General features: G+C 59.8%; 56 protein-coding genes (2 of these 56 cut by a window edge). 26 read left to right on the top strand and 30 right to left on the bottom strand.

Annotated elements, in window-relative coordinates; genetic code table 11:
- Positions 1-407: the end of a Fic family protein gene (locus CCGE531_RS28160; RefSeq protein WP_120670003.1), read on the top strand. It extends 1,186 nt beyond the left edge of the window; only the last 407 of its 1,593 coding nucleotides appear in the window; the start codon falls outside the window, past its left edge; the stop codon is at positions 405-407.
- A 188-nt stretch (positions 408-595) separates the two neighbouring features.
- Here CCGE531_RS28160 and CCGE531_RS28165 read toward each other — a convergent pair whose 3' ends face one another.
- Together CCGE531_RS28165 and CCGE531_RS28170 are read right to left on the bottom strand one after the other, a co-directional pair.
- On the bottom strand, positions 596-1,282 hold the full coding sequence (locus CCGE531_RS28165) for a class GN sortase (RefSeq protein ID WP_120670005.1): 687 nt from the start codon (positions 1,280-1,282) through the stop codon (positions 596-598).
- Positions 1,279-3,537 carry a marine proteobacterial sortase target protein gene (locus CCGE531_RS28170; protein WP_120670600.1) on the bottom strand — a complete coding sequence of 753 codons (2,259 nt, stop codon included), beginning with the start codon at positions 3,535-3,537 and terminating at the stop codon, positions 1,279-1,281. Before CCGE531_RS28170 ends, CCGE531_RS28165 begins: the two co-directional genes overlap by 4 nt.
- 169 nt (positions 3,538-3,706) lie before the next feature.
- Between CCGE531_RS28170 and CCGE531_RS28175 the strand changes: the two genes are divergently transcribed.
- Complete coding sequence (locus CCGE531_RS28175) at positions 3,707-4,468, top strand: helix-turn-helix transcriptional regulator (protein ID WP_120670007.1); 762 nt, start codon at positions 3,707-3,709, stop codon at positions 4,466-4,468.
- Between the two features lie 21 nt (positions 4,469-4,489).
- Here CCGE531_RS28175 and CCGE531_RS28180 read toward each other — a convergent pair whose 3' ends face one another.
- From CCGE531_RS28180 to CCGE531_RS28225, 10 genes are all read right to left on the bottom strand, one after another.
- Positions 4,490-5,239 carry a 2OG-Fe(II) oxygenase gene (locus CCGE531_RS28180; protein ID WP_120670009.1) on the bottom strand — a complete coding sequence of 250 codons (750 nt, stop codon included), beginning with the start codon at positions 5,237-5,239 and terminating at the stop codon, positions 4,490-4,492.
- Positions 5,240-5,368: 129 nt separating this feature from the next.
- Positions 5,369-6,445, bottom strand: a complete 1,077-nt coding sequence (ugpC, locus tag CCGE531_RS28185; protein WP_120670010.1) for a sn-glycerol-3-phosphate ABC transporter ATP-binding protein UgpC — start codon at positions 6,443-6,445, stop codon at positions 5,369-5,371.
- Between the two features lie 53 nt (positions 6,446-6,498).
- Positions 6,499-7,797, bottom strand: a complete 1,299-nt coding sequence (locus CCGE531_RS28190; RefSeq protein WP_120670012.1) for a D-tagatose-bisphosphate aldolase, class II, non-catalytic subunit — start codon at positions 7,795-7,797, stop codon at positions 6,499-6,501.
- The gene (locus CCGE531_RS28195) at positions 7,794-8,747 is read right to left on the bottom strand and encodes an SIS domain-containing protein (protein ID WP_120670014.1); all 954 of its coding nucleotides are present in this window, start codon (positions 8,745-8,747) and stop codon (positions 7,794-7,796) included. The genes CCGE531_RS28190 and CCGE531_RS28195 overlap by 4 nt, the downstream gene beginning before the upstream one ends.
- Positions 8,748-8,759: 12 nt before the next feature.
- Positions 8,760-9,617, bottom strand: coding sequence for a carbohydrate ABC transporter permease (locus tag CCGE531_RS28200; protein ID WP_120670016.1), 858 nt, complete (start codon positions 9,615-9,617; stop codon positions 8,760-8,762).
- Positions 9,617-10,534 (bottom strand): sugar ABC transporter permease, encoded by a 918-nt coding sequence (locus CCGE531_RS28205; RefSeq protein WP_120670018.1) that lies wholly within the window; start codon positions 10,532-10,534, stop codon positions 9,617-9,619. Before CCGE531_RS28205 ends, CCGE531_RS28200 begins: the two co-directional genes overlap by 1 nt.
- A complete protein-coding gene (locus tag CCGE531_RS28210; protein ID WP_120670020.1) occupies positions 10,531-11,787 on the bottom strand; it encodes a sugar ABC transporter substrate-binding protein in 1,257 nt (418 codons plus the stop codon). The genes CCGE531_RS28205 and CCGE531_RS28210 overlap by 4 nt, the downstream gene beginning before the upstream one ends.
- A 25-nt stretch (positions 11,788-11,812) precedes the next feature.
- Positions 11,813-12,787 carry a BadF/BadG/BcrA/BcrD ATPase family protein gene (locus tag CCGE531_RS28215; protein ID WP_120670022.1) on the bottom strand — a complete coding sequence of 325 codons (975 nt, stop codon included), beginning with the start codon at positions 12,785-12,787 and terminating at the stop codon, positions 11,813-11,815.
- Positions 12,784-13,578 (bottom strand): DeoR/GlpR family DNA-binding transcription regulator, encoded by a 795-nt coding sequence (locus CCGE531_RS28220; protein ID WP_120670024.1) that lies wholly within the window; start codon positions 13,576-13,578, stop codon positions 12,784-12,786. Before CCGE531_RS28220 ends, CCGE531_RS28215 begins: the two co-directional genes overlap by 4 nt.
- A 186-nt stretch (positions 13,579-13,764) precedes the next feature.
- Positions 13,765-15,081, bottom strand: a complete 1,317-nt coding sequence (locus CCGE531_RS28225) for an alpha-glucosidase/alpha-galactosidase (protein WP_120670026.1) — start codon at positions 15,079-15,081, stop codon at positions 13,765-13,767.
- A 111-nt stretch (positions 15,082-15,192) separates the two neighbouring features.
- Between CCGE531_RS28225 and CCGE531_RS28230 the strand changes: the two genes are divergently transcribed.
- The 6 genes from CCGE531_RS28230 to CCGE531_RS28255 all read left to right on the top strand — a co-directional run bounded on the left by CCGE531_RS28230 (position 15,193) and on the right by CCGE531_RS28255 (position 19,675).
- Entirely contained in the window at positions 15,193-16,065 is an 873-nt protein-coding gene (locus CCGE531_RS28230) for a helix-turn-helix domain-containing protein (protein WP_120670028.1), read from the top strand.
- 142 nt (positions 16,066-16,207) lie between these two features.
- Positions 16,208-16,717 carry a cytochrome P460 family protein gene (locus CCGE531_RS28235; RefSeq protein ID WP_120670602.1) on the top strand — a complete coding sequence of 170 codons (510 nt, stop codon included), beginning with the start codon at positions 16,208-16,210 and terminating at the stop codon, positions 16,715-16,717.
- 261 nt (positions 16,718-16,978) lie between these two features.
- Positions 16,979-17,245 (top strand): type II toxin-antitoxin system ParD family antitoxin, encoded by a 267-nt coding sequence (locus CCGE531_RS28240; protein ID WP_120670030.1) that lies wholly within the window; start codon positions 16,979-16,981, stop codon positions 17,243-17,245.
- A gap of 2 nt (positions 17,246-17,247) precedes the next feature.
- Positions 17,248-17,568, top strand: a complete 321-nt coding sequence (locus tag CCGE531_RS28245; RefSeq protein WP_245459426.1) for a type II toxin-antitoxin system RelE/ParE family toxin — start codon at positions 17,248-17,250, stop codon at positions 17,566-17,568.
- Positions 17,569-17,573: 5 nt separating this feature from the next.
- Positions 17,574-17,966, top strand: coding sequence for a cytochrome P450 (locus CCGE531_RS28250; protein ID WP_245459501.1), 393 nt, complete (start codon positions 17,574-17,576; stop codon positions 17,964-17,966).
- A gap of 422 nt (positions 17,967-18,388) precedes the next feature.
- Positions 18,389-19,675 (top strand): epoxide hydrolase family protein, encoded by a 1,287-nt coding sequence (locus tag CCGE531_RS28255; protein WP_120670608.1) that lies wholly within the window; start codon positions 18,389-18,391, stop codon positions 19,673-19,675.
- A 156-nt stretch (positions 19,676-19,831) separates the two neighbouring features.
- Here the strand turns inward: CCGE531_RS28255 and CCGE531_RS28260 are convergent, their stop codons facing one another.
- Positions 19,832-20,989 (bottom strand): MFS transporter, encoded by a 1,158-nt coding sequence (locus CCGE531_RS28260; protein WP_120670032.1) that lies wholly within the window; start codon positions 20,987-20,989, stop codon positions 19,832-19,834.
- A 239-nt stretch (positions 20,990-21,228) separates the two neighbouring features.
- On the bottom strand, positions 21,229-22,182 hold the full coding sequence (locus tag CCGE531_RS28270; protein ID WP_120670035.1) for an alanine--tRNA ligase-related protein: 954 nt from the start codon (positions 22,180-22,182) through the stop codon (positions 21,229-21,231).
- 316 nt (positions 22,183-22,498) lie between these two features.
- On the opposite strand from CCGE531_RS28270, the gene CCGE531_RS34485 reads away from it, so the two are divergent.
- From CCGE531_RS34485 to CCGE531_RS28335, 15 genes are all read left to right on the top strand, one after another.
- Complete coding sequence (locus CCGE531_RS34485; RefSeq protein ID WP_162944027.1) at positions 22,499-22,645, top strand: hypothetical protein; 147 nt, start codon at positions 22,499-22,501, stop codon at positions 22,643-22,645.
- Positions 22,646-22,673: 28 nt separating this feature from the next.
- Entirely contained in the window at positions 22,674-22,910 is a 237-nt protein-coding gene (rpsU, locus tag CCGE531_RS28275; protein ID WP_120670610.1) for a 30S ribosomal protein S21, read from the top strand.
- A 61-nt stretch (positions 22,911-22,971) separates the two neighbouring features.
- On the top strand, positions 22,972-23,166 hold the full coding sequence (locus CCGE531_RS28280) for a hypothetical protein (RefSeq protein WP_120670037.1): 195 nt from the start codon (positions 22,972-22,974) through the stop codon (positions 23,164-23,166).
- A gap of 150 nt (positions 23,167-23,316) precedes the next feature.
- Positions 23,317-24,321, top strand: coding sequence for a LacI family DNA-binding transcriptional regulator (locus CCGE531_RS28285; protein WP_120670039.1), 1,005 nt, complete (start codon positions 23,317-23,319; stop codon positions 24,319-24,321).
- A 56-nt stretch (positions 24,322-24,377) separates the two neighbouring features.
- A complete protein-coding gene (locus tag CCGE531_RS28290) occupies positions 24,378-25,730 on the top strand; it encodes a sugar ABC transporter substrate-binding protein (RefSeq protein ID WP_120670041.1) in 1,353 nt (450 codons plus the stop codon).
- 61 nt (positions 25,731-25,791) lie between these two features.
- Positions 25,792-26,736 (top strand): sugar ABC transporter permease, encoded by a 945-nt coding sequence (locus CCGE531_RS28295; RefSeq protein ID WP_120670043.1) that lies wholly within the window; start codon positions 25,792-25,794, stop codon positions 26,734-26,736.
- A complete protein-coding gene (locus tag CCGE531_RS28300) occupies positions 26,726-27,574 on the top strand; it encodes a carbohydrate ABC transporter permease (RefSeq protein ID WP_120670045.1) in 849 nt (282 codons plus the stop codon). The genes CCGE531_RS28295 and CCGE531_RS28300 overlap by 11 nt, the downstream gene beginning before the upstream one ends.
- A 28-nt stretch (positions 27,575-27,602) precedes the next feature.
- Positions 27,603-28,799, top strand: coding sequence for a glycoside hydrolase family 172 protein (locus tag CCGE531_RS28305; RefSeq protein WP_120670047.1), 1,197 nt, complete (start codon positions 27,603-27,605; stop codon positions 28,797-28,799).
- Positions 28,800-28,885: 86 nt separating this feature from the next.
- On the top strand, positions 28,886-29,152 hold the full coding sequence (locus tag CCGE531_RS28310) for a type II toxin-antitoxin system prevent-host-death family antitoxin (protein WP_120670049.1): 267 nt from the start codon (positions 28,886-28,888) through the stop codon (positions 29,150-29,152).
- Positions 29,149-29,592, top strand: a complete 444-nt coding sequence (locus CCGE531_RS28315; protein WP_120670051.1) for a PIN domain-containing protein — start codon at positions 29,149-29,151, stop codon at positions 29,590-29,592. The genes CCGE531_RS28310 and CCGE531_RS28315 overlap by 4 nt, the downstream gene beginning before the upstream one ends.
- A gap of 370 nt (positions 29,593-29,962) precedes the next feature.
- Positions 29,963-31,174, top strand: a complete 1,212-nt coding sequence (locus CCGE531_RS28320) for a glycosyltransferase family 4 protein (protein ID WP_120670053.1) — start codon at positions 29,963-29,965, stop codon at positions 31,172-31,174.
- 16 nt (positions 31,175-31,190) lie between these two features.
- The gene (locus tag CCGE531_RS28325) at positions 31,191-32,177 is read left to right on the top strand and encodes an NAD(P)-dependent oxidoreductase (protein WP_245459427.1); all 987 of its coding nucleotides are present in this window, start codon (positions 31,191-31,193) and stop codon (positions 32,175-32,177) included.
- A complete protein-coding gene (locus CCGE531_RS34490) occupies positions 32,161-32,304 on the top strand; it encodes a hypothetical protein (protein WP_162944057.1) in 144 nt (47 codons plus the stop codon). Before CCGE531_RS28325 ends, CCGE531_RS34490 begins: the two co-directional genes overlap by 17 nt.
- Positions 32,305-32,451: 147 nt before the next feature.
- Complete coding sequence (locus CCGE531_RS28330; protein ID WP_120670055.1) at positions 32,452-33,285, top strand: SGNH/GDSL hydrolase family protein; 834 nt, start codon at positions 32,452-32,454, stop codon at positions 33,283-33,285.
- A complete protein-coding gene (locus tag CCGE531_RS28335) occupies positions 33,282-34,133 on the top strand; it encodes an NAD(P)H-binding protein (RefSeq protein WP_120670057.1) in 852 nt (283 codons plus the stop codon). Before CCGE531_RS28330 ends, CCGE531_RS28335 begins: the two co-directional genes overlap by 4 nt.
- On the opposite strand, the gene CCGE531_RS28340 is transcribed toward CCGE531_RS28335, so the two are convergent.
- The 7 genes from CCGE531_RS28340 to CCGE531_RS28370 all read right to left on the bottom strand — a co-directional run bounded on the left by CCGE531_RS28340 (position 34,130) and on the right by CCGE531_RS28370 (position 41,220).
- The gene (locus CCGE531_RS28340; RefSeq protein ID WP_162944058.1) at positions 34,130-34,759 is read right to left on the bottom strand and encodes a TetR/AcrR family transcriptional regulator; all 630 of its coding nucleotides are present in this window, start codon (positions 34,757-34,759) and stop codon (positions 34,130-34,132) included. The two genes, CCGE531_RS28335 and CCGE531_RS28340, sit on opposite strands and share 4 nt — an antisense overlap.
- A gap of 301 nt (positions 34,760-35,060) precedes the next feature.
- On the bottom strand, positions 35,061-35,642 hold the full coding sequence (locus CCGE531_RS28345) for an NAD(P)H-dependent oxidoreductase (RefSeq protein ID WP_120670061.1): 582 nt from the start codon (positions 35,640-35,642) through the stop codon (positions 35,061-35,063).
- Positions 35,639-37,048 carry an FAD-binding oxidoreductase gene (locus CCGE531_RS28350; RefSeq protein WP_120670063.1) on the bottom strand — a complete coding sequence of 470 codons (1,410 nt, stop codon included), beginning with the start codon at positions 37,046-37,048 and terminating at the stop codon, positions 35,639-35,641. Before CCGE531_RS28350 ends, CCGE531_RS28345 begins: the two co-directional genes overlap by 4 nt.
- Position 37,049: 1 nt before the next feature.
- The gene (locus CCGE531_RS28355) at positions 37,050-38,363 is read right to left on the bottom strand and encodes a cytosine deaminase (protein WP_120670065.1); all 1,314 of its coding nucleotides are present in this window, start codon (positions 38,361-38,363) and stop codon (positions 37,050-37,052) included.
- A complete protein-coding gene (locus tag CCGE531_RS28360; protein ID WP_120670067.1) occupies positions 38,363-39,229 on the bottom strand; it encodes an ABC transporter permease in 867 nt (288 codons plus the stop codon). Before CCGE531_RS28360 ends, CCGE531_RS28355 begins: the two co-directional genes overlap by 1 nt.
- On the bottom strand, positions 39,229-40,053 hold the full coding sequence (locus CCGE531_RS28365; RefSeq protein WP_120670069.1) for an ABC transporter ATP-binding protein: 825 nt from the start codon (positions 40,051-40,053) through the stop codon (positions 39,229-39,231). The genes CCGE531_RS28360 and CCGE531_RS28365 overlap by 1 nt, the downstream gene beginning before the upstream one ends.
- 150 nt (positions 40,054-40,203) lie before the next feature.
- The gene (locus tag CCGE531_RS28370; protein WP_120670071.1) at positions 40,204-41,220 is read right to left on the bottom strand and encodes an ABC transporter substrate-binding protein; all 1,017 of its coding nucleotides are present in this window, start codon (positions 41,218-41,220) and stop codon (positions 40,204-40,206) included.
- 184 nt (positions 41,221-41,404) lie between these two features.
- Here CCGE531_RS28370 and CCGE531_RS28375 point away from each other — a divergent pair, with 184 nt between their 5' ends.
- Entirely contained in the window at positions 41,405-42,373 is a 969-nt protein-coding gene (locus CCGE531_RS28375; RefSeq protein WP_120670614.1) for a LysR substrate-binding domain-containing protein, read from the top strand.
- Here CCGE531_RS28375 and CCGE531_RS28380 read toward each other — a convergent pair.
- The 6 genes from CCGE531_RS28380 to CCGE531_RS28410 all read right to left on the bottom strand — a co-directional run bounded on the left by CCGE531_RS28380 (position 42,361) and on the right by CCGE531_RS28410 (position 51,506).
- Entirely contained in the window at positions 42,361-43,158 is a 798-nt protein-coding gene (locus tag CCGE531_RS28380; RefSeq protein WP_120670073.1) for a creatininase family protein, read from the bottom strand. The genes CCGE531_RS28375 and CCGE531_RS28380 overlap by 13 nt on opposite strands.
- 321 nt (positions 43,159-43,479) lie before the next feature.
- Positions 43,480-44,529: a porin gene (locus tag CCGE531_RS28385; RefSeq protein WP_120670074.1), complete on the bottom strand. Its 1,050-nt coding sequence runs from the start codon at positions 44,527-44,529 to the stop codon at positions 43,480-43,482.
- A gap of 705 nt (positions 44,530-45,234) precedes the next feature.
- Positions 45,235-46,797, bottom strand: a complete 1,563-nt coding sequence (locus CCGE531_RS28395; protein ID WP_120670078.1) for a glycosyltransferase family 39 protein — start codon at positions 46,795-46,797, stop codon at positions 45,235-45,237.
- Positions 46,798-47,337: 540 nt separating this feature from the next.
- Positions 47,338-48,531, bottom strand: a complete 1,194-nt coding sequence (locus CCGE531_RS28400) for an adenylate/guanylate cyclase domain-containing protein (RefSeq protein ID WP_245459502.1) — start codon at positions 48,529-48,531, stop codon at positions 47,338-47,340.
- A 48-nt stretch (positions 48,532-48,579) separates the two neighbouring features.
- Positions 48,580-50,202 carry an MDR family MFS transporter gene (locus tag CCGE531_RS28405; protein ID WP_120670082.1) on the bottom strand — a complete coding sequence of 541 codons (1,623 nt, stop codon included), beginning with the start codon at positions 50,200-50,202 and terminating at the stop codon, positions 48,580-48,582.
- Positions 50,203-50,279: 77 nt separating this feature from the next.
- The gene (locus tag CCGE531_RS28410) at positions 50,280-51,506 is read right to left on the bottom strand and encodes an HlyD family secretion protein (RefSeq protein ID WP_120670084.1); all 1,227 of its coding nucleotides are present in this window, start codon (positions 51,504-51,506) and stop codon (positions 50,280-50,282) included.
- Positions 51,507-51,644: 138 nt separating this feature from the next.
- Between CCGE531_RS28410 and CCGE531_RS28415 the strand changes: the two genes are divergently transcribed.
- Both CCGE531_RS28415 and CCGE531_RS28420 read left to right on the top strand, forming a co-directional pair.
- On the top strand, positions 51,645-52,547 hold the full coding sequence (locus CCGE531_RS28415; RefSeq protein WP_120670086.1) for a LysR family transcriptional regulator: 903 nt from the start codon (positions 51,645-51,647) through the stop codon (positions 52,545-52,547).
- A gap of 184 nt (positions 52,548-52,731) precedes the next feature.
- Entirely contained in the window at positions 52,732-53,220 is a 489-nt protein-coding gene (locus CCGE531_RS28420; RefSeq protein ID WP_120670088.1) for an Rrf2 family transcriptional regulator, read from the top strand.
- On the opposite strand, the gene CCGE531_RS28425 is transcribed toward CCGE531_RS28420, so the two are convergent.
- The 3 genes from CCGE531_RS28425 to CCGE531_RS28435 all read right to left on the bottom strand — a co-directional run.
- Positions 53,203-54,231 (bottom strand): mechanosensitive ion channel family protein, encoded by a 1,029-nt coding sequence (locus CCGE531_RS28425; RefSeq protein ID WP_120670090.1) that lies wholly within the window; start codon positions 54,229-54,231, stop codon positions 53,203-53,205. The two genes, CCGE531_RS28420 and CCGE531_RS28425, sit on opposite strands and share 18 nt — an antisense overlap.
- A gap of 115 nt (positions 54,232-54,346) precedes the next feature.
- The gene (locus CCGE531_RS28430) at positions 54,347-54,763 is read right to left on the bottom strand and encodes a cupin domain-containing protein (RefSeq protein WP_120670092.1); all 417 of its coding nucleotides are present in this window, start codon (positions 54,761-54,763) and stop codon (positions 54,347-54,349) included.
- Between the two features lie 62 nt (positions 54,764-54,825).
- On the bottom strand, positions 54,826-55,298 hold the 3' portion of the coding sequence (locus CCGE531_RS28435) for an SDR family oxidoreductase (protein WP_120670094.1). It continues 280 nt past the right edge of the window; 473 of the gene's 753 nt are visible here — the last part of the coding sequence; its start codon lies beyond the right edge, outside the window; the stop codon is at positions 54,826-54,828.

Raw genomic sequence — 55,298 nt, forward strand, 5'->3', positions numbered from 1 at the left:
GGGTGCCGACAGCGGAGAAAAACGTGCGTGTAGTCAACGAAACCGCCGATCTCTACAGGTTCGGAGACTACACGGAGTTGACGGAATTTCTCTATGCTTGCGTCGTACAGACAATCAGGCACGACCTGCCAAATGAGATCGACCACCTCGCGCGCTTCGACAAGGCGAAGGGACGCATTCAGGATTTCCTTGAGATGCCGGACGCGATGACCTCCAGCCTCGTTAACTTCATCCGTCAGAACGATGGTACGCTTTCCAAGAAGCGGCGCGGCCGTGAGTTCGAAAAGATGACCGACGAGGAGATAAAGTCAGTGGAAGCGGTGGTTCGTGACGCCTTCGACATCGGTCTATCGAATGAGAATGGCGACCGGTCCGAAGCGCGGGGAGAGCGTGATTCTAAAAGGTGATACCGCCCTCGAAGATAAACAGGACCGTCATCCCTATCTCGGCCGGGATGACGCCCATTCCTTGTTGAAGAGATCTCTAGCAGCTTGCAAGCGCGAGCGGCTATCAGCAGGATCACCTTCACCCCCTGGCGTAGCGCGTTGAGGTCGCTGACGACGAAGTTCGCATCATTGGATCGAAATCGGAACTGCTACGCACGCTCGTTGCCGCTCCTAGCAGGAAATCGGCGGCGTTCGGCGTTAGTGGTTCTGTTCTGAAATGGCGCGGCACTCTCTTCAAGGTCGGCATAGACCAGGTAGCGAAGCGGACCGGATGTCACCGCGTCGAAGGGAAAGCATGTCGCCAGGACAAGGTGGACACCGCGCGCATCGGGGTCGATCTCGGCCTCATCCCAGCGGGCGACGGCCATATGCGTCACGCGGAAGGTGAAAATCCGGCCATCGCGGCGCGTGATCCTGATTTGGTCGTTCTCCTTGATATTTCGTAGGAAAGTGAAGTGCGTATCCCGATGTGCGGCGTAAACCGCCGTACCCTCTTCGCCCGCCTCCGGCGTGTTGTCGAGGTGTCCGGGACCGAAGGCCAGTGCTTGGCCGCTTGCGCCATTGAGGGCGATGGCGGAAACGCCGAGACGTGGAACCTCTATGCGCGCCACCGGCCAGGTGTCGGCCCAGCTCCAGGGTTTGACCGGCAAGCCGGATGTCACGCTCTCGGCAAAGGCGCGCTCCAGCAGAACCTGCGCCAGGGCTGCTTTCGCGTAGATCCATCCCCCCTGAGCGGTGAGGAAGAGGCCTGTGGCTATCAAAATGCCGGCGGCCAGGAAGAGAAGGGAGCGCGCGGGCGCGCTCCCGATTGATTGGATCCGAGCGGTGGCGATCATGCCTTGCTCCTTCTCGATACGAAGACCAGCAGCGACGTTCCAAACAACAGGGCAAGCAACCCCTGAAGGATGAGAAGCATTGCGGGCGTTGCCGTCTGCGGCAGGGGCGGGCTTGCGGAAGGCGGTGCCGAGATCTCCTGAACATCTGCGGCAGTTTCGACGCCTTGCGACTTGTTGCTCGCCTGGTGATGCCCAGTGTCTGCCTTCGCTTCCCGCGTCGTATCGATGCCGAGGAGCTTGTCGTAATCCCAGCCGGCCGGCAGCTGGAGCGGAATGTCAGCTTCGGTCAGCGGCGTGTTTGCCGGGCGCAGTCGCTTGGTATCGACCGCGACAAGGCTGGTCAGGCGCGTGACCAGATGATGCTCCAGCGCCAGTTGCAGGATGCGTTTGTCCGCTTCCGGCTGCGTGATCTTGCCAAGCGTGAGATTGACCTCGGCATCGTCGATCTGGCGGCGTGCCCAGATCTTGGAGATGCCCTTGGCGTCGCTTGCCTGATCGAGCGGCAAGGAGATCGTCCACGGGCGGTCGCCGACCATGCCGCTGACGGTTAGGGTACCGGCAGCTTTCGCCGTGCGCGCGGCCAGGACCAGCGGTTCGCCATGATAGATATCGGGCAGGAGGTTGGGCGAGATGTTGACGTTCTTTTCCGAAAAGACCGCCGCGACGTCGGTGACGGCAGGGTTCTCCAGCTTGTCGAAGAGGGCGCGCATGCGTTCGTTCACCTCCGCAACCGACCCGATATGGGTGAAGCTGCCGCGACCGAGTTCGGCGGCACGGCTCATCAAGTAGGTGTTCGGCGCAGACCCGATGCCGACCATGAAGATGCGCGAGCGTCCACGCGACTTTGCGATCGCATCGAGAAGCTGCTGCTCATTGTTGACTTCGCCGTCGGTGAGGAAGACGACCTGACGCAACCCGTTGGCCTGATGGCTGTCATCGAGCGCTGCATGGAGCGGCGGCAGCATTTCGGTGCCTCCGGCAGCGTCCAGGCCGCTGACGAAACGCCGGGCTGAGGCAATGTTATCGGCCGTTGCCATGACCGAATCCGGGAAGAACTTGGTCATCGTGTTGTCGAAGCGAATGACGTTGAAGCGGTCGTTCGGCTCGAGCCGGGACAGGGCATAGTCGAGGCTTGCCCTTGCCTGCTCAATCGACGTGCCGCCCATGGAGCCGGAATTGTCGATAACGAAGACCACCTCGCGGCCGGCCTTTTGCGGTGTCGTCACAGCCGGCGGCGTTACATAGGCAAGCACGTAGTCATCCTTGCCGACATGCTCGCGGAAGAGGCCGACGCTCGGCATATTGCTTGCGACCGCGCTCCATTCGAGCACGAAGTCGCGGTCGGCGGTCGCATCGCCGTCCAGTACGATCTGCCGCGCGCTATCGTTCAGCCAGTCGATCTTGACCGTATGATAGAGGCTTTTGACATCGTCGAGCGGGAAGCCGGCATTGAGATTGACATTCAGCGTCACGGCATTGGTGCGGTTGCTGTCGGGTGCCAACAGGGGCGCGGAGACGGGCTTGTCGCCGGTCTTGCGCGATGGGTTTTGCTTGGTTTGCCCCCAGCCGGCTTTCAGGTCGGCCTGTTGCGTGATGGCCGTTGCATCCTGCGGCGTGTAGCGGGGAGCGACGACCAGGGGAACTCGCAAGGAGAAGCGGCCGTCGGCCAGGTGTACAGCCTGCTGATATTCGATCTGGACGACGATCTTTTCATGCGGGCCTATATTCGCGACGGCATTGGTGAAGACATTCGGCCGCTGCTGCTCGACCAGGGTCGCCTTCTTTCCCTCTCTACGCGCCTTTTCGTAGATCGCACGGGCAGCCTGCTTTTCTTTGACGTCGGCGACCACAACACGGTTGCCGACGATCATTTTCAGCGAATAGACGGCGCTATCCTCCGGAAGAGGGAATACGTAGAGGGCCTCGACCCATTTATCGGTCGAATTTTCGAAGGCCTGGGTCAGCACCGCACGTGCGGTCGGACCGTTGACGTCGAGGTCGACATCGGTCGCAAGGCGAGGCGCTTCGATATATTTCCCGTCTTGCATGGTCTGGAGGAGAAGGCTGCCCGCGCCCATTTCGTTCGGCGTGACGAAGGCTGCGGGTTGCGCGTGCGACTCCAGGGGATGCAGCAGTGCAAAGATGACGGCGAGCACCGGCAGCAGGATGGCATTGCTGAACCATAGCAACAGGCCGACCCTTGTAAGGACGGCGTGCCGATTTCGGCTGTGTGAAAGGCTTGGCGAGGCTGACATGACAGGCTCCTTGTTCGCTGTGGAATGACTGAAGCCATTGTGAACAAAGGCTATTTTCTCGCCAGCGTAAGCTTTGCCCTGTTTCGTCCGCATCTTGCCGCAAACGGTCTTGCCGGTGGCGGCCATGTGTGGAATTGTGAAGAAAATTACGCAATCAGGAAACGAGTGAATGGTCCAGGGCGACCCGTATCTATCCGATCATCAGAACAGTGCAGTGGCGGAGCGGGTGAGGGAGGAAATTGCCCGGCGTCGCATTTCCCGGCAGCGACTTGCCAATGATGCGCGCATCAGTCTTTCGACACTGGAAAAGGCTCTTTCCGGACATCGGCCCTTCACGCTTGCGACACTTATCCGCCTGGAACAGGCGATGGGTGTCGTCCTGCGCGATGGGGGCGGAGCGCAGTCAACTGTTATCAACGACAAACCCGGTCATGCTCCCGAGGAGCTCGGCGCCTATTCCCGTGCTTCGGTTTCGTGGCTCGAGGGCATCTACCTGACGCTGCGTCCGTCCTTTGGCGATCCGAACGCGATTTTCGCCTATTGCACCGAGATCGCCTGGGACGGTGAGCGCACCTGCCTGAGCTTCAGGGAGCGCGAGCGCAGCGACGCCTCGTTTTCGCAGCAGGGCTCGGTCTCCGTTCCGCATCTGTCAGGGCATATCTACCTCGTGACGAATTCGTCCGGGCAATACCGCATGGCGATACTGTCGAGACCCAGCATTACCGGCGAGATGTTTGGCCTGCTGACGACCTTGCGCGCCGGTCAGGGCTCGCATCTGACGCCCGTCTCGACACCGCTCGCCCTGCTGCCGATCGCCGCCTTCGCACAACCATCCTTGGGGCGCGTTTCGGCGGGGGATCAAAATCACGAGGCCTATTCCGCTGTAATGCGCAGAATTACCGGCGAGAGCTACGCCGGATTCGTGGGTTGAGAGCTGCTGCCGGTATAGCCGTCATCGGGCATCGTGAAAGATGATGCCGACGGTGTGACGCATGCCTGAGCGAACCCGGCTGACGCCGTGGCGCAGATTGACGCGGTAGTTCCCCTTGGTTCCCTGCACGGGACGATTATGAACCGCGAAGGCGACGGCATCGCCTTGGCGAAGCGGGACGACCTCCACACGGCTTTGCATGCGCGGCCGCTGCTCGGTCAAAACGAACTCGCCTCCGGTAAAGTCTCGGCCCGGCTCGGAAAGCAGGATTGCGACCTGGATCGGAAAGGCAAGCTCGCCGTAGAGATCCTGGTGCAGACAATTAAAGTCTCCGGGCACATATTGCAGCAATAGCGGCGTCGGGCGTGTCTGACCAGCCTCATGGCATTGTTTCAGGAAGGACGCATGTTCATCCGGATAGCGTTCATCGATGCCCATGCGCCCGTTCCATCCGTTCGCGATCCCGGCCAGATGGGGATAAAGCGCGGTGCGCAATCCGCTGAGAAGTCCGGGCAACGGATAGTTGAAGTAACGGTATTCGCCTTTCCCGAAGCCGTGACGCGCCATGATGACATGGCTGCGGAAGTGACGTTCCTGCGAGTAAAGCCTGGAGATCGCGGTGCATTCCTCGGGCGCAAGCAGCTGTGGGAGGACGGCGCAGCCGAAGCCGTCGAGCTCTCCCGTAAGCGACTTCCAATCATAGGCGTCGACCCGCGCCTCGACCGGGTTTTCCATGGAGGCCGGTGCAAAAATGGATGTCGATGTGTTCATGTCAGGTCCTCGGTCTGGGCGGCTTTGGGAGCTCCGATGCCCCCGGCGCCGCAAGAGCTCGAATCCTAACTTCCAAACCGGAACGGCGGCCACCCGATTTCCGATGAGCCGCTCAGATGAATGAGACGCTCAATCTCCGTCGTACCCGATCCGCCGACCTGTCGCGCCGTCGAAAAGGTGAAGCTTGCCGAGATCGGGCTTCACGGAAATGACGTCGCCGGCGCGCGATCCAATACGCTCGCGCAAGGCTATTACCAGATTGTCCGCTCCGATGTTGGAGACGATGAGCGTTTCGGCACCGGTGGGCTCGATGACCACGACTTCGGCATCGATACCGCCTTCGCCGATCGAGATGTTCTCCGGCCGAATGCCATAGACGACCTCGGCCCCTCGCGTGAGATCGAGCTTTGGCGGCAACGGCAGGCGTTCGCCGCCGTCTGCGATGAACTCCAATGGTCCGTCGGTGCTGACCTTGCCGCGGATGAGATTCATGCCCGGAGAGCCGATAAAGCCTGCGACGAAGAGGTTGGCCGGCCGGTCGTAAAGCTCGAGAGGCGAGCCGATCTGCTCGACGTAACCGTCGCGCATGACCACGATCCGGTCCGCCATCGTCATGGCCTCGATCTGGTCGTGGGTGACGTAGATGGTCGTCGTGCGCAGGCGCTGGTGCAACTGCTTGATTTCGGAGCGCATCTGCACGCGCAGCTTGGCATCGAGGTTGGATAGCGGCTCGTCGAAGAGAAACACTTGCGGCTGACGCACGATCGCGCGCCCCATGGCAACACGCTGGCGCTGGCCGCCGGACAGGTTGCGTGGATAGCGGTCGAGCAGGTTTTCGAGCCCTAGAATCTGCGCCGCGTCGCGCACACGCCGCTGGGTCTCCTCCTTCGGCGCCTTCGCCAGCCGGAGCGAAAAGCCCATATTCGCCTCGACGGTCATATGCGGATAGAGGGCGTAGGATTGAAACACCATGGCGATGTCGCGGCTTTTGGGCTCGACATCGTTGACCACCTTGCCGCCGATGGCAACATCGCCGCCGCTGATCTCCTCAAGCCCGGCGATCATGCGAAGAAGGGTCGATTTTCCGCAGCCCGAAGGGCCGACGAGAATGACGAATTCGCCGTCCTCTATATCGATATCCACCCCATGCAGAACTTCGAAGTGACCGTAGCTCTTGCGGACGTTCGTCACGCTGACCGATGCCATAATGATCTCCAATTAGAAGTGCGTGTTGTTTGGTCGCCCGCGACCCTGCTGGCCTACGCGGTCGTTGCGGCGGAGTAGGGTGCCAGGGCCGCATCGATCGCCGCAATGCAGAGGTCGCGCGCACGAGGCGGAACCTTCTTGGCGACCACTGCCGGATAGACCCGGCCGAGATACTGGCTGATGAGCGTTTCCGGAATATCGCCCTCGAAGTGCGCAAGCAGGGTCTCGACAGCTGCCGCCGCCCGCTCGTCCGGCCAATAGTAACGAATGCGGTCGCTATAGCTGAAGTGGCGCTGCAAGCGCTGTTCTTCGATTGAGCCGCCATAATGCGAATTCCAGTGAGCCGGATTTTCGAGCATGACGGCTTCCATGGTCGCATAGATCGTATCAGGCAAAATCCCTCCGGCGAGAACCGACGCAATGGCGTCGAGGCCATAGAGCGCTTCTCGCAAGGCGAAGGTCAGACCCGGGCCGACCTTGAGGATTGCGAATCCACCATCCACGAGGGCGGCAAGCGCCTCCGCAGGCTGATAATCCGTGGAGTGAGCCTCGAAAAGCAGGCCGGGCATTTGCTCCAGCGCGCCGATCAGAGAGGACGCCCGATCAGGTTTGTAGATGGCGACGTTGGCATTGCCGAACTCGACACCGGGCTGCACGACGATTGCGATCACTTGATCCAGAGCCGCCTCGATACCGGCCTTGGCGAAGGCTGCGCGATGCACAGCTAGCGTGTTCCTCGCCGCATCTGGTCGCGTGATCTCAAGCCGGTCAAGGGCATGCGTGGCGCCGCCTGGCGGCGGTACTTCGGTGCCAATGATGTAGACGGGCGGTCGGCGGCTGGAGCGAAGAGCGGTCTCTTCCGCCACCCGAGCCAGCCTTGCTGCGCGCTCCGCCGTCAGCTCGTCCGCCAAGGCGACGGGCTCGCCGGCGCAGCCCATCGATGTATCGAGATGGATCTTTTCGAAACCCGCCTCGATATAGGCTGTTATCATCGCCTCGGCCTTCGCCATTGCTTCCTCTGCGGGCAGCTTCCTCCACGGGTTCGGCCCGAGATGATCGCCTCCGAGGATGAGGCGATCGATGGGAAAGCCGACCGCTGCGGCTATGTCTTCGACGAAACGGCGAAAATCCCCTGGCGTCATCCCGGTGTAGCCGCCGTCCTGATTGACCTGGTTGCAGGTCGCCTCGATAAGCGCGACCGCCTCGTCGGAGGCAGCGCGCCTGAACGCCGCCTCGATAACAAGCGGATGCGCGGAGCAGACCGAGGTGATCCCGCGCGGTAATGTCTTGGCGCGATCGCCAAGGAGCTGCTTTAGCGCAGTATGGCGATTGTGTTCGATGGACGCGGTCATCCGAGCATCACGACCTTGGTCAGATGACGGGGCGATACCGTATCGACACCCTTCGACTGCGCTGCCCGTTCGCCGAGGACCTGCAGAGCCGGCAGCACGCAGAGGCCTGCGAGTACCGGATCGCAATCGACAGTCAGTTCCAGATCGCCTGGGCCGCCAAAGCCAATAATGGTCGCCCCTTTTTCCCTCAGCTCCTCGACCAGAAGCGCTTCCGCCGCCTTCTGGTCGGCACTGTAGAGCATGACGATCGCTGTCTTTTCATCGACGAGGCTGATCGGTCCATGGCGGTATTCCAGCGGATGAAAGCCCTGCGTGACGATCTGGCTCATTTCCATCAGCTTCAGCGCGCCTTCCAGAGCGATGCCGTAGAGCGACCCGCTGCCGAGGAAAACGAAATGCGAGCGACCTTCGATGATGCCGGGGAGGGCTTTATCGAGCTGATCGGCCAGGCTACGCGCAGACTGGACGATCGACGGCGGGATCTGCATTCCGACCATCTGCATGCCCAGAAGCAGCATCAGGCTCGCCGAAACCGTCATGACGATGCCCTCATCGCCATGGGTCTGAGCTTCGATCAGCCGGTCGCAGTTTTTGGCAAGCGAGCTTTCGGGCTCGACCGTGATGGCGGTGACGAAAACGCCGGCTTTGCGGCTTGTCCTGGCGGCGGCAACGGTTTCCGTCGTTTCGCCGCTGCGGGAAAGGGCAACCAGATGGACCTTCTGCCAGCGCGGCCAGAAGATGGCCGGCCGGTTCAGCCATTCCGCACCTGGCACCGCAATCGCCGGATAGCCGGCGAGATTGGCATGTGCCGCAAGCGACAAGGCAAGATTGAAGGATGTGCCACAGCCGAGAAAAACCGTCAGTTCGGCATCATGCGGGGCGGAGACCAGGCCGATCGCCTTCTCCCAATAGGAGAATTGCTCGAAAATCACCTTTTCCGTCGTATTCATGCTAGCTCCGATTTACTTGACCGATCCGGCCAGCAGACCGCTGACGAGGTATCGATTGAGAAAGATGACGACCAGGGCGGGGATGATGATGGCAATCGATCCGCTTGCCGTGATCAGCCCGTAGTCGATGAAGTTCTTGGTGACGAATTCGGGGATCAGCACCGTCAAAGGCTTCGTCGCCTGCGGCGAGAAGATGAGCGGGACGAGATACTGCCCCCATGCGCCAAGAAAGGTCAGAATTGCCGCTGCCGTCAGGCCCGGGCCGGCGAGCGGCAAGACGATGTTGAAGAAGATGTAGAGCCTGCCTGCTCCGTCGAGCTGTGCCGCCTCTTCAAGTGCGATCGGCAGGGCCTCGAAGACGCTCCGCAACAGCCACAGGGAGAGAGGCAGGTAGGCCGACACGTAGATCAGCGCAACGCCGACATAGGTGTCGACCAGATGCAGGCTGATCATGATCCGGTAAAGCGGGATCAGCACCGCATAACCCGGAATTGCAAGCGTTGCGACAACAGCTGCAAACAGAAAGCCCCGCCCAGGAAACCGGATGCGCGTGAAGGCGTAGGCCCCGAGCGCGGAGATCGCAACGCAAAGAAGCGTTGCAGCCACCGAAGTCACGATGCTGTTGATCAGCGCGGCACGGAACTGCGACCAGACCTGCACTCCGCCAATTCTCGCGATATCGATGCCGAACAGGCGCGAGAAATGATCCAGCGTAAAGTGCTGCGGGAAGAAATGGATCGGGCGTGCCGAGAAATCCTCGGTCGGTGTGACCGAGCTTGCGAGCGTCCAATAAATCGGTCCGAGCGACCAGATCAGCAGGACCGCGACGCCGGCCCAGATCAGCAAACGATATGAGAGGCTCTGTTTCATCAGTCAAACCGGGTGTTGCGATAGACGCGCAGGACATAGACGAGCGAAACCAGCAGCGAGACCAGCGTGATCACGAGCGATAGCGCCATGCCGTAGGAAAAACGCAGGTTCTGGAACGTCTCGAGATAGATCTGGACGAGAACGGGTCTGGTCTCGAGGCTGGAGCCCGCCAAGACCCAGGCCTCGTCGAAGAGGTTGAACGCATTGACGGTCGCATTGGTCATGGCAACGGCAATGGCGCTGCGCACCAGCGGCAGCGTGACCAGGGCGAACATCTGCGTGCGCGTGGCACCGTCGATGCGCGCCGCCTCGTAAAGATGCGCCGGAATGCTTTGCATGGCAGCCAGAACGATGACGACCGTCAAAGGCATCATGCGCCAGACGTGAACCACGGTCACCGCGATGATCGCGCTGGTGCGATCGTTGAACCAGACGTGATTTTCAAAGGGCAGGCCCATGGCTGATAGAATGCCATTCAACAACCCGGCACCGGGCTGATAGATCCAGAGCCATATCACCGCATTGACGACGCCTGGCAGCGCCCAGGGCAGGACGACGGCGGCAAGCAGCCATTGCCGGCCGACCTTGACCTGATTGATGAGGGCGGCTGCAAGCACGCCGAAGACCGTTTCGGCCACAACCGCGAGCACAACGTAGAGAAGCGTGTTGACCCAGGTCGTGCCCAACTGCGCGTCGGAGAACATGCGGGTATAGTTCTCGAGGCCGACGAAGGGTGTCCCGGCCTGCATTGGATTGATCCTGTGCAGGCTGTCCCAGACGGTTCTTCCGATCGGGAAGAAGACCAGGGCCGCCATCGTGATCAGGATCGGTGAAACAAGCAGGATCCCGAGCGTAGTGTCGGCGTTGGCGCCGGCACTACGCTTGCTCCTGCCACCGGCAGAGATCGCGATTGTCATTGCGCCGATGCCTGCTTTGCCGCTTCCGCAATGTTCTGCATGGCCAGATCGACGGTGACCTGGCCCTTCGCGGCGCTACTGATCGCCGTATTCACCGCGCTCGAAAACTCCGGATACCACGGGGGTGTCCCCTGCTGGAACAGCGGTTCGACGGTCTTCGACTGCGCCACCAGCGCATCGCCGCTCTGCAGCTGGCCGGCGGCATTGAGCTCGGACAGCGCCGAAGTGCGGGTCGGCAATGCGCCATTGGCCGCGTTCTTCTTCTGGAACTCTTTGCCGGTGAACCATTTGACAAAGGCGATGGCGGCTTCCCTATTCTGCGAAACGCGGGGGATGGCGAGCGCTTCCGGGAGGCCGAAACTGCGGGTTTCGCCGCTTGCCGTCGGCACCAGGATTGCCTCGACCTGACCGGCCACTTTCGACTGCTTGGGATCGTTCATTTGACCGATCCTGCCCGGCTCGCCCGAAATCATGATACTGGTGACGCCCTGGGCGAACATGCTTTCATTGATCTGGCTGTCCTTGAGGCCGGTGGAGGCGGGGTCGACCAGCCCCTCCTTCAGCAGCATCAATTCGAAGGCTAGAGCCTTGTAGCCGGCGGAATCCTTCGAAACGAATAGCGGTTTGAAATCCCTGTCGAACAGCTCGCCGCCGAAGGCTTTCGTCAGCAGATACCAGCTGGTCGACGCACCTTCGGTCGCCGAAAGCGGCAGGCCGATCGGATAGGTCGCGATCTTCTTCTCCTTGATCTGCTTGGCCGCCGCAACAAGCTCGTCAAGCGTCGTCGGCATCTTGGTAAGGCCGGCGTCAGCAAAGTGCTTCTTGTTGACCAGCATGACGCGGAAATCATTCGTGTAGGGCACGCCGAGCAGATTGCCGTTGACCGTGAAGATCTTGGAAACACCGATATCCTTGACCGCATCCGCATCGATGACGTCGTTGAGCGGCAGATACCAATCGGCGGCACTGAACTGGCCGGTCCACGACCAGTCGAATTCGGTGACATCAGCCGGCGCGGTGCCGGCAATCAGCGAAGTGACGAGTTTAGGGCGGATATCGTCCCAGGATAGGGTCTGCATATTGACATGGATGCCGGTCTCGGCCTCGAAATCGCCCGGGATATTTGGTGCTTGAGGCGAGGGCATCAATACCGTGATCGATTGGCCGGCCAGCGGTTTCGCATTCTGAGCGAGAGCCGGAACGGCGGCAACGAGCGCCGCCAAAGCGACGAATGGCAGAGTATATTTACGCATGTTCCCTTTTTCCTTGTTATCGAGGTTATTGAGGTCTGCATTCACCTGAATGCGCCATCGCGGTCTTTGCCGTGGCGGCGATTTGCGTGATCCAGCCGTCATCTACCGGCCAGTCGAGGAGCCGCGCGGCAGCCAGAAGAGCGCCGCCGATGGGAGGAAGCATCGGTATTGCTGCCGGTCGGCCAATGCGCCGTTCGAGTGCGGCAAGCAAAGCGCGGCTTGCAAATGTTCCGCCCGCATAGGTCCAGTCAGCAGCCGGATCGCAATGCGGCGCTATGGCTTCGACGTGCTTTGCGAGCTCGGATGCGGCTTGCTCGATCAGCTGCTTTGCCGCGCTATCGCCGGTGCGCGCGACGCGATCGACGAGAACCGAAAGGGCGGCGATATCGGCGCGAGGGTTTTCGAGTTCGCTCACCCATCCCCCCAGCGCGTTGACCGGGTCGAAGCTGTCGAGAGCTAAGAATTCGAACATGGCTTTTGCCAGCGCGGTCGGGGCCGCGCGCCCGTCGAGACTCTGACTGACGAGGCTAAGCGCTGCCCGTCCGATCCAATAGCTGCTGCCCTCGTCGCCAATGACATCACCCCAGCCGCCGACGCGCGCCGATACGCCGGCGCTGTTGCGCGCCCAGGCCATGGAGCCGGTGCCGGAAAGAACGAGAATGCCGGGTCGGGCGGCAAAGGCGCCGAGATGAGCTGCATCGACATCGTTGAGAATATGGCGCTGCGCTTCGGGAAAGCTGCTTTCGATCGCCTCGCGCTGCTGTTCCGATAGCCGGGCCACTTCGCCATAGGCTGGCAAGGCGGCGGCGACGGCGGCAGGTTGCTGCTGTTCCAGGAAGGGACGCAGAGAGAGAGCCAGTTCGTGCCGCCAGTTCGGATTGTCCATCGGATTGACGCCGCCGCTGCGCGACATCCGCAGCACGTTGCCGGTCCTGTCCGCAAGCGCGACCAGCACCTTGCTGCCGCCGCCATCGATGCCGAGGATCAGGTCTCCGCTCATTCCTGCGCTCCAAGATCCGCGATCGTCGTCTCGACGCCGAGATTGGCAAGTTCACCGCGCCAATGCGTGGAAAGACCCGCATCGGTAATCACCCTCGCAGCGCTCAACGGGGCGACCTTATAGGTCGTCATCGTGCCGAATTTTGAGGAATCGGCGAGCACGAAGCGGTGGGCCGAGCGGCTGAGCATGCATTTGTTAAGGCTCGCCTCGGCACTGTCGACGCTGTAGATCGCGCCGTCGGGGCTGATGGCGCTTGCGCCGAGGAAAAGCTGATCGAACCAGATGGATTCCAGCATCGCTTCGGCCTGCGGCCCGACAAGCGAGGCGTTTTCGCTGCGCAGCTGTCCGCCGAGCAATACGACGTCCAGATTGGGAATGTTGAGGAATTCCTGCGCAACCGTCAGGCCGTTGGTGAAGATGCGAAGCGGCATCGGGTTGAGACGGATAAGACGCGCAAGCTGCAGAACCGTGGTGCCCGCATCGAGAAAGATGGCCGTGCGTGGCGTCAGCAGATTGTAGGCGGCAGTCGCAATCGCGCGCTTGGCGGACAGGTGCCTCTTGGCCCGCTCCTGAAAGGCAAGTTCAACCGAAGAACCTTCAGCGATGCGCGCGCCGCCGTGTACGCGGTCGATGGCGCCTTCTCTTTCGAGAACCTGCAGGTCTCTGCGTACCGTTGCCAGCGAGGCGCCGATGGCATCGGCAAGCGCCTGAATCGTCGAAAATCCGTTCGCATACAAATGGCTGCGAATGGCGTCGAGACGATCGACTTTCACTCCTCCGGCTTGGCTCAACGAAGGTCCCTCTTCCATAATCAATTCTATTTCGCTCAGACTTCCATCCAATAAGATCAATGTCAATCATAAATCTGATGTTTTTTGATCTAAACCGATTTTGAAAGATCCTGCAAATATGAAAGCGCGGCTTCCTCTCACGAGAAAACCGCGCTCCACGGATTACTGCTCGGCGTAGAATGGGGACTAGTGATAGGCAGGCAAAAGATTGCCGTGCTGCTCGATCATATCATCCACGAGCTTCCAGATCTGATCGGGCGAGAGCTCCGCCGACGTGTGCGGATCAAGCAGCGCCGCCTGGTAGATGCGGTCCCGTTTCTTCGTCAGCGCCGCCTCGACCGTCAGCCCCTGCACGGAAACGCTTAAACTCATCACTGCCGCGAGCTGCGAGGGTATGCGTCCGATGCGGATCGGCTGAATGCCGTTGTGATCGACATGGCAAGGCACCTCGACGATACACTCGTCCGGCAGATTCTGGATGAGCCCATTATTCGGGACATTTCCGTAGACCAGCGCGGGCTGGCCGGTGACTGCAGCATGAATGATGCCGGCCGCATATTCGTTGCTGCGGCAAACGTCGATCGGCTTGCCGCCTTCAAGGCCTCGGCGCAATTCATGCCATTCGGCAATCTGCACCTCGCAACGGCGGATATATTCGTCTAGCGGAATGTTAAGCTGCTCGATCAGATCGTTACGCCCTTCCTTGATGTACCAGGACGTATATTCCGAGAAGTGTTCGCTGGATTCCGTGACGAAATGGCCGAGCCGTTTCAGAACGTCGAAACGTACTCGATCGCCCAAGGGGATACGCCTTTCCTCCGCCAAGGCGCGCAGGCGCGGATAGAGATCCTCGCGGCTGCCATCGGCACGCAGCTTTTCATATTTGAGGAAGAAGGCGACATGGTTGATGCCGGCCGAGAGATAATTGACGTTGGCGACATCCTCACCAAGGCAGTCGGCAAGATGGGCGGCCGTGTGCTGCACGCTGTGGCAGAGCCCCACGGTTCGAATGCTTGGGGCGATCTCCTTGATCGCCCAGCAATTGATCGCCATCGGGTTGACGTATTGCATCAGCAAGGCGTTCGGGCACACCTCTTCCATGTCGCGGCATATCGCGTCGAGAACGGGAATTGTGCGAAGCCCGCGGAAGATGCCGCCGATCCCAAGCGTATCGGCAATGGTCTGCCGAAGCCCGTGTCGTTTCGGGATTTCGAAATCGGTGACGGTGGCCGGCTTGTAGCCGCCGACCTGCATCATCAGGATGACGAAATCCGAGCCTTGCAGTGCCTGCCGGCGATCAAGCGTCGCCTCGACGCGCACCTTGTCGAGCTGAAGTGCCTCGCAGATACGCCGCGCAACGATTTCGGATGTTTTCAGACGCTCCGGGTCGATGTCGAAGAGACTGATGGCATAGTCGCCACCGCTTTGGCTGGAAAGGACGTCGCCCAGAATGTTCTGGGCAAAGACGGTGCTGCCGGCACCGATCAGGCAGATCTTTGGCATGGAAAAGCCTCCACAAGAGATATTTGTAGAGTCAATTGCACCTTTCAAATCGGGATTTCCTCCTGCTAATAGAGAGATTACTCCCAGATTCGCGCGTAAGAGCGAGCGACCATGTCAAAATTTCGCATATCCGCCGAGCGGGGCGCTCTTTTCGCATCCCAGGGCGACTTTATGATCGAGCACCACATCGCCGACGCCATGAACGCGGCTCATTGGCACGATCATATCGAGCTGAACTATCTGCTCGAAGGTCAGATGACCTACATCTTCAATGGAAGGCAGGAACAGGTCGAGGCGGGGCGGCTGGTACTCTTCTGGGCCGCCGTTCCCCATAGAACGATCGCGGTTACGCCGGATGCGCCGCTCGTCTGCATCTATCTTCCGCTTGTCGATTTCCTCGGTTTGCCGATCGACCGCAGTGTTCGACAGTCGATCATGCAAGGACGGTTTTCCGCGGATGCGCGCGCCTATGCCGCCGATGCGGTTCTTTTGCCTCAATGGGTGGAAGACTGGCAATTCGGCGATGCGGCCCGGCGCCGGCTGATTGTGGATGAGGTCAAGCTCAGAATACGGCGCTTCGTCCTCGATGCTCCCATCGGCGATCATTCTACCACCCGCCAATCCTCGGCATCAGGCGCCAGTGCCGCCGCACGTCGGGCCGAAGCGCTGACTGATATTATTCACGCGCGTTATTCCGAGCCAGTCAGCCTGCCGATGCTGGCTGGGCTTGCCGGCATGCATCCGAGCACGGCCAACACGATCTTCCGCAGCATTCTTGGCATTCCGGTCAACGAATATCTCATACGCTATCGTCTGGCGCGGGCGATGCAGCAGCTTGCTGAAACGGAGACGCCCATCCTGCAGATTGCCTATGACTGCGGCTTCGGTTCCAGCAGCCGGTTTTACGACATTTTCAAGCGACGAACCGGAACGACGCCAAGGCTGTTCCGTTCGTCTCTCGGGCGCGATGGGAAGGCGGACTGATGTTCGGTTCGTCAGCCAGGTAACGACCTGCCGCCTCTTGTGTGAGACTACACTCCGATACAATCGGGCTACTTCCTGAAATCTAGCGGATACAATGTGGCGCGATCTTCCCGCCAGATCATCGGTCAGGCAGGAGTCCAAAATGAAACTTGCGTTCCTCGGCGCATTTGCCGTCTCGAGCCTTGCTGTCGGCGTCGCCGCTTCGCAATCGGCAGGTCCCGCAGCGCCGCCGGAAAATGCCTCGCCGATCTATGGCGTGACCATCCCGGAAGGCTATAGAGACTGGAAATTCATCGCGCCGGCGCAGGAAGCCCCACCGCTCGACGAGCTTCGCGCGGTGCTCGGCAACGATATTGCCATCGATGCCTACAAGAAGGAGACCCTGCCTTTTCCCGATGGTTCGATCTTGGTCAAGCTGGCCTACAAGCGCAAGCAATCGACGGAGTTTGCGCCGGCAACGGTGCCCGGAGCGCCGACGACGGTGCAGGTCATGGTGAAGGACTCGAAGAAGTATCCCGACAGCCACGGCTGGGGCTTCGGACGTTTCATCGATGGCAAGCCGGTCGATATCGCACAACATGAGACCTGTCTCAGCTGCCATGTCGCCAATGTGAAGGACCATGACTACGTCTTCACGCGTTATGCACCGTAAGGCGCGGCAATGTCGCGCAGTTGGAAATTGCCGGCCGATCTCTTCATATCTGGCCGGCCATCCAAGGTCTCCTCCTCCCGCCGGAATAGCCGCCCCATCATTTAAGACCAGGTGGATCATCGAGGGAGGAGGAAAGATTACGGTGAACGTTTCATCGTGGCCGAGCGCCATTTGAGAACGAAACCAAGGTATCAATAGTTGATAACAGTTGTTAACTCTGGTTCGACAGCCTATAATGGTATGAACAGGAGGGTATATGCCATGGCGAGTTTTGCGCTGAACGAACATTATGAGAAATTCATTAAGAAGCAGCTTGAATCGGGCCGCTACAACAATGCCAGCGAGGTTGTTCGCGCGGGCTTGCGGTTGCTGGAGGATCAGGAAGAAGCCCGTGAGCGCTGGTTGACTCAGGAAATTCCGGGCCGCTATGCGGAATTAAAGCGTGATCCCTCCATGGGCGTTTCCCTTGACGATGCCTTCACCCGTCTTGAGGCCGAGCATCAAGCTCTGCTGGCGAAAGCCAAGTAGGGGTGAAACCATACAAGATCATCCTGCATGAGCGGGCCGAGGGGGAATTGCGCCAGCTTTACCTTGACCTTGCCAGCGACGACAAAGCCGGGCCTCTCATGGCTTGGAATTATGTTGTCGGTATCCGTCAGTTCATTGCGGAACTTTCGACATTCCCCAAGCGGGGAACGGTCAGGGATGGCCTTATTCCGGGTCTTCGGATTATCGGCTACCGGCGCAGTGTAAGCATCGCGTTTGTGGTCGAAGATGCCCATGTTCTGGTTTTGGGTGTGTTCTACGGTGGGCAGGATATTACGGTTGAGGCCCTGGAGGGGAGGCTGTGAGCGATATGGAAAACCAGCAGGATGATTTTTACCCACCGGAATACCGTGCTGCCCAGAGGGCTCAAGCCACGGCGCTGAAAGGTGAAGCGTCCGAGCATGGTTTGCGGCTGGAAACCTATCTCGTGCCATCCGTCGCAGAGTGGGTTTTGAGACAAGTTGAGCAAGGCCGGTTTCTTGACCCTTCCGAGGCCGTGTTTGTGGCTATGCGGGCATTTATGGAATTGGATGCGTATCCCGACCTGCGTGAGGAATTGTTTCGCCGCGAGATCACCAAAAGTCTTGAGGATAAGGGTCCGGGCATTCCCGCCGAAGAGGTGTTCGCGACGTTAAAGGAGACGATCAACAAGACGACAAGACACAAGCCCCCGACATGGGTGAAGGTGCCTAATCCTTCGTAGCGTTAGACGCGGCCAAGTTTTCCTTTTCCTGCTACCTGATCCCCGAAAAGCGCAACTTCGACGCACGATCAGATCGACCGCATTTCCCAAGATTATCTTCCATGGCCCTGTTCGCGACCTGTCAGGCCGTTGTCGTCGGCGGTCTTCCAGGCGCGATGGCGTCTTGTGTTGACTATGGATCGCGTCCTTGTGTTCCGACGAACATCCTCTCTTTGGCCTATCCGGCCGGAGGCACCATGCTTTGTGTGCTTTTCACCTTTGCCGGCAGAACCTGAAAATGCGGCTTCTGTAATCCGTTGTAGCCTTCCTCGGTCTTGATACGGAGGGATACAATTCGGTGTGGTTGAAGACACAACGGGGATACACGCCGAAAGCAAAACATCGCGGCATTCAACAAACCTCCCCAATATATGGAGCTCCTGATGTCGCCTTCATCCTTTTCATTGAATCGACGCGCCTTCGTGACCGCGGCTGCTGTCGCCGGTGCAGCGGCGCTGCTCAAGCCTGCAATGTCCTTTGCCGGCTCGGAAGCCTTACCCGATGGCGTCAAGCCGTTCACGGTTCATATCCCCGACAGCGCGATTGCCGATTTGAAACAGAGGCTTGCGACGGCACGCTGGCCGCTCAAGGAAAATGTCGCCGATGATTCCCAGGGCATGCAGCTCGAGCGCATGCGCGATCTCGTTGGCTATTGGGCCGATGGCTATGATTGGCGAAAGGTGGAACAGAAGCTCAATTCCCTGCCGATGTTCATCACGGAAATCGACGGGCTGGATATTCACTTCATTCACGTGCGCTCCCCGCACGAAAACGCAATGCCGCTGATCATGACCCATGGTTGGCCGGGTTCGGTCTTGGAAATGCTCAAGGTTATCGATCCCTTGACCAACCCGACAGCTCATGGCGGCAAGGCCGAAGACGCGTTCCATCTGGTGGTTCCGTCGATCCCCGGCTTCGGCTTCTCCGGCAAACCCAGCGTCCGTGGATGGGGCTCCGATCACATCGGCCGTGCCTGGGGCATGCTGATGAATCGGCTCGGATATGAGAAATTCGTCTCGCAAGGCGGTGATTGCGGCTCGGTCATCTCCGAGCGCATGGCGCATCAAAAAGTGCCCGGACTGCTGGGCATTCATCTCAACATGCCTGCAATCGTTCCAAAAGAAATTGTGCCGATCTTGGCTGCAGGTGCCCCTGCGCCCACAGGTCTCACTGCGGACGAACGCGCCTGCTTCGACAAGCTGGCGATTTTCTACCGAGATAGCGCTGCCTACGCCCAAATGATGGTTACGCGTCCGCAGACGATCGGTTACTCGCTCGTCGATTCACCGATCGGAATGGCCGCGTGGATGTATGACAAGTTCGCCGAGTGGACGTATAGCAACAAGCAGCCGGAAAAGGTTCTCACTCGGGACGAGATGTTGGATGATATTTCTCTCTATTGGTTCACGGAGACGGGTACCTCGGCAGCCCAGATCTATTGGGAAGACCACACCAACAATTTCAACGCTCTCGAAAGGATCCCTTCCGTGCCGGTCGCGGTTAGTGTCTTTCCGGGAGAAATCTATCAGGCACCCAAGTCGTGGACGGAGCGTGCCTTCGGCAATCTGATCTACTTCAACAAGACCGAAAATGGTGGCCACTTTGCCGCTTGGGAACAGCCGGCAATTTTCACCAACGAGGTTCGGGCGGCATTCCGCTCGCTGCGTTAAACGGGCTCTGGCTTCTTGGCTGGTGAAAGCCTCGCAGGCGAGCGATGCCCCGAGCTCGCCTGCGGGAGAGGGGAACTGTATGGCGTATCCCCTCCACAGACAACCGGCTTCGCAGGTCGAACCTGTGAAGCCGATGCCTGATTTGATCCGCGAATTTTAAGTGGTCGCAAAGGCGCTGCGGCGCGCCGAGAGCGACCCGATACCCACCAAGGCTGCAAGGATGACGGGGATGCACACGAGATAGGCCGTGCGAATGCCCGCATGTTCGGCAACGAATCCAAGCAGCGGCGGGGCCAGGAAGAAAACGACGAAAGACATTTGCCCGAGAGCGGCAACATTGACATGCGCCGGGCGGTCGGGGCGCTGTGCGGCGGCGGAAACCGCCAGCGGATAGACCGCGCTGCAGCCGGCACCCATGAAGGCAAATCCCATAAGAGCCACATTGGGATGGGGTGCGAGCCAGACGGCGCAAAGCCCGGCGGTCGACAGAATGAGCAGGAAGAGCGCAACCGCGCGGGAGCCGTAGCGATCGACAAACGGATCCGCGAACAATCTCGCCAGCGCCATGAAGAAGGTGAACAGCGTCAGGCCGAGACCCCCGATGAACGGCTCGGCATGGAAGACATCGCGCATATAGATCGCCGACCAGTCGATGCCGGCGCCCTCGACCAGGAATGCCGCGATCCCGATCACGCACAGGGGCAGCAGGCCAAGCGTCGGAAGCGCGACATGGCCTGCGTCCGCGTGGTCATGCGTCTGGCGCGCCGGTGCATTCCGCATGCCTGATATGGTCAGCAGGCCGACGATCAGGACAAAGGCGAATGTCAGGGCGAGATGCAGCTGCATCGGAACGCCTGCCTGCCGGACCGCCGAGGATACCAGAGCGGTGACGAAAAAGCCGAGGCTCCAGAAGCCGTGCGCCCGGTTCATCACGCCCCGGCCGAGCTGCGCCTCGATGCGATCGATTTCGACGTTGAGATTGATTTCGAGAGCGCCCGCCAGCAAGCCTTCGCAGACCAGGACGATGAAGACCAGCGGAGCCGCGCCCATCCATGGTACGAGGGCAAGCGAGGCGGAGGTGCCGAGCACGGTAACGAACGCGGTCTTACGAGCGCCGAGGCGCGCCACGATCGGTGATGCAAACGTCAGCGATATCAACGCGCCGATAGCCGCACCGATCAGCGTCAGACCGAGCTCGGATTTGCTGATCTGCAAGGCGTCCTGAAGGTCGGGAAGGCGCGACAGCAACGCGCCCATCGACACCGCAAAGAGGAAAAAGCAGACATAAATTCGCTGCTGCGGTTCAAGACGCATTTTGAATGCTCCGGAGAATCTGAACACAGGTGAGATGGAACGGGTCTATCGCAAAGCAACCAGTGCTGGCAATACAAGCACGCTGAAATGAATCGACGAGCTCGCGGTTTTTCCTTCGGCCATTTCCGCCGGATGGCGGCGATGCATGCGTACGGTCAGTGGGCCGTGCGACGAGAGGCGATAGAGCGGCGATGAAACCGCCCACGCGATCTCCTTCGCCGCTCCCATAACCGGTCAGACTAGGTTGGCCTCGTCGCCTGCACGTCGGAAAGGTCAATCCCGTGCGTGTCGAACCACCATTCCGGGCTCATCCCGTCATATTTGTCGCGAAGACGCAGATATTTGGAATGCAACCGCTGCTGGCGCTCGACTTCCTGCTCGAAATAGGGGTGGTCCAGCGTTCCGCCGATCACATGGATACGGCGAAGGAGTTTTCGCAACACATATCCCTGCTCCTTGTTTCCCGGCCGATAGCCGCTCTCGACGATTTTCATGACGGTATCGCTTAGCGTGCCAAAGGCATCGCCCGGCGGCGTGCCGTTCAAGATCATGTCGAGACGTTCCGCACCGAAACCGACGTCGATGCAGGTCTCGAGCGGATTGACGATATTTCCGATCTCAATGCCGTTCTTGTAGAACTCGGTGCAGTATCCGCTGACGCTGCCGTCGCTCCAGACGCACTCGGCATCCGGTACGATGGGGATGCGGTCTCGATAAAGCGGTGACCATTCCTCCAAGCGGTCCGGATGGATCGTGACATGGTCTGGCACCAGGCCAAGCGAGCCGAGAAACTCGATCCAGAAATCGATGGCGTCGCCGACGGTCATTTCTCGGAAAGAGAAGAGACCGAGCATCGTGAAATGAAGGAAATGCGTCCCGTCCCCGATTTCGTCGAGATCACCCATTCGCAGGCAGGCCTGCACGTTGGCAACGGTTCCAATGTGGGAGGGATCGGAGAAGAGCTGTTTGTACTGCTGCATCCCAGCGCTGCAGAAGAGCGTGGTATGATCGTGCGGCCGTACGGATTCGATGCGTGCGAAGTCGATGCCTCTGGAAAGGCAGAAGTTTTGGTATTGCTGGATCAGGCGTCCCGCGATGACATAGGCAACCTCCTTTGTTGTCAATGTGCCCGGCTGAAAGATAGTGTCATATGACACAGACGGCAATCCATATATATATATATGGCGGGTCATATCCGAGTTGAGCCTGAGATCGCGATTGTTGCGGTCAGCCTCTTGCCACCCTCTGCTATCACGGTAGGTTGCCGCGCTTGAGATCGCGCGGGCAATCCTAGGCTTTCGGTTGCGGCGGAGGGCGGTTTCTCACCTCCGCTTTTCAACTGCATTACGCGCCTTGCCTTGTAATGCGACCGGGCGCTTCCTATCTTTTGGCCATCACCCACATTTTACACGCGGCTACGGCAGACGTTTCAAGGACGTCGATAATTTTGTGCGCTAAGCGCTGCCGAGCCATTTCGCCGCCTCGGGCGGCCAAGGACTTCGATTGAACATGCAAAACACTGCCGCCGCGCTGGCGGCGGTAAAGCCGCGTGAGCGCGGCGAAGCCGTCAACCGGCCGGACAAGAACTGGAAGCCATATCCCTGCCTTCTCACGAAGCAGGAGCTTCAGGCCATCATTGCCGAGCAGCTCGGCTGAATTCAACAACGACAACAAGGAGAAAAAGATGCAGGTCATCGTCAGAGACAACAATGTCGAACAGGCCATGCGCGCCCTGAAGAAGAAGATGCAGCGGGAAGGCCTCTTTCGGGAGATGAGGGAGCGTCGCGCCTATGAAAAACCTTCCGAGCGCCGGGTTCGCGAAAAAGCACAGGCGGTCGCCCGGCAGCGCAAGGCTGCGCGCAAGAAGCTGCAGCGCGAGGGGCTTCTGCCGGCTGCGAAGCGACGGGTTTCAGCTCGATAACAACTGAATGGCGGCCGGCCCATTGAGCCGGCCGCGGAAAATCTTCTGAAAAGGGCGAGAGATGGAAGAATTGAACAATATCACGGTCTCGGACGAGCGGCTCGAAGATTGCCGTGACGTCATCGAGCCCGATCTGCAGGATTTGATTCATAGCACGATCGCCGCCGGCTTTACGGCCGAGGAGGTCCTGATCGCGATCAGCGAACTGGTGGCGGAAGATTTCGCCGCAGTCGTGAAGATCCCCAATGTCCACTAGCAACTGGCGACGAATATTGGGGTGCGCGCCGCCGCCATTCGAAGGATTGCGCAAACCCTGCACAAAGCCGCAGAGATGCATCTTCGAAAATATGTAAATCGATTTGCAAAACCATTTGCAAATCGATTTATCATGCCATAGCCTGCGTGCATGACGACAATTGCTAAAGTTGCCAAGCGCGCCGGAGTTTCGCCGACCACCGTGTCGCATGTCTTGAACCATGCTGATCGCGTGTCGGTGGATTTGCGCAGGCGTGTCCAGGAGGCGATCGCGGAATTGGGCTATGTGCCGAACCCGATGGCCCAGAGTCTCAGGACCGGCCGCACCAATCTCGTTGCCATGCTGATCCCGGATATTCGCAACCCCTTCTACCCGGAAATGGTGCAGGCGGCGCAGTCCGATCTCGAAGCCATCGGGATCGATCTTTTGATCTTCAACACGGATGTCCCGGGCGGACATTCCCAGGAACATGGCAAGCACTATCTCCGCCAGATCCGCAGCCGGCGGATCGATGGCCTCATCGTCGGCGATTTCGCGCTGCACGGCATGCATGACGCCTTGCTTGAAATCGATCTGCCGGCCGTCTTCATCGGCGACCTGCCGAACCAGGCGGTCGATAGCGTCAAGATCGATGATTTCGGCGGCGGCTACCAGATGGGAGCCTATCTGGCCAAGAAGGGCCATCGCCGGATCGCGCATCTGACCGGCCCGTCCTTCTTTGCCGAGGCCATGGCGCGCGCTGCCGGCTTCGAACAGGGCCTGCGCGATAGTGGCGTCGAGTCGATTGCCGAGCTGCGGCGCGAGGGGAGCTATCTCGGTCCGTCAGGGGAAGAGGCGGTCGATTGGCTTCTGGCCAAGTACCGCGATAATCTCCCGTCGGTGATCTTCTTCGGAAACTATCTGATGGCGGCAGGCGCGCTCGCCGCCTTCTTCGATCGCGGCATCAATGTGCCTGATGATATCGGCATTGCCGTTTTCGGCGATCAGCCGCAGCTCGAATATATCAGGCCACGGATCACGAGAGTCGGCAACACGCCGTCGCTGCTTGCCCATCGCGCAACAGAGATGCTGCTGGAGAGGATTTCGGGAGCTTATGCCGGACCTGCGCGTTCGGACGTGATCCCCTGCAATCTGCACGCCTTCGATACCGCATGAATTGAGGTGTCGTCACCCGGGAGGAGTGCGGTGACGGCTTAAAAAGGGAGGAAGTCATGACTGGTAAGGACAAGTTCATCATCGCCGCAACCCGTCGCGGCGTGCTCAAGGGTGGCGCGGTCCTCGCCGTCGGGGCTGCTGCCGGCTTGAGCGGCTTTCCCTATATTTCCCGCATGGCCGTGCGCGCGCAGAGCACGCCGCTGAAATTCTGGCAATTCTATGCACCGGGCGGCCCGGTCAAAAGCCAGATCGACTGGTTCGAGAAGGCGGTCGCGGCCTGGAACGACACCCATCCGCAAAAAGTCGAGCTCGAATATGTCCCGAACGCCGAGTACATCAACGGACCGAAGCTCGCGACCGCTTTTGCCTCGGGCGAGGGGCCGGATATCTTCCTCATCTCGCCCGGCGACTTCCTGCGTTACTATAATGGTGGCGTCCTGCAGGATCTGACGCCCCATATCGATGCGAAGCAGGACTTCCCGGAGAGCGTCATCGCCAACCGTATGGTCGACGGCAAGGTCTACGGTATTCCGATGGAAGTCGAGCCGATGGCGATGTACTATTCGGTCAAGGCTTTCGAAGAAGCAAAACTGAATGAGAGCGATGTTCCGAAGACCTGGGACGACCTGCTCGAACTCGCCAAGAAGCTGACGACGCCGAAGCGTTTCGGCGTGTTGTTCGAGACCCAGCCGGGCTACTATCAGAATTTCACCTGGTATCCTTTCCTCTGGCAGGGCGGCGGCGAATTCCAGGGCAAGGACGGCAAAAGCGCCTTCGATTCACCCGCCACCGTGCAGGCGCTGAAGTTCTGGCAGGATGCCATCAATTCGGGAGCAGCACCGCGTCAGGTCATGGGCAGCGGTGCGAATGATACTGTCGCCAACCTCGCCTCTGGCTACTGCGCCATCCAGAATGTCGGCATCTGGGGCATCTCGCAGTTGCAAAGCAATGCCAAGGATTTCAAATATGGCGTCTTCCGCCTGCCGACGCCGCCGAACGGCAAATATGTGACCGTCGGTGGCGGCTGGGCCTTCGTCGCCAATGCCAAGGGCAAGAGCCCGGATGCTGCGGCGCAGTTCTGCGCCTGGGCGCTGGCCTCCAAGGAAAAGGACTCGGTTCAGCGCGTCGCCGACTGGTGCACCAAGGGCAAGTCGGACATGCCGCCGCGCGAAAGCGCGCTTGCTGCAGGCGGCGATGCCTTCAAGACCGGAATGATCGGCAAATTTGCCTCCAACGTCTATCCGGGCGCGCGCGCCGAACCGCGCGTGCCGCCGGAGGTTTACAAGATCATTTCCGACGCGATCCAGCAGACGCAGCTCGGCGGCGCCGATCCTCAGGCGACCGCGACCTCCGCCTCGCAGCAGCTCGACGCGTTCCTTGGCTCCTATAGCGGCGCGCCGATCCTCTAAGAAGACCCTCGGCCGCTTTGCAGCCAGCTTAAGCGGCCGTCTCTCTTTCCGGGGCGAGATCATGACGACAATTGCGGACATAACGACAAGCCATGCGAATGGCAGACGCAAAGGCCTTTCCGCCCGGCATCGCGAGTGGATCGCAGGCTATCTCTTTGTGCTGCCCGATGCGCTCGGCCTCTTTCTCTTTCTCGGCGTGCCCATGCTTCTGTCGCTCGTGCTGAGTGTCTACGAGGTCAACGGCTTTGGCGGCTATAATTTCGTCGGCGCCAAGAACTATATCCGCATGTGGCATGATCCCTTGTTCTGGAAGGGAGCGAGGGTGACCGCGCTTTATGCCGTCATGCTTGTGCCGTCGCTCTTTGTCACGGGCCTGGGGCTTACGCTTCTCGTGCAGCAGACCAATCGCTTCAATGCCGTCATCCGCTCGATGTTCTTTGCGCCGAACATGGTGAGCCTCGTGGTCGTCGCGCTTGTCTGGCAATTCATGGTGATCGACAAGATCGGTGTCGTCGGCCAGACCATGGTGAGCCTTGGCCTTTCCCCGATCTCCTTCCTCGGCGATCCGAATTTCGCGCTGATCACAGTCGTTCTCGTCAGCGTCTGGTTCCTGATGGGCTTCTATATGCTGATCTTCCTCGGTGGCCTGCAGGACATACCGAAGGAATATTACGAGGCGGCGATGATCGATGGCGCCGGCCCGGTCAAGCGCTTCCGCTACATCACGCTGCCGTTGTTGAAACCCACCAGCTTCTTCGTTTTCATGGTGTCGATGGTCGCCGCCGTTGCGGGCGCCCAGGCCTTCGACATCATCTATGTCATGACCAAGGGCGGCCCCGCCAATTCGACGGCGGTGCTGATCGTCTACATCTATCAGCAGGCCTTCTCCTTCGGTGCCTTTGGCTATGCGGCCGCAATGTCGTCGATCCTCGTTATTGCTCTTATGGCCGTCACCGCGATTTTCTTTGCCGTCACGCGTGGAGGACGCTTCGATCATGCGGAATGAAGCTTCCAATGCGTATTTCGCGCGGTCGCAGGTAACGCTAGTGCGCTGCCTGTGGATGCTGATATCAGCCATACTGGCGCTGATGACGCTGTTTCCGCTCCTCTGGATGGTGTCGATCGCCTTCAAGCCGGCCGCCGAATCCTTCTCGTCATCGTTGATACCGGAAGCGCCGACGCTCGATAATTTCATCTATGTGCTGACCGGCGTGCCATTCATCCGCTACATGCTCAACAGTTTCTTCGTCTCGGCGACGGTGACGATCGTGGCGCTGTTCTTCCACACCATGGCGGGCTATGCCCTCGCACGCCTACGCTTTCCCGGACGAGAGATCATCTTCCTGGCGATTTTCTCGACTTTTCTCGTCTCGCTGCCTGTTGTCATCGTACCGCTCTTCATCATCGTAAAGGCGATGGGCATGATCAATTCCTATGCGGGCCTGATTGTGCCGGCGATCTTCAATGCCTTCGGCATCTTCCTGCTGCGGCAATATTATCTTTCGCTGCCGCGCGAGATCGAGGAAGCCGCGGTGATCGATGGCGCTGGCTACTGGCGCATCTACTGGAGCGTTATTTTGCCCTTGAGCCGGCCGATCATGTCGGCGCTCGCCATCCTGTTTTTCCTCGCCAACTGGAATTCCTTCCTCTGGCCGCTGACGATCACCTCCAATCCGAACCTCTGGATGGTGCAGGTCGGCATCGCCAACTTCAAGAGCCAGTATTCGGCATCCTGGAACTACATGATGGCGGCCTCCACCATCGTCGCCATTCCTACCCTCATTCTCTTCGTGATTTTCCAGCGGCAGATCATGGATTCGCTGAAGACCAGCGGCCTGAAATAGCCGTCTTCCTTCAAGACAGGAGACCTTCATGAGCAATCTTAGCCTTTCACCGCTTCGCGGGCTTGCAAAACTGCGTGAGGCAAAGACGCGCCGCTTTTCGAGTTACGACCGCACCGGCGGCAATGACGACCGCTTCCATATCGAGCCGGGAAAGACCGAGATCATCGCCGAACATTCAGGTGCCGGCATCGTCACCCATATCTGGGCCACACTTGCCTGCGAGAGCGAGAATTTCCTGCGCAAGATCGTACTGCGCGCTTATTGGGATGCTGAGACGGAGCCGAGCATCGAGGCCCCGATCGGCGATTTCTTCGGCATGGGCCACGGCCGCACGGCAAACTATGCCAGCCTGCCGATGCAGGCGAGCCCGGAGGACGGCAAGGCGTTCAACTGCTATTTCCCGATGCCCTTCGGCTCGCATATGAAGCTGACGGTGACGAATGAGGCGGAACACGACCTTCTGTTCTACTATTATGTCGACCTCGAGCTGTATGAGAGGCTCGAAGAGGGTATGGGGCGTTTCCATGCACAATATCGACAATCGCGGCCGCAGGGGATGACTGATGCGGGCCTCACCAACGAGGAATATCTCTTTGGCGGCGAGAATGTCGACGGCAAGGAAAACTATACGATCCTTGAGGCCGAGGGCCGCGGCCACTATGCCGGCGTTCTCTACAGCGTCTATTCTCGCCGCCGTTCCGATGTGTGGGACTGGTACGGCGAAGGCGACGACATGATCTTCATCGACGGCGAGCAGGGGCTTTCGGTGCCGGACACGGTGCGCAAGCCCGATCCGCGCATCGGGCCGAAGGCAGCGCTGATCGAGCCTCGGCCAGAATCCGCGCCCGGCGCCAATGATGCCTGGCCGCCGACGCTGCACGGCACCGGCACGGAAGACTATTTCAATACCGCATGGTGCCCGACGCAGGAATATAGTGCGCCCTATCACGGCATCATCGCCGCAGGCGGTCCGAACTGGACGGAACCGGTCACGCTCTATCGCTGGCATATCGAGGATCCGGCAATCTTCCAGAAGCACATCCGTGTGACGATCGAGCACGGCCATGCCAATCGCCGCTCCGACGACATTTCCTCGGTCGCCTTCTGGTATCAGGCCGAGCCGCACAAGCCGTTCAGCGAGTTTCCCGACGTTACAGAACGCGTGCCGACCTTTCGCCGGCCATTCAAGGAAATGGAAATCGCCGTCAAGAAGGTGAGGGGATGAGACTGGATCGGCGCAACTCTGTGCCTTGATTTCGTAGAGGTATACCCTTAAAAAGAGGTCACATGTGACTAGTTTTGGAGCAAGCCATGCCAACAATCAGTTTAAAAGATGCCAAGACGTCGTTTTCTCATGTCGTTGATCAGGCTGCAGCCGGAGAGTTTGTGACGATTACGCGCCATGGACGTGCGGCGGCTGTCGTCGTCAGTGTGAAAGCGGCGGAGGAGGCAAGAAGGGCGATCCGGAAAGACCGCCCGAGCCTCGTTCAATATCTGAAGACCTTTCCGGCGGATCTTGATCCTGCTGACGACATTTTCTCCAGAAATCCTGCGCCCTCTCGCGAGGTTGATCTGTGAGCTTTCTTCTCGACACCAATGCCATCTCCATGTTCGCTCCATCCCGAGCTAGCGCATCGAACGCTTTCGCTGATTGGGTGGATGAGCAGGACCGGCTGGACGCAATTTATCTTTCATCCATGACGGTGCATGAGATCGAAATAGGCGTTCGGTTATTGGAAGCAAAAGGTGCGAAGGCAAAGGCTGCCGGGATTCATACATGGCTGCAGGGGCTGATTGCCGGATATGGCGATCACATTTTGCCAGTCGACAAGGATGTCGCTCTTGAATCGGGTAGGCTGGAAGCAAAAGCGGTCATCGCTGGGCACATTCCCGGCGCTGCCGATGCCATTATTGCGGGAACGGCGAACCTTCATAAGCTTACGGTGATCACTGCCAACCTTAAGCACTTCTTACCGTTCGGCATCTCTGTCAAATCGCCGGATCAGGTCGCGCGTTAGCGCTTGGTTTGGGTTCAGCGGATTGACCGTCCCAACCGATTTACCAGCTCCAAAGATCACATTGAGTTTGGCTTAAACGTATGCTCACGTGCTTCCACGCACGGTGTCGGCCATCAATCGATCCCGCTATCCTCTCGCAAGCGCGAACAACTCAGCAGAACCGCGTGCAAAGGTAAGCACGCGCTAGCGGGATCCCTGTCCTTTCAATCGATGAAATCCTGTGGATTCAATCTTAAAGCGGGATGCCCTCGTGCGAATGGATGAATTGAAATGCCGTTGTATTAGGGCGTCTTATGTATCTGGCGTGAACGTGAGAGGGCGGTTTCTTTCGTTCGGCCCAGATAACACAAGCGGACGAGTTGCCGATCTCATGCGTCTCATCCTTGTCAATGACGTTTCGACAGTTCGCGGCGGCGCCACCAAGGTGGCGTTGCAATGTCTTGATGCAAGCAGGGATGCGGGCCTGACCTGCGCCATACTGGTCGGCGATGACGGCGAAGGCCTCAAGCCGCGGTTCGCCGGCATCCGCACGGTTGCGCTTGGCGAGCGGCCCCTTCGGGAAGGCCCGGCGTTCGGCGATATCCTCGCGAAAAACTACAATCGGCGCGCTCATGAGGCGATGGAGGGTTTGCTTCTGGAGTCGGATGAGGAGACCGTCGTCCATGTGCACGGCTGGTCCCAGATTCTGTCGCCGTCGATCTTTTATGCGCTTGCCAAGCATGAGGTCAAAGTCATCGTCACGGCGCACGATTTCTTCCTGAACTGTCCGAACGGGGGGCTTATCAATTTCCACAGCGGCGACGTTTGCGATATCAAACCCTTGTCTGCCGCCTGCCTGACGACCAATTGCGACAAGCGCAATTATTTCCACAAGCTCTGGCGTTTTCGTCGCACCCTGACGCAGCAGGGTGTGGGCGAGGAGTTCTGGAGCCGCGTCAATATTGTGCTGGCCCACGAAAACATGGAGGCGCATCTGCGCACCGGCCCCTTGCAGCACTTCACGACGCTGCGCACGCCGACGGAGCCGTTGACGCGGGCGCCGGTGGAGGCGTGGCGCAACCGCCGCACCGTTTTTCTCGGCCGCATGTGCTGGGAAAAAGGAGTGCGGACGCTGGCCGATGCCCTCAACCAGACGGGCAGAACCGCGACACTCATCGGGCGGGGACCCTTGCTTGCGGAGATGCAGCGCGCCTTACCGCATTGCTTCGTGCCCGGCTGGCTGACTGACGAAGAGGTCACGAAGATCGCCGGCGAAGCGCGTGTTTTCGTCATGCCGTCGCGCATGCCCGAGCCTTATGGCCTAGTCGCGGCCGAGGCTTTGATGTCCGGTATCCCGGTCATCGTCAGCAGCAACGCGCTGATCGCCGAAGAGGTCGAAAAGCATGGCGCGGGTCTGGTTTTCATGAGCGGCGATGTGGCTTCGCTGGCGGAGAAATTGGCGCAGACCGATGACGACCGGCTGATGCGGAGGCTGAGCGAGGGGGCATTGGCCCTCGGCCAGCATATCGCGCCGGGCAGAGCGGAATGGGGACGCCGCATGGTGGACATCTATATGGGGCGGGGCAGCTTTTCGGAACATTAGGTTGGGGGGAACAATAATGCGCGCTTTGGTGACTGGCGGTTGCGGCTTCGTCGGCCGACATCTGATCCAGCGGCTTCTTGCCGAAGGATTGGATGTCGTCTGCGTCGATTCACTGGTTGAAGGAACAGGGGCGCTTCATCCTGATTTGTGGCAGCGTTTTGCGCGTTCCCGCTTCAGCTTTTGCCAGGAGGACTGCCGCACGTTCTTCACCCACATGCCGGAGCATTTTGACTATGTCTTCCATCTGGCGGCGCTGGTCGGTGGCCGTGTGACGCTGGAAACGCGGGCGCTTGATGTCGCCGAGGATCTGTCGGTCGATGCGGAACTATGGCAGTGGGCGTCACGCGCCAAACCGGGTTCGGTGATATTCTTCAGCTCCAGCGCGGCCTATCCCGTATCGCTGCAGACCGTCGACAATCACCGGCTGCTGTCGGAGGACATGATCAATTTCGACGCCGTCGTCGGCGTGCCGGACCTTAGCTATGGATGGGCAAAACTCACTGGCGAATACCTGATGAAACTCTATGTCGAGCGCTATGGCAGGCGGGCCATCGCCTACAGGCCGTTCAGCGGCTATGGCGAAGATCAGGATCTCGCCTATCCTTTCCCTGCGATCTGTCGCCGGCTGCTGGCGGAAGAAGGCGCGGCGGAAGTCTTCGTTTGGGGCTCGGGCCGTCAGCGCCGCGATTTCATCCACATTTCCGACTGCATCGAATTTATCTGGCAGACGCGGGAATTGCTGCCCGACGGCGCAAGCCTCAATCTCTCGACCGGCATAGCCACCTCCTTCATCGAATTGGCCGAAACCATCAGCCGGCAGATCGGCTGGCAGCCTGCCGTCATCGGACGATCGAGCCATCCGGAAGGCGTTTTCTACCGCTGCGGCGATACGGCGCTGCAACGCTCCTATGGACTAACCCCCTCTATCAGCCTGGAGGAGGGGATCGCGCGGATGCTTGAGCATCTGCGGGCGGAGCAGGCATCATATGCGCTGGCCATGTAAGGGGTCGGTGCCGGGGCTGAGTATTGTCGGCTACCGCCGCGCCGCGTCGATTGCTTTCGTCGTCGAAGGCGATCAGGTGACGGTTTTGGGTGTTTCCGGCGCGACCGGAACGTCACGGCGGATATGAGCTGATCGAAATATCTGAGCAGCGCGCCGGAGCCGTCGCAGATTCATTGTCATTTCAGTAGTTTACGGGTCTGACAACGCGAGCTGACACTCACGACATGGCTTGGTATTCCTCCTGTCCATTCAAAACAGACGGAACCGCAAACCGATGTCGACCGAACAGATACGCTGGCTCTTGAAGGTCATGCAACCCGAGCGAACCCTGGCCTCGCTGCCCGGGGGCGCCGGCATCTCCCCGGAAATTCATGCAGCGCTGGTTGGGTTGCCGCAGGAGGTCTATTCCGCTGAACTCGACTTGATGAAGGAGGAGGCGAAAGAAGCTGCGGGCGAAGTGCTGGCCGACCCATCCTGCGCCTCGTTGGTGGACCGGCTCTACGTGCCAAAGGGCGCTAAGATCGTTGCGTTCGGCGATAGCCTGACGTCGGACCCGCAATCCTGGGCTGTCATTCTCGGTGAGCTCCTGGCGGCGAGGCGTGCCGCTGACGGCGTTTCATTCTCGATCAGCGCGGTTGCCGCCGAGACGACGACGCATGGGCTGGTCCGCATCGGCGAGGTCATCGGCCAGCAGCCCGACTTGATCCTCTTCCTCATTGGCACCAACGACGCCCGAACCCAAGGCCCTCACCCTACGAAGACCCTCGTCCATCATGAAGAGACGGCGCGCAACGTGGCGGAGCTGCGTCAACGCGTGTCACGAGAAACCGGGGCGCGCTGCGTCTGGATTACGCCGCCTGCCGTCAATGAGGAGCGAGTCGCCGAGCACTGGGGTTTGGCCCGGTTCGGGGTTCGTTTCTGCAACGAGAACCTTGCGCGCGTCGCCGGGATCATCCGCGATTTCGACGGCACAGTGATTGACGCTTTCTCCAATTTGGGAACGCCACCCCGGAGCGATTTCCTGATGGGGGATGGCCTGCACCTGACGCTGGCAGGACAGAAGCAGCTGGCGCTTGAGGTGATCAAGGGCTGGAGCACCCTCAAATGAAGTATTTGATCGTCGGCGCCACCGGAAACATCGGGTCGCGGGTCACCCAGCGCCTCATCGCTCGTGGGGAGCGCCCATCGGTTTTCGTACGCAATGCGAAGAAGGCAAAGGCGCTCTTTGGAGCTCAAGTAGATATCCATGTGGGTGACCTCGACAAGGCGCCTTCGTCGCTGGCAACCGCGCTTGATGGCGCAAACGGCGTCTTCCTCGTGAGCGACGGGCCGGATCTCGATACCCGCGACCGCACGGTTGCGTTCGCGGCGAAATCCGCCGGGGTCGGGCATCTGGTCAAGCTTTCGACGCTGGATGTGCACACCGGCGTGGGGACCGGGCCGTGGCATGCGCGCGGCGAGGCTGCCGTGCGCGAAAGCGGTGTGGCGTTCACGTTCATCCAGGCCGCCGGATTCATGCTGAATGCGCTTGGTTGGTCGGACTCCATCCGTGAAGAAGGCGTGCTGCGGACCTCCACCGGAAATGGCAGGATCGCGTTCATTCACCCGGACGATATCGCTGATGTCGCAACCGCGGTTCTTACCACACGCGACTATGATAGCCAGTCGCTGGTTATCACCGGTCCCGAGGCGCTGAGTTATGGGGAAATGGCTGCGACCATCGGCAAAGCCATTGACAAGCCCATCCAGTTTGAGGAGATCTCCGACAGACAGGCGTGTGCGGGTGTGGTCGCCTGGGCCGGCAAAGGACCCTATGCCGACGCTCTCGTCGACATCTGGCGCGCAGTCCGCGAGGGGCGATTGGCGACGGTCTCGGACGGCGTGACGCAGGTCATCGGGCGAAAGCCTATCTCGTTTGGTCGGTGGGCCGAAGAGAATGCCGGCGCCTTTCGCTAGAAGCCGAGGTGACCACCCTCACACGAGTTCACGTAAGCGAGGACCGTTCGGATGGCCTCGCCTTTCGCGTCATGCCGCGAGATGACCGACAGCCTCCGGTCAGTGGCTCCATGCACCAGCGCTTCCATCAAATTCGGAAGGATGAAGAGCATCCGTTGCGTCGCCTCGGGGGTATAGCGTTCCAGCTCGGACGGCGAAATCATGCTGCTTAACGTGGTCTGGAGTGCACTTTTAAAGCTATGCGCCCCTTCCGGCACCGCAGCCGCGACGATCTCATGCAGGTCGGCATCTTTCGCATGAACGTCCGCAAGCCCCTCAACCAACTCGCGTGTAAAGTCCTTGAACGACGCAGTTGCGCAGTCGGCCATCGCGCGCGTCATCACGCGCCTTACGTCGTCAACATGGCGGTCATGCAAGGCTGCGAAGATGGCCTGTTTGTCAGGGAAATATTGGTAGAGCGAGCCAATGCTGACGCCCGCGGCTTCGGCGATGCGGTTGGTGGTGATGGCTTTGGCGCCATGCCGGTTCACCACCCGCTGGACCGCCTCAAGGATCGCCTCCACTGAATGCCTGGAGCGTTCCTGCTTGGGCTCGCGGCGCGCGAGCGATCTTTCGTTGGCTTTCATGGAACTCTGCCGTCCGGGTCGAGTCATGCCCCGCGCAAGCCGGGCATCCTGTATCAAGAGGATCACATTATAGTCCGCTTTCGCCCCCGCGGAACACGAAAAAACTGTGTCTTCGGAGGTTCTCCACGCCACCGAAGATGGCAGGTTATCGGCAGCGCTGGTAAGTGGCCAAATGTCCGCAATAGGGTCGAAACCGGCCACTCCTACCAGCGAGCTGCTACAATCTGCTCAGAGTGTCGCCCCCAGCCGGAACCGACCCCGATATGCTTGGAAACCGCCTATCGACACGCGCATCTCAATCTCAGAAGCGCGCCATTTCCCGCTTCACCTTTTCAAGGAAAAGCCCTCTCGTCTTGTCGGTCGAGCGGTTCATGTCGTAGTGGGCGAGGAAAACGACCGGGGCGAAGGGCTTGATCTGCGCACGCAGTACACGCTTGACGATCTTCTTTGGCGGGTTCCCGGCAATGAAGGCGCGGAATGGGTCGGCGCCATAGGTCAAAACCGCGCCGAGCTTGCGGATGTGCTGCAGCTTTGAGCGCACCTTGCCGTCGACGAGTTCGAAGGAGACGCCGGGAAGCCAGACCCTGTCAAAATAACCCTTGAGGATCGCCGGGAAACCGAAGTTCCAGACCGGCGTGACGATCACCAGGGATTCCGCGCGCTGCAGCCGCTCGACATAGGATTTCACTGCTTCGGTATTGTTGGGATAGTCGTGGTAGATCACACGGTCTTGGCGTGACAGTACGGGATCGAAACCCTCCGCGTAAAGATTGCAATCGTCGACGTCGTGTCCGGCGCTCTTCAGGCTCTCGATGGTTTGCCTGTGCAGCGCTGCGCCATAGCTTTCCTCGAGCGGATGGGAATGAAGGACGAGGACCTTCATGAAGCCTCCATCAGCGCTGCAAGGCCGGGGAAGAGATAGTTCTTGCCGGATTTGAAATCGAAATTCGGATTGTCCCACGCGATCATCTTGCCGGGATTGAGCAGACCCTTCGGATCCGTTTCCTTCTTGAAGGCAAGCTGGACGGCATCCGTCTGCTTCATGCCGCCTTCCTCCAGCGTATAGCGATGCGGATTGAAGATCGGGCAGCCATGGTCCTGATGAATCCTAATGATCTCTTCAAGCCGCGCCTCGGACGTATAGCGCACCAGCGGCAGGCCGGAGCATTGGATCTGCCCGTCGAACTTGATGAACTCGAGATGGCCGGGCACTTCGTCGCCGAAGATTTCCACCATCTTCCGGACCTTGGCGACATGATCCGGTCCCGGATACTGCACCTGCAGATAGGTGATCGACGGATCGACCTTGATGGCGCGCAAGGTCGTATGGTTCCAGGCAAGCTCATAGGCATGCGGGATGCCTTTCATGCTCTCCACCTTGTCAGAACGGAAGGTGATTTCGCCCTTCTGCTGCATGGCGAAAGCGACGAAAGGATCCATCGAATGCGGCGCGATCATCAGCGCCACGATCGACTGACCCTCACGGATATAAGGCTTGTGGCGGGTAAAATATTCGTGGGGAATGGGGGCTGCGATCGGCGCGATTTCCTTGACCAGTATGCCGTTACACTTGGCGAGCGCGTCGGAGAAGCGCACGGCGTCCATGAAATCGTCGTAGCCGACCAGCACGTCCACCCAATCATAGGCCGGCGCGAGCGGCATTTCGATCTCGGTGATGATGCCGTTGGTGCCGTAGGCATGGCTGACCTTGGTCAGGTCCCAGCCGGTGAGATCTAGAACGCGCGGTTCGGCCTCCATCGTCACGACGCGCAGGCGCAGGATATTGCCGAGATCGCGCAGGCCGCCCCAGGTAATCGAGCCGACGCCGCCAGAGCCACCGGCGATGAAGCCGCCGATCGTCGCCGTCTGCGCGGTCGATGGATGGAAGCGCAATTCCTGGCCCGAATGGGCCTTTGTCTGGCGATCGAGCTCGGCGATGACGATGCCGGGTTCGCAGACGACGCGGCCCGGATGGATTTCCTTGACTTTGTTCATCGCAGCGAGATTGAGCACGATGCCGCCTGACAGAGGCATGGCCTGGCCGTAATTGCCGGTGCCGGCGCCGCGCGGCGTGACGGGTACGTCATGCGCGTAGGCGACCTTCAATATGCGGATCACCTCTTCCTCGGTCTTCGGCGTGACGACGAGATCGGCGGTGACATTGTCGAGTTGCGCTTTGAGGATCGGCGAATACCAGTAGAAGTCTCGACTTTTCTGACGCACGAGCGCCGGATTGTCTTCGATGGCGATACCTTCGAGTTCTTTCTTGATGCGCTGATAATCCGGCATTTTACACTCCAATGACGCTGTCGAGTTCACGATAGTCCGGCAGGCTGCGGTCGATTACCTTGCCCTTGCGAAGGACGACGCGGTCGGACTGCGGGCGGGAAAGGAATTCGCTCCAGCGCCGGGCGCTGAAGAGCACGAGATCGGCTGGGCCGCCGACGGCGATGCGGCCGATATCGGGGCGGCCGAGGATGCTGGCGGGAGAGGTGGTGACGACCCTTGCGGCCGTATCCAGCGGATGGTCGAGATGCAGGATGCGTACGGCTTCCCGGAAGACTTCGACGGGGTCGAGATCGCCATAGGCGTAGAAGGGATCGCGGGTGTTGTCGGAGGAGACGGCTGTGGGAACACCGGCGGCGGCAAGCTCGTGCAGCAGGGTGACGCCGCGCCAGCGCGGCGTGTGGCCGGGATGGCGGTCTTGCAGGTACATGTTGCACATCGGCAGCGAGACGATGGAAATTCCGGCCCTGGCGACGAGATCGATGGTCGCACGGGCGACACCCTCGTCCTGCTGGGCGAGCGAGCAGCAATGGCCGGCGGTCACCTTGCCTTTGAAGCCGTTGCGAAGCACGGCTTCGGCAATCGCCTTCAGCGTCAGCACCTCCCTGTCTTCCGTCTCATCAACATGCAGATCGACATCGAGGCCATTGTCGGCAGCGGCGCGAAAAAGCTTGTCGAGCTGCGCATCAAGCTCCGGATTCATCTGGGTGACCCCGCCCATCAAGCCGCCGGCTTCGCGAACGACACGGAGCAAATCGGCGAAAAAGGCATCGTCTACCATGCTATCCAGCGGAAAGAGGGCGACGGCCTGCAGCGCGATTCTGTCTTTCCAGGCCTCGCGAACGGAGGTGAAAACCTCGAAGGAAATGCGGTGCTGCGGCGCCAGTGAATCCAGATGGGTGCGGATCAGGCCGGTACCATGGGCGTAAGCCGAGCGCAGCGAGAATTCCATGCGCTTGCGCACATCGTCGGCCGACCAGTTGGCCTCGCGGTCGGTTCGCACCGCATCGAGCGCGCCCATGAAGCTGCCGTCGGGGTTGGAGCGGCGCTCCCATATGTGACCCTTGTCCAGATGGGTATGCATATCGGCGAAAGTCGGCCAGACCATGCCTTCCTTCATGTCGACCTTGGCATATTCCACCGGCGCAGTGCCGGGCGAGCGGATATCGCTGACGAGGCCGTCGGCAACGACGATATCGGCCTTGACCAGACCCTCGCAAGAGGGCGCCGAAAAACCGGACAGCGTCACGGTTGGAACGGTGGCGTTGCTGAGCACGAAGCGGGCGGCATTCGGCGGCGACATGAAGACGTGGGACATCAGTTCTCCCGCTTGAGGCTGCTCTCATGCCAGCGATGCAGGCTCAGCCATGAGATGAAGGAGGTGAAGGCGAAGATGGCGACGCCGAGTGCCGACAGAAGCAGCAGTGCCGCAAAGAGGCGGGGCATGTTCTGGCGGTACTGCGCTTCCAGCAGGCGGAACGCCAGACCGGAATTGGGGCCGCCGGAGCCAGCGGCGAATTCGGCGACGACCGATGCGATCAGCGACAGGCCGCCACCGATCCTGAGCCCCGTCATGAAATAGGGCTGGGCTGCCGGCAGCTTCAGATGCAGCAATGCCTGCCAGCGCGAGGCGCCATAGAGATCGAAGAGGTTGAGCAGGTTGTGGTCGACGCTTTTCAATCCCTGCACCATGTTGGAGAGGATCGGAAAGAAGGCGACGAGGAAGCCGCAGATCAAGAGCGCCGCCTCGCGTGTCGGTGCGTAGATCAGGATCAGCGGCGCGATTGCGACGATTGGCGTCACCTGGAGGATGACGGCGAGCGGATAGAAGGCGAGCTCGATCCAGCGGGACTGCACGAGGAAGATGGCGAAGCCGACGCCGCCGATCAGCGCCAGGACCAGCGATATGAAGGTGATCTGCGTCGTTACCCACAGGGCCGGCCAGAGGATGCCCCAATCGGAAACGAGCGCCTTGGCGACGGCGATCGGGCTCGGCAGGATATATTGCGGAATGCCGGTGCCGACGACGAGAAGCTGCCAGAGGATAAGCAGCGCGAGAACGGTCAGGATCGGCACGAAGACGCCGAGCGCGCGTTCGAGATTGCGCTGTCTGACGGCGGCGGCAGTTGGCGCATCGACTGCTTCGGCGGAAAGAGTGGCGGGCAGGCTGGTGCTCTCGCTCATCAATGGGCCTCCGGCCAGCCGATGGCCTCGATCAGGGAACGGGATACTTTTTCGCACACCTGTCGGTATTCTTCCGATGAGCGATAGAGCGGATCGCGTTCGCCACTGGTTTGCAAGGGGAAGTCGGTGTGGACGCGGCCGGGCCGCGCCTTCATGACGACGATGCGATTGGAGAGATAGGCGGACTCATAGACGGAATGCGTGACGAAAATGACGGTGATGCCTGTGGTCTGCCAGAGGCGCAGCACGTCGTCGTTGAGCTTCTGTCGAGTGATTTCATCGAGTGCGGCAAAGGGCTCATCCATCAGCAGCAGCTTCGGCTTCGTCACCAGCGCGCGGGCGATCGAAACCCGCATCTTCATGCCGCCGGACAGCTCCCGCGGATAGGCGTCGGCGAAGTCCTGCAGACCGACCGTGGCCAATGTTTCCATGATTTGTTCGTGCGCGGCAGCCTTCGAAATACCCCTTAGCTTCAAGGGCAGGTGAACGTTGCCGAACACCGTCTTCCAGGGGAGCAGCGTCGGCTCCTGGAAGACAAAACTGATATCGCCCTCCGGCAGGCCTTGAGCATTGATGCGCGAACTCGGCCAATCGATCCTGCCGCTGGAAGCGCCACCGAGGCCGGCGATGATGCGCAAGGCCGTCGACTTGCCGCAGCCGGAAGGACCGAGCAGGCTGATGAACTCGCCGCTCTCCACATGGAGCGACATGCCTGATAGCGCCAATGTGCCGTTCGAGAAGATCTTGGAGACCTGCTCCATGACGACGAGTGGCCGCTTGCGCGCCTCGGTTTGGGTGAACTTGGTGGCTTCAGACACTGGCATGGCTCGGCTCTTTGTTGATCCACCCTCCCCTTGAGGGGAGGGTCGGAGCGAAGCTCCGGGGCGGGGTAATGTGATCCGCTGAAATATCGAAATGTCACCCCCACCCGCCGCTTTGCGGCGACCTCCCCCTCAAGGGGGAGGTGCCAAGGCTTACTTCTTCAGCGACATGCCGACGCCCTTGCAGGCGAACTGCGTGTCGAACGCTTTCTTGTAGTCGATATCGGCATCGAAGAGCTTGATCTGCACCATCTCGTCGAAGAACTTCTTGTAATGCGCCTCGGTGATGCAGCCGATGCCCTTGTCGAGGGCGTCGCCGGATTCCACGATGCCATATTCCTTCATCTTGGCGATGGAATAGGCGATCTGGCCATCCGTCATATCGGGATTGTCCTTCTTGATCAGCTCGTTGGCCGCCTTGTTGTCGCCATGGAGATAGTTGTACCAGCCCTCGACCGAGGCATTGACGAAGCGTTGCACGAGATCCGGGTTTTTGTCGACCAACGTCTTCTGCGCGGTGATCATCGTCGAATAGGGCGAATAGCCGGCATCGGCGATCAGGAAGACTTTCGGCTTCCAGCCGGCTTGCTTCTCGATCTCATAGGGTTCCGAGGTTACATAACCCTGCTGCGCGGACTGCTTGTCGGCGAGGAAGGGCGCCGCGCTGAAATTGTAAGGCTTGAACTGCTCGTCCTTGAAGCCCGGGAAGTTCGCCTTCATCCACTCGAAATAGGTGACATAGCCGTCCTTGCTGAGAAACAGCGTCGGCAGCTTGGCGAGATCCTCGAACTTCTCCACGCCGGCATCCGGATGGGCGATCAGTACTTGCGGATCCTTCTGGAAGATCGCCGCGACATCGACGATCGGAATGCCCTGCTTGACCGCATCGATCTCCTGTTGCGGGCCGCCCATGTAGAAATCGAGCTTGCCGGAAATCAGCAAGGCCGAGTTGGCGGCATTGGGGCCGCCCTGGACGATGGTGACGTCAAGGCCATATTTTTTGTAGGTGCCGTCGGCGATGGCCTGATAGAAGCCGCCATGCTCGGCCTGGGCAAGCCAGTTGGTGCCGTAGGTGACTTTGTCGAGCGCGTTTGCGGGCTCAGCCGCAACGATTGCGGCGGCCAGACCCATGGCGGCGAAAAATGCTTTTGCCTTCAATGCATTATACATGGCTGACTGTTCCCCTTATCTGCCATGGGACGTCATTGTCGAAGCCCATTTCCCGCATTTGAGCGGTTGCCTTGCGCTTTGAAAAGCATCAAAATTCGTGCGCATTGATGCCTTTTCGGCATCTGTTCCCGGGCTTGTGCCTAAATTGTGCGGCCTGGGCAAAAATTAAGCAATGGGAACGCATATGCTGCACTCGAGACGGCTTCTCTACATCAACGAAATTGCCCGCTGCGGCTCGATCCGCAAGGCGGCGGCGCGGCTCAATATCGCTTCATCGGCGATCAACCGGCAGATTCTGGCGCTGGAGGAGGAAATGGGGGCGCCGCTCTTCGAGCGCCTGCCGCGTGGCCTGCGGCTGACGGCGGCCGGCGAGCTCTGCATCGAGCACATCCGCGAGGTATTGAAGAATTACGAGCGGCTGGAGGGTCGCATTCGCAGTCTCAAGATGCAGCAGGCCGGCAAGGTCAGGATCGTCGCGACGGTCGGCCTTGCCGCCGGACCTCTGCCCGATATCATCGCCCGCTTCCTCCTGGAACATCCGAGGGTCTTCATCCAGCTGCGCAACGATGCCGGCTCGACCACCATGGCGCCGGTGGTTTCCGGAGAAGTCGATATCGGGCTGGGTTTCAACATACCGGCGACGCCCGGCATCCGCTCACTCGGCAATTTCGACATACCGATCGGCGTCGTGCTGCCGCCCGGGCACCCGTTGATCGGACCGGGGCCGATCAATCTTGCCGATGTCGTCGAGGAGCGGCTGCTGCTGGCGCAGCCCGGAAGCAGCCTGCGCGATGTCATCAATCTGACGCTGGCTCGCCTTTCCGTGCAGGTCGAGCCGGTGCTGGAGAGCAATGCGTCGGAAATGCTGAAGCAGCTGGTGAAATGCGGGGCAGGGCTGACGCTGCTCAATCCGCTCGACGTCATCACCGAGTGCCGGCGCGGGGAGCTGGTCTTTCGGCCGATCGCCGAGCCCCATTCCCGGCCCCAGCCCATGAAACTTTTCGCCCGCACGCGGGCGCCGCTCGATGCCGCCACCAGCCTTTTCGCCGAGTACCTGCTGGCGGAACTTGCTGGAATGGTGGAGGAGCTGCAGGCGAAAGGGCATATCATCATGCCCTCTGAGCGCCGCCGTTCGGACGCCTATTTCGAATAGAGGTTGGAGAGCGGATAGTCGCGCAGGTCGCGCAGCATCTCGACGAAGCCGGCGATCTGGTGCCGGCAGATGAGCGCGCCCTTTTCCGCCGTGCCAGCCGTGGCATTACCGACCACGCCGTTCGGATTGAGGTCATGCGCGATCCAGGCGAGCGAATGCGGCGGCAGCGGCTGCAGATATTTGGAATGTTCCTTCATCCACTCAGCTTTAGAGGCGAAATTCTCAGCCTTCTCCATCCGCACGAGCTCGGGCCGGAAATGCAGCATGAGCGAGGTTTCGACATCGCCGCCATGGATGCCGAAGCGCTGCTCGTGCTCGTCGATCATGCCATCAGGCGTGCCGAAGCGGCTCCATTGCGTGGCGACGACGGCCATCTGGTGGCGCACGCGCAACTCGCGCGCGACGATGCCCATGATGTCGAGATTGCCGCCATGGGAATTGACGATGACCATCTTGCGGATACCGGCCTCGGCGACCTTCGTACCGATCGCCGTCCATACCGGGATCAGCAGCTCCGCGCCGAGCGACAGCGTGCCGGGACCGTAGATATGCTCGTTGGCCTTGCCGATTTCCTGCATTGGCAGCACAAGAAAATCGAGATCGCCGGGGCGCTGGACCTTCAGTTCCGCCAGCATACCCGTAGCGATCGCGACATCGGTTGCGATCGGCAGATGCGGGCCGTGCTGCTCCGTCGAGGCGATCGGCAGGATGGCGATCGTGGTGTCGGCCGAGAGATCGGCGAAATCATATGTGTTGAGTTCATTCCAATAGAAGGGCTTCGCCATGGCCATATCCTCTCGCCAGCGTCTCGTCGCTCAACGGATACGGCAAGGTTGGTGGCGGTGGAAAGCATCAATTTGCGGCCATGCCGCTGCCTTTTTGAGCGCGCCTGCGCGCCTGGAGCGCTTCAGTTTTTCTCAGAATCCCTGAACGGCTCTATCTCTTTGTTGTCTCGCAATTCCGGAAGGAAAACCGCCGGCTTTCGAAGAGAGAGCCGGGGATATCATGATTTTTAGAATGCAAAAAAAGAAGGTCCGGAGGGAAACCGGACCTTCCTCCCATTCTGATCGGAGGTCTATTTCAGATCAGATTAGATCTGAATAGGCTTAGAAGCTGCGCTGGAAGCGGAGAATACCAGCCCACTGGTCCTGATTGATGGAGTCCCAGTTGGTGTAGGATACTTCCGGCATGACGAGCAGGTTCTTAACCGGGTTCCACTTGACGTTCGTCGTAGCAGCGAAGGTCTTGTTGTCGGTGTAGGCGAGCTGCAGGTTCCACTTCAGCTTTTCGTTGATCGGAACGCCAACGCCACCCCAAACGGCCCAATCGCCCCAGCTCTGGCCGATCGAGTCGCCAGGCGCATACTTGTTGAGCTTGTCGCCGTCGGTGTTCCAGCCGCCCATCAAAAAGGCCGAGAATACGCCGAAGTCAGCGTCGACGCGAGCCTTGATGGCGCCTTCTTCAACGATCGAGTCGTAACCACCAACGAGCTTGAAGGCCCATGCGCCGGCCTTGTAGCCAACACCGGCAACAGCGTCCGGAGCGTAGTGGTTGTGGCTGTCTTCGCCGTTGGCGCCAACAGCGCTCGGGCCCGAGTTGCTGTCTTCAACCGAGATCACAGCCGTGAAGCCGTTGCCGGCATCGTAGTTGTAGGTGATCTGGTTCAGTTCGTACGGACCATCAGCGATTACGTCGTCGTTGATGACGTCGCCGGCATAACCGGTGAAGACGTTGAACTGCGAGTCTTCCTTACCAACGGTGAAGCCGCCGAGGCTGATGCTGGCGTGCAGCAGGTTCGTCTTGGTCGAACCACCTTCCTGCCAATCCCAACGCAGTTCAGTGTTGGTCTTCAGCGGGCCGTATTCGGTGTCCGAAGCCGTCTGCACCTGCAGCTCGGCGCGGGTGTGCCAAAGCGTGCCGAAATGCGTGTCCGGGGTGTAAGCGTCGAACCACTTGCCTTCGGTACGAACCTTGCCGCCGATCTTGAGGCAGGTTTCCGTGCCCGGGATGAAGAAGTAGCCAGCGCCGAAAGCATCGCAGATGCGAACGTATTCCAGGGGCTCCGGCTCGGCAGCTACGATAGCGTCTGCTGCGTGAGCACCGGAAACTGCTGCGAGAGCAGCAGCGGAGCCGAGAAGAAGGCTCTTGATATTCATTTTTTCTCCAATCGCTTTGCCGGATCAGAACAATGTCGGTGACTACCCGCTACGTTCCATCTATCCGGCTGTTCCCTCTTGCGGAACGTCACAGGATGTCCGCGCACGCAAACTAGCGAGGCCACGCCGGCATCGAAATACAATAGTTTCGTATTTTTCTGTAATTCCAGACATAAAAGCGTCATAGATGCAAAAATACATCAGAATCTATCAATATAGATGAGTCAATCATAAGCATGCTAACGGGATATACTATATAAACATGCGAGATGTATGTTATTTCCTTCAAAAATCAACCAAATAGTAAGTCTATATTACAAACTATACTGATTTTTGCCCTCGATTCGGTCCGTCAGCCGCGAGAAATCGGAACCCGCCAATATTGGGCAAGCGATCCGTCAGCGATGGTTGCGGAACGGCGCATTTGGCGGCTGCATTCAAATTGACGGAATGGCGCCGCATCGATGGGTGGCTGGAGAAAGCTTCGATTGGCTGGGAGATATTGCCATGGGCGTCCGCATGACGTTATCCGCGGGCCGTTCCGGGGGAGGGTCCGCATCGGACGTCATTGTGAGGAGGGGCTCAACCCCGCGCCAACGTATCGCCATCTTCGCGATGCGGTCGGCGACGCCGAAGAGGTTATCGGCAATCATGAAAGGTTATCTATTCCAGGCGCCGGTCCGGGAAATGGACCGGGCGCGTTTTCTATCCCGCGGACGGGTAGAACCAAGCATAGCCGAAATGGAACCGATCCGGGTCTTTCCCATAGTAATAAGGAATGGCGGCATCGTTCTGTGCTGGCAAGGTGACCGAGCTGCCGAATTTCGCCGTCAGCCACCTCTTGAGGTCGTCGGGCATGGACGAAGCGTGTCCATCACGCTCGTTCCACACCAGCAAGACCGGCCCGTTCCCCAAAGCCTGGCGGTCAAGATCGGATGCGGGGTATGCCGTGGATATTACGGCCGTATCCGGCATATTGGCGCGGATGTTGCCCGCCTTGAGCCATGCCGTCGTCACGACGGCCACCGGTCGCTTGCCTTCCGCGGCGATCGCCTTGTTCAGAAACGCGCCGTAGGGCGTATTCAAATGCTGATATGAATCGAACAGTTTCGGGAAGACAGTGCTTGCCGTCAGGATGAGGGGGAGGGCGATCATCAGGCCGAAAGACAGATAGAAGGATCTCTTTATGTCGGATGGGTTTTGCGCGCCGGCGGCCTCAAGCTTCAGGCAGAAGTAGAGCGGCACCAGAAACAGAAAAGGAAGAAGCCAGCGGTCGCGAAATTCCGTGAGGGTCGTGATCAGGATCAGGGCGAACAATATGGCCGCCGTGCTCAAGAATATTTTTTCAAAGAAATTCACCCATTCGCTTTTAAACCTAAGCGACTGTAGAAACGAGCGGCGAAAGACGATCAGGAAGATCGCAAAGGTGGGCGCGATGATGACGATGCTGATCTTGATCAGTTCGACAACGCCATGGCCGATATCGGAAAGCTTCTCCCCTTGAGCCTGTTCCGACATGGTTGCGACGGTGGAGGTGAGGACCAGATCCATGTTCGACAACATCCACATCGCGTGTGGCAGGAACACGAGAATGGCCAGGGCCAACGTCATCACAAAGCGCTTGTCCAGCAGCCTTGAGCGCCCTTGCGGATGAAAAACGACCGCTGCAAAGACGCTCGCGATGATCAGCGCGAAATTGTACTTCGTGAGCAATCCAAGCCCTGCCCACAAGCCCATCATGGCGTAGGAGGTGAATGTCGGCTTGCGAATAGTCTTCACGACGAAATAGATGAAAGCGATCACTGCGAGAAGCGTGCCGACAGTGTGCGTCAGGTCCCGCTGCGCCTGCCAGAACATCTGGGGGATGGTCAGAAGGGATAGCGTCGCGACAGCCGCCAGGCGCTTGTCCTCCAAAAGAAGTCGCGCCAGTTTATGATAGGCGAAATAGACGAGGAAAAGCAGGATGTTCTTCAGCACGGCGAGCGATGCGACGCTGGTGCCGAAGGCTTCAAACACCCCGTATTGAAGCCAATTGTAAAGCGGCGGCTGCGCGTCATACCCCCAGGACAGCCACTGGTTGACCACGAATTGCTGCGCTTCGTCTATTCGCACCGAGCTCGAAAGAGAAATCCGCACGACAGCCTGCACCGCAAAATATATCGCGAGGACCCAGGTCACCCACCGGAATTCATCGGATGATTGACTGGTCGCGGGCGATGTTCTTCGGGCGGGGAAGCGCGAAGAAAAGACGTTAGGCAAAATGCTCATTCAACTCTCCATGCTATCGGCTATCGCGTCCCAGGCGTATCTGTCAACCATCGCAGGACGGTTCGCGTTCATAAGGCAATCGTGATCCCAAAAATGTTTACCGTGTAATTTCAATAATTTAAATTTAAGCGGGCAAAGAATCGTTGGCTGCGCGAAAACTCTACGCGAAGTGTGCGACGGGATTTTTGCCGAATGATTTCAACGCTGCCGTCCGAAAGACCTCATTGCCGCTGCTGATATGAGTTACAGCGGTCTTCGGGATGACAGGCGAATGCCGGCCACATCTTGATCATTCCGAAGCCGGCTTTGTCCAGATAGTCCTGAATTACGGATACCGGCATCCCAAACCGCCAAGCGCCGCGCGTTTTTTAAGACGCGCCAAAGTCGCTGTAACACTGAAATTATGCAGTAGCCGTTCCAGAGCGGCGAAGGCTGGGCTTTACCCGGCTGCCGAAACTGAATATCGAAGCACGGCCTTCGGAAGGGCCGGAAGACGGCCTGTGGCGCAATCATACGCTTAGGCGCGAGGCACGGACGATATCATTCCGTGCGCGTGATCGCAAAAAGCTCCATCGCTTCGGCGAAGCCCTTTAATTGCTGCTGTCCGATCGAGATTGCGTCGGCGATCTCCGCTTTTTGCCGGAAGGAGGCTGAGAAAAGGAGCGCTTCGCCCCTCTCGCTGCAGATGCTCTGAATGCGGCTGACGATGTTGACGTCGGGGCCGATCAAGGTGAAATCCAGGCGGTTGCCGGAGCCGACATTGCCATAGCTGACCTCGCCATAGTGCAGCGCAATGCCGACCTTGACGCGGATGCCGTCATATTCGAAGCCGCCTATTTCATCGAGAATTGTTTTCGCCGAAGCCAGTGCGGAACCGCAGGCGCCGGCTGCATCGACGCCCGGGAAGAAGGCGAGAACGGCATCGCCCATGAATTTCAGCACTTCACCGCCCTCGCGGGTAATTGCGGGTACCACCTTGTCGAAATAGGCGTTGAGGAGACCGAGGACGGTGCTGCCGGGCAGCCGGTTGGAAAGTTCGGTGAAGCCGCGTAAGTCGCAGAGCAGAAGTGCTGCCTCCATGGATTCGATCTCGCCGCGGCGGATATGTCCGGCAAGGATCCGGCTGGCCGTCATCGGGCCGATATAGGTATCGAGAAGGCTAAGTTCGCATTGTCTGAGAACGCGCAGTTCGCAGGTGTTGCGCAGCGCCGGCAGTATGCGCTCGATCACGTCCTGTTCGGCCGATGTGAAACCACCAGGGCGCCGTGTGCCGAAGACGGCGGTGCTGATAGGCCCGTCGGCATTGCAGAGCGGCGCCACGACCAGCTGAACCAGCCCGCGGCCGTAAAAGACGTCGATATGCTGCCAGCGCCCATGCGGGCTCTCGCCCGGGCCGACGACCAGCAGTTCGCGCAGCTCCTGCGCCTTCACGAGCGGCGTATTGGCCAGCGCGAGACGGGTGCCATGCTCCCGATCATGTATCTCGACCGGCTCGCCGGGTGCCCAGGCAAAGGTGCGGCCGATGAATTCAGGATGCAGCGTCGTCAGGTGCAGGGTCAGTCGGTCGACGGGAAGGCCGAGCGCCCGCAGGCGGCGTCCAAGGCCTGCGACAAGGCCCGCCTCATCGAGGGTGTGGCATTCGTCGCCGGTCAACCATTCGACGAGGCTTAGGGTTGCCCCGGTATTGATGCCGCCACGCAGCGCTCTGCGGTTAGCTGTTGCGGCTTCTGGCATGTCGTGCAGCAAAGTCATGGTTATCTCCTGCTCGTTGAGGCGCGGCGCTCAATGCGCGCCACCGCCGGAAAGCTGACCGGGTTTCTTGAGAAGCAGGCTGGCGACGAGCGCAACGACCAGTGTGACGCCGAGCAGGAAGAACGTGTCGCTGAAAGCCATGATGTTGGCCTGCTTGCGAAGGCCGGCGGCGATGGCGACGATCGCCTTGTGCGTCGCAAGCGCCTGGTCGCTGATCCCGTGGTTCATGAAGTAATTGGTGAGATTGGTGACGCGAGCGCGGGTAGCTTCTTCGAACACCGAGACCGAATTCGTGAGGATGTTGGAGTGGAACTGCTCGCGCTTGGTGAGGAAGGTCTGCAGCGCCGCAATGCCGACCGCGCCGCCGAGATTGCGCATCATGTTGAAGAGCGCGGAAGCGGAGCCGGCATTTTCCTGCTCGATGCCGGCGGTCGCGATTGCCGTCAGCGGTGTGAAGGCGAGCGCCTGGCCGACGGCACGCACGATATTCGGCCAGAAGAGCTGATCGCTGGCATAGTTGCTCGTCATGTAGATATTCATGAAGTTCGAAGCGGCAAAGAGTGCAAAGCCGACGATGATCAGCAGCCGGGCATCGATGCGCTTCATCAGCCGCGGCACCAGCGGGATCAAGATCAGCTGTGGAATGCCGGTCCAGGCAAGCACCATGCCGATCTGCTCGGAATTGTAGCCCTGGATGCGCGTCAGATAGATCGGCAGGATGAAAACCGAGCCATAAAGGGCGACGCCCATCAGGAAGTTGGCGACGATGCCGAAGCCGAAATTGCGGCGCACCAGCAGGCGCAGGTTGAGGAGCGGATGGGCAGCACGGAGTTCGATGACCAGAAAGAGCGTCAAGGAGACAGCGGCAATGACGGAGAGACGGACGATGAAGGGTGAACCGAACCAGTCGTCCTTGTTGCCTTCTTCGAGCACGGTCTGCAGCGCGGCTAGGCCAACCGCCATGGTGATGATGCCGGGCCAGTCGCCCTTGGCGAGCAGCGAAAGGTTCATCGGGGCGCGCTCGAGCGAGACCCAGAGCATGCCGACCATCAGAATGCCGGGCACGAGATTGACATAGAAGATGTATTCCCAGCCCCAGTTTTCGGTAAGATAGCCGCCGATGGTCGGGCCGATGGCCGGCGCGAAGGTCGCGGAAAGGGCAAAGAGGGCAAGGCCCATCGGTTGCTTGGGCTTCGGCAGCAGCGTGATGATGATGGTGAAGGCCATCGGGATCAGCACGCCGCCGGAAAAGCCCTGTATGGCGCGCAGGATGATCATCTGCTGCAGGTTTGCGGCAAAGGCGCAGGCGACCGAGAAGACGAGAAAGAGGATGGCATTGGTCAGCAGATATTTGCGGACCGAAAAGACGCGCGCCAGCCAGGCGCTGAGCGGAATGACGACGATCTCGGCGATCAGGTAGGAGGTCGAGATCCAGCCGCCGTCATCCGTTCCGGCACCGATCGCGCCCTGGATATCCGCGAGCGACGCATTGACGATCTGGATGTTCAGGACGGCCATGAAGGCGCCAAGCGTGGAGCCGACCACGGCGATCCACATGCGCAGCGGGCTCATGGCGGGCCGCGCGGACAAAGCGGGGACAGCGCTCGCTGATGCGGCGGAATTGTTGTTTGCGGCGAACTGAAGGGTGGTCACGATGTTTCTCCGTCCGGCTGATGCCGGAACAATCTCATGACAGTGTTGAGGTGATAATCGACAAGGAACGGGAAGGATTACCCAGCGTCGTTGGATAATTTCTCGGCATTGGCCGTCGAGGTCTGGACCGCCTTGGTATCGATTTCAGGTTCGACGGACATGCCGGAGCGCAGCAGTCCCGCCAGGTGTTCGTCATCGATGACGATCTTCACCGGGATGCGCTGGACGATCTTGGTAAAATTGCCCGTCGCATTGTCCGGCGGCAGCAGCGAGAACTCCAGCCCGCTTGCCGGCGAGACGCTATCGACGTGCCCCTTGATGGAGACATCCGGGAAGCTGTCCACCTTGATCTCGACCGATTGGCCGGGGCGCACGTAGGTCAGCTGCGTTTCCTTGAAATTCGCGACGACATAGACCGAGTGCAGCGGCACCACCGCCATCAGCTGCGTGCCCGAGGTGACGTATTGCCCGACGCGGATCGAGCGGGCGCCGACCGTGCCATCGACGGCCGCGACGATATTCGTATAGGACAGGTTGAGTTCCGCCTGTTGGACTGAAGCCGCGGCACGGTCGCGCTGGGCGACTGCCTGATCGCGCTGTGTCTGCAGCACCGGCACCTTGTTCTGGGCTGCAACGACAGCGGCCCGATCGCGTTCGACGGCGGCGGCTGCCTGCTTGCTGGCCGATTGCGTCTCTTCGGCACGCGATTGGGTGCCGACGCCGTTGGTGATCAACCGTGCCGACCGCGCGGCGTCCGAGACCGCATAGTTCAGGGAAGCCTTCGAAGAATCGACCGTTGCCTCGGCCTGCGCGATCAGCGATTGCTGCAGCAGGATCTGCGCGTCCATATTGGCAATCGCCGCATCGGCAGCCTTGAGATCCGCCTTCGCCTGGGAAAGAGCTGCCTGGAAATCGCGATCGTCGATGCGGGCAAGCACCTGGCCGACCTTGACCATGTCATTGTCGCTGACCAGCACTTGCCTGATGTAGCCGGCGACCTTCGGCGCGATCGTCGTGTAGTCCGCCTTCACATAGGCGTCGTCGGTCGATTCGATGAAGCGTCCGACCGTCCAGTAGCGATAGCCGAAATCGGCGCCAAAGGCGACGCCGGCCAGCAGAGCGGCAACAAGCACGCCGCGCTTGACCAGCTTGCGGCCAGCCTTGGGGGTAACGGCAGTGGCAGGCGCGCCGACCACCGGGCCTTGCGGCGCCTCGGCGGCTGGAGACTTTGCCACTTCGCCGGCCGGTGCGGCATCGGCTTGGCTTGCGTTTCTGAACGCCTCGTTGCGTGGTAGTTCGACCATTGTCCGTTTCCTTCAGCATCGAGCCCGTTTGCATGGGCGCCTTTTTTGATGCGATGAAGATGCGTCCGAACGGTCCTTCTGATAATCTCCTCAAATCTTGAAGGATCATCAACTCACAGCGGATAATCCGAGGACCCTATGGATCGGCTGACCAGCCTGATAGTCTTTGGCCGGGTGGTGGATTGCGGCGGTTTTTCCGCAGCCGCCCGCCGGCTCAACATGTCCGTCACCATGGTGGGCAACCATGTGCAATCACTGGAAGAGCGCCTCGGCGTGCGGCTCCTCAACCGCACGACGCGCAGGGTCAGCCTGACGGAGACAGGCAAATACTATTATGAGCGCTCCTCGCAGATTCTCGCCGATCTCGAGGAAGCCGATCGGGCGGCAGGTGCTCTCAGCTCCATGCCGCGCGGTACGCTGAAGATCTATACAAGCGGCGCCATCGTCCGCTTCCTGCTTCCCGTCGTCAACGAATTCATGACACAGTACCCGGCGATCTCGCTCGACTTCAACGCCGGCGAGCGCTCGATCGATATGATCGAGGAGGGCTACGATCTGATGATCCGCACCTTGCCATCATCGGAATCGACACTTGTCGCACGCAAGCTTACGCCCTGGCGCCACATGCTCGTCTGCTCGCCCGAATATCGCGACACGCATCCCTTGCCGAAAGTGCCGGCCGATCTCGTGGCGCATAATTGCCTGCAATATACCCACTATCCCTATGGCGACGAATGGCGTTTCGAGGATGCCGATGGCAAGCAGCAAGGCGTCAAGATCTCGGGCAATGTCGTCTCCAACAGCGCCGAGACTTTGCGGTATCTCCTGGCCAGCGGGCAGGGCATCTTCCTTGCCCCGAGCTTCATCGTCTTCGAAGATGTCGCCGCCGGACGCCTCGTGCGCGCCATGCCCGACTATCGCGCCGTGGAATTCACGATCAGCGCGATCTATCCGAACCGCAGTCACCTGCCGACAAAGGTGCGACTGTTCATCGACCTTCTGGCGGAGCGCTTCATCGAACACCGCAAATGGATGACCTGAGCGGGTTATGTTTCAAACTGCGCTCAATACGCTAATAGCTGGATTGTTGCTTGCTGGCGGCAACTGACGCCGATATGTCTGGCCCGCACAAGCGGGATACGGCATTCAGTTTACATTTGACGAAATAAGGATATCCTTTGTCCTTGATAGAGGCCAACTCATATCGGCCCCGCGGAATGAATTTATGATCTTGAAAAGCCAAGTCGAATGGGCGCTTCACTGCTGCGCCATTCTGGCCGGTCTGCCCGACGGCCGTTATCTCTCCACCAAAGCACTGGCCGAATTCCATGGACTTCCCAAGGAATATCTATCCAAGGCTCTGCAAGGCCTGTCGCAGGCGGGGCTTGTCGATACGTCCCTCGGCCCGTCGGGCGGCTACCGGCTGGCGAAACCGCCGGCCGAACTGACCTTTCTCGAGATCGTCGAGGCCGTCGAGGGCCGGCAGCGCACGTTTGTCTGTAGCAACATCCGGGCCAATAATCCTTGCCGGCCGAAGGACCATTGCGAAAGTAGCCCATGCGCTGTCGCGCGCATCATGTGGGAGGCCGACGAAGCCTGGCGGGCAAAATTGCGCGGGGTCAGGCTGTCGGATCTCGTCGGCATCCTGTCGCGGGAAGTCGCGCCGGAAGTTTGGAAGAGCTCCTTCGAATGGGTGCTAGAGCGTGCCGGATGAAAGTTGCCTGACAACCGCCGCGGCGGGGTCGGCACCCTCGGTGGGCGGCATGCAGAAAAAGCTTTGTTCCGGCATCGCCAATGCGAGGCCATTCGTCTTGCAGTGCTGATAGACCAGATCGATGATCTCGTTTTGCGCTGGCGTGCGGGTGGCTGCGCTCGCCACGCGGAACTGCAATTCGATCTCGATGGCAATTGCGTCGATTGTCTTGAGCGCGATGGCTGGCGGTGGGTTCTTGACGATCCGTTCGCAGTCCTGCAGCGCGATGAGCATAATCTCCTCGACGACGTGCGGCCTGTGGGTCGCAGCAATCCGGATCGTCAGTGCAACCAGATGCGACTCGTCTGGACGGCTGCGGTTTGTCACCCCCTGTTTTGCGAGGACGCTGTTGGGCAGGACGACGACGTTGTGGCCGCCGGTCAAAAGATTGGTGGAGCGCCAGTTGGTTTCCGTAACACGCCCCTCGGTGCCGTCGCTCAATTGGATCCAGTCGCCGATGGCGTAGGCACGGCCGAGCGCGAGCGTGATGCCGGAGAAAACGTCGGCCAGGGTGTTCTGCAGCGCCAGACCGATAATGACGACCACCACGCCCGAGGTGGCAATGAGTGGACCGACCGGCGCGCCGAAGACGAAGCCGATGACCGACAGCACCACACTGAGATAGACGACGCCGACGATGAGATCCTGGAGGAGATGCGCTTCCTGCGGCCGCCGATTGAGGGTGATGTAGATATGAACGAAGCCGATCAGCGTCCATGCAAGATGGAGCCACCAGAGAACCCTTGCGGATTTGGCGAGCAGAATGCCGGCCTCCTGAAGTTCGGCATCGTCGAGATGGTAGGGCGAAATTCCGGCAAGCCAGAGCACGAGGCTCATGCCGGCGAAGAACAGGATCTGCACGATCAGGCGCGCGGTTGGACGGCTGCGTCCCTGGATATGCCATATGAGAATCCCGACAAGCCCGAGAAGGTTGATGAGGACGAGCGGAAGGGAATGATGTTCGCCGAACATGAGGGGCTCACCAACGATGATTTCCAACTGGGGGAGGGGCAGGCTGAGTAGAAGGACAGCCTGGGTCGAGGCGAGTGCCTTGAGCACCCGCCCCGACCCAGCCATTTCTTGCCGGCTATTTCTTGATCGGGAAGGTCAGTTCCTTCTGGCTGCTGTCGACGACGAAGACCGCCAGGAGCTTGGCCGGCTTGGTCTTGCTGGCATTCTCGCTGACGCCATGGCGATCGCCCGGCATCTCGGAGAAGTTTTCACCCGCCTTGTAGACCTTGACTGGACCGTCATTGACCTGGCTGCGGATCGCACCCTCAAGGACGGTCGCATAGATGAAGGCCGAGTTCGGATGGGTGTGGGCCGACGAGAAGCCGCCGGGGCCGTATTCGACCAGAACACCCTTCATGCTCTTGCCGGGCACATTCGGCAACTCATGCTCATAGACAAGGGTAACCTTGGCGTCCTTGTCGCCGGCATCATGGGCGCCGGCCGAGGTGGACAAGAGAGCGGTCAGGGCAAGGACGAGGATTGGCTTGATCATGTCGAAATTCCTTTCTCGAAGGTTGGACGATGCGCCGCCCGCGGCGGCACATCGTCACCGCCTCATTTGCGGGCGGAGGTCGCGAACCATTGCTCGAAGCTGATATGACCGAGGCGGGGATTGTTGTCGGAGACAAGCGAACCGTCCGCGAGCTTGGTGCCGAAATAGCGGGCATCGGGATCGCCCTCGACATGGCGCGCATCGCCCATGGCCTTCAGATAGCGGGCGACGAACTCGTTCATCCGGGCGCGTTCCGGGCCGGAGATTTCGATCACGCCATTAATTGGCGCCGCCGTCGCAACAGTGGCCATGGCGTCGGCGACGTCGTCGGAGGCGATCGGCTGCACGTAACCCGTGGGCAGCCGCACGACGTTCCCGATGGTGGCGGATTGGGCGATGCCGCTCAAAAATTCCATGAACTGCGTCGAATGGACGATCGTATAGGGAAGGCCGGATTCCCGAATGGCCTTTTCCTGGGCGACCTTGGCACGCATGTAGCCGCTGCCGGGCAGACGGTCGACGCCGATGATGGAAA

This window comes from Rhizobium sp. CCGE531 (genome assembly GCF_003627795.1).
Lineage (GTDB): Bacteria > Pseudomonadota > Alphaproteobacteria > Rhizobiales > Rhizobiaceae > Rhizobium.

What these genes read in the sequence shown, in the direction of transcription:
- CCGE531_RS28165 (WP_120670005.1), bottom strand. Translation starts at nt 1,282, where the DNA reads ATGATCGCCACCGCTCGGATCCAATCAATCGGGAGCGCGCCCGCGCGC.
- CCGE531_RS28170 (WP_120670600.1), bottom strand. Translation starts at nt 3,537, where the DNA reads ATGTCAGCCTCGCCAAGCCTTTCACACAGCCGAAATCGGCACGCCGTC.
- CCGE531_RS28175 (WP_120670007.1), top strand. Translation starts at nt 3,707, where the DNA reads ATGGTCCAGGGCGACCCGTATCTATCCGATCATCAGAACAGTGCAGTG.
- CCGE531_RS28180 (WP_120670009.1), bottom strand. Translation starts at nt 5,239, where the DNA reads ATGAACACATCGACATCCATTTTTGCACCGGCCTCCATGGAAAACCCG.
- ugpC (WP_120670010.1), bottom strand. Translation starts at nt 6,445, where the DNA reads ATGGCATCGGTCAGCGTGACGAACGTCCGCAAGAGCTACGGTCACTTC.
- CCGE531_RS28190 (WP_120670012.1), bottom strand. Translation starts at nt 7,797, where the DNA reads ATGACCGCGTCCATCGAACACAATCGCCATACTGCGCTAAAGCAGCTC.
- CCGE531_RS28195 (WP_120670014.1), bottom strand. Translation starts at nt 8,747, where the DNA reads ATGAATACGACGGAAAAGGTGATTTTCGAGCAATTCTCCTATTGGGAG.
- CCGE531_RS28200 (WP_120670016.1), bottom strand. Translation starts at nt 9,617, where the DNA reads ATGAAACAGAGCCTCTCATATCGTTTGCTGATCTGGGCCGGCGTCGCG.
- CCGE531_RS28205 (WP_120670018.1), bottom strand. Translation starts at nt 10,534, where the DNA reads ATGACAATCGCGATCTCTGCCGGTGGCAGGAGCAAGCGTAGTGCCGGC.
- CCGE531_RS28210 (WP_120670020.1), bottom strand. Translation starts at nt 11,787, where the DNA reads ATGCGTAAATATACTCTGCCATTCGTCGCTTTGGCGGCGCTCGTTGCC.
- CCGE531_RS28215 (WP_120670022.1), bottom strand. Translation starts at nt 12,787, where the DNA reads ATGAGCGGAGACCTGATCCTCGGCATCGATGGCGGCGGCAGCAAGGTG.
- CCGE531_RS28225 (WP_120670026.1), bottom strand. Translation starts at nt 15,081, where the DNA reads ATGCCAAAGATCTGCCTGATCGGTGCCGGCAGCACCGTCTTTGCCCAG.
- CCGE531_RS28230 (WP_120670028.1), top strand. Translation starts at nt 15,193, where the DNA reads ATGTCAAAATTTCGCATATCCGCCGAGCGGGGCGCTCTTTTCGCATCC.
- CCGE531_RS28235 (WP_120670602.1), top strand. Translation starts at nt 16,208, where the DNA reads ATGAAACTTGCGTTCCTCGGCGCATTTGCCGTCTCGAGCCTTGCTGTC.
- CCGE531_RS28240 (WP_120670030.1), top strand. Translation starts at nt 16,979, where the DNA reads ATGGCGAGTTTTGCGCTGAACGAACATTATGAGAAATTCATTAAGAAG.
- CCGE531_RS28250 (WP_245459501.1), top strand. Translation starts at nt 17,574, where the DNA reads ATGGAAAACCAGCAGGATGATTTTTACCCACCGGAATACCGTGCTGCC.
- CCGE531_RS28255 (WP_120670608.1), top strand. Translation starts at nt 18,389, where the DNA reads ATGTCGCCTTCATCCTTTTCATTGAATCGACGCGCCTTCGTGACCGCG.
- CCGE531_RS28260 (WP_120670032.1), bottom strand. Translation starts at nt 20,989, where the DNA reads ATGCGTCTTGAACCGCAGCAGCGAATTTATGTCTGCTTTTTCCTCTTT.
- CCGE531_RS28270 (WP_120670035.1), bottom strand. Translation starts at nt 22,182, where the DNA reads ATGACCCGCCATATATATATATATGGATTGCCGTCTGTGTCATATGAC.
- CCGE531_RS34485 (WP_162944027.1), top strand. Translation starts at nt 22,499, where the DNA reads ATGCAAAACACTGCCGCCGCGCTGGCGGCGGTAAAGCCGCGTGAGCGC.
- rpsU (WP_120670610.1), top strand. Translation starts at nt 22,674, where the DNA reads ATGCAGGTCATCGTCAGAGACAACAATGTCGAACAGGCCATGCGCGCC.
- CCGE531_RS28280 (WP_120670037.1), top strand. Translation starts at nt 22,972, where the DNA reads ATGGAAGAATTGAACAATATCACGGTCTCGGACGAGCGGCTCGAAGAT.
- CCGE531_RS28285 (WP_120670039.1), top strand. Translation starts at nt 23,317, where the DNA reads ATGACGACAATTGCTAAAGTTGCCAAGCGCGCCGGAGTTTCGCCGACC.
- CCGE531_RS28290 (WP_120670041.1), top strand. Translation starts at nt 24,378, where the DNA reads ATGACTGGTAAGGACAAGTTCATCATCGCCGCAACCCGTCGCGGCGTG.
- CCGE531_RS28295 (WP_120670043.1), top strand. Translation starts at nt 25,792, where the DNA reads ATGACGACAATTGCGGACATAACGACAAGCCATGCGAATGGCAGACGC.
- CCGE531_RS28300 (WP_120670045.1), top strand. Translation starts at nt 26,726, where the DNA reads ATGCGGAATGAAGCTTCCAATGCGTATTTCGCGCGGTCGCAGGTAACG.
- CCGE531_RS28305 (WP_120670047.1), top strand. Translation starts at nt 27,603, where the DNA reads ATGAGCAATCTTAGCCTTTCACCGCTTCGCGGGCTTGCAAAACTGCGT.
- CCGE531_RS28310 (WP_120670049.1), top strand. Translation starts at nt 28,886, where the DNA reads ATGCCAACAATCAGTTTAAAAGATGCCAAGACGTCGTTTTCTCATGTC.
- CCGE531_RS28320 (WP_120670053.1), top strand. Translation starts at nt 29,963, where the DNA reads ATGCGTCTCATCCTTGTCAATGACGTTTCGACAGTTCGCGGCGGCGCC.
- CCGE531_RS28325 (WP_245459427.1), top strand. Translation starts at nt 31,191, where the DNA reads ATGCGCGCTTTGGTGACTGGCGGTTGCGGCTTCGTCGGCCGACATCTG.
- CCGE531_RS34490 (WP_162944057.1), top strand. Translation starts at nt 32,161, where the DNA reads ATGCGCTGGCCATGTAAGGGGTCGGTGCCGGGGCTGAGTATTGTCGGC.
- CCGE531_RS28330 (WP_120670055.1), top strand. Translation starts at nt 32,452, where the DNA reads ATGTCGACCGAACAGATACGCTGGCTCTTGAAGGTCATGCAACCCGAG.
- CCGE531_RS28335 (WP_120670057.1), top strand. Translation starts at nt 33,282, where the DNA reads ATGAAGTATTTGATCGTCGGCGCCACCGGAAACATCGGGTCGCGGGTC.
- CCGE531_RS28340 (WP_162944058.1), bottom strand. Translation starts at nt 34,759, where the DNA reads ATGAAAGCCAACGAAAGATCGCTCGCGCGCCGCGAGCCCAAGCAGGAA.
- CCGE531_RS28345 (WP_120670061.1), bottom strand. Translation starts at nt 35,642, where the DNA reads ATGAAGGTCCTCGTCCTTCATTCCCATCCGCTCGAGGAAAGCTATGGC.
- CCGE531_RS28350 (WP_120670063.1), bottom strand. Translation starts at nt 37,048, where the DNA reads ATGCCGGATTATCAGCGCATCAAGAAAGAACTCGAAGGTATCGCCATC.
- CCGE531_RS28355 (WP_120670065.1), bottom strand. Translation starts at nt 38,363, where the DNA reads ATGTCCCACGTCTTCATGTCGCCGCCGAATGCCGCCCGCTTCGTGCTC.
- CCGE531_RS28360 (WP_120670067.1), bottom strand. Translation starts at nt 39,229, where the DNA reads ATGAGCGAGAGCACCAGCCTGCCCGCCACTCTTTCCGCCGAAGCAGTC.
- CCGE531_RS28365 (WP_120670069.1), bottom strand. Translation starts at nt 40,053, where the DNA reads ATGCCAGTGTCTGAAGCCACCAAGTTCACCCAAACCGAGGCGCGCAAG.
- CCGE531_RS28370 (WP_120670071.1), bottom strand. Translation starts at nt 41,220, where the DNA reads ATGTATAATGCATTGAAGGCAAAAGCATTTTTCGCCGCCATGGGTCTG.
- CCGE531_RS28375 (WP_120670614.1), top strand. Translation starts at nt 41,405, where the DNA reads ATGCTGCACTCGAGACGGCTTCTCTACATCAACGAAATTGCCCGCTGC.
- CCGE531_RS28380 (WP_120670073.1), bottom strand. Translation starts at nt 43,158, where the DNA reads ATGGCGAAGCCCTTCTATTGGAATGAACTCAACACATATGATTTCGCC.
- CCGE531_RS28385 (WP_120670074.1), bottom strand. Translation starts at nt 44,529, where the DNA reads ATGAATATCAAGAGCCTTCTTCTCGGCTCCGCTGCTGCTCTCGCAGCA.
- CCGE531_RS28395 (WP_120670078.1), bottom strand. Translation starts at nt 46,797, where the DNA reads ATGAGCATTTTGCCTAACGTCTTTTCTTCGCGCTTCCCCGCCCGAAGA.
- CCGE531_RS28400 (WP_245459502.1), bottom strand. Translation starts at nt 48,531, where the DNA reads ATGCCAGAAGCCGCAACAGCTAACCGCAGAGCGCTGCGTGGCGGCATC.
- CCGE531_RS28410 (WP_120670084.1), bottom strand. Translation starts at nt 51,506, where the DNA reads ATGGTCGAACTACCACGCAACGAGGCGTTCAGAAACGCAAGCCAAGCC.
- CCGE531_RS28415 (WP_120670086.1), top strand. Translation starts at nt 51,645, where the DNA reads ATGGATCGGCTGACCAGCCTGATAGTCTTTGGCCGGGTGGTGGATTGC.
- CCGE531_RS28420 (WP_120670088.1), top strand. Translation starts at nt 52,732, where the DNA reads ATGATCTTGAAAAGCCAAGTCGAATGGGCGCTTCACTGCTGCGCCATT.
- CCGE531_RS28425 (WP_120670090.1), bottom strand. Translation starts at nt 54,231, where the DNA reads ATGTTCGGCGAACATCATTCCCTTCCGCTCGTCCTCATCAACCTTCTC.
- CCGE531_RS28430 (WP_120670092.1), bottom strand. Translation starts at nt 54,763, where the DNA reads ATGATCAAGCCAATCCTCGTCCTTGCCCTGACCGCTCTCTTGTCCACC.